The organism is Sphingobium sp. CECT 9361, assembly GCF_918741285.1.
In the GTDB taxonomy this organism is placed as follows: Bacteria; Pseudomonadota; Alphaproteobacteria; order Sphingomonadales; family Sphingomonadaceae; genus Sphingobium.
In genome coordinates this window covers 576,716-634,386 of sequence record NZ_CAKKNC010000001.1, presented here as the reverse complement: position 1 = coordinate 634,386, position 57,671 = coordinate 576,716, and the positions used below count along the sequence as shown (strand labels likewise).

The window sequence follows — 57,671 nt, the reverse complement described above, 5'->3', positions numbered from 1 at the left end:
GACAATGTGGGCGATAGCGTCGTGGAAACGAGCTATCTGCATGGCACCGACACTGTCTATTCCTCGGTCCATTTCACGCTGAGCGATTTCGTCGAGAACGCCACGGCGCAGGGCACCGCCAACATCAACCTGACCGGCAACAGCAAAGCCAATGTGCTGACAGGCAATGCCGGCAACAATATACTGGACGGCGGCGCATCGACCGACACGATGATCGGCGGTGCGGGCGATGACACTTATTATGTTTCGACCAGCAAGGATGTCGTCGTCGAAGCGGCAAAGGGCGGCAACGATCTCGTCATCAGCAGTTCGGGATATACGCTTGCCGACAATGTCGAGCGGCTCCTGCTGGCAGGGACCACGAGCAGCGGCACGGGCAATAGTCTGGACAATGAGATCACCGGCAATGCTTCGGCGAACAAGCTGTCGGGCATGGCCGGGAACGACAAGATCCATGGACTGAACGGCGACGATAAAATCGACGGCGGCGATGGCAACGACTGGCTGTTCGGCGGCGCAGGCGTCGATCAACTGACGGGCGGCAGCGGCAAGGATTATTTCGTGTTCAACACCCTGACCACGTCAGCCGACAAGGACCGCGTCGTCGATTTCAAGGCCGTCGACGATACGTTCGCATTCGACAATGCCGTGTTTACCGGCCTCGGTGCGGACGGGCAGATCAACAGCGACCTGTTTGTCGTCGGCAAGGCGGCGTTGGATGCCAACGACCGGCTGATCTATGGCAGCAAGTCGGGTGTGCTGAGCTATGACGCCGACGGATCGGGCAGCGGTGCGGCGGTGCAGATCGCGACGCTCTCGTCCGGCCTGCATCTGACGAGCAGCGATTTCCTGATCATCTGATACAAGGAAGGGGCCGGTGCGGTGTCGCATCGGCCCCCTTCTCTATCGTTAGCGTATGCGCAGCCTTACTGGCAGGCGAGGCACTCGTCATAATCGGTGGTTTCGCCGGTCATCAGCTCGATCTTCTTGAGATCGGGCGTGTTGTCGGCTTCGACGCCACCGGCAAAGCCAGCGCGCTGGATCGATTTCGAGCGCAGATAATAGAGCGACTTGATGCCCAGTTCCCATGCGCGGAAGTGGAGCATCAGCAGATCCCACTTGTCGACATCCGCCGGAATGAACAGATTGAGCGACTGCGCCTGGTCGATATAGGGCGTGCGATCCGCCGCGAGTTCGAGCAGCCAGCGCTGGTCGATTTCGAAGCTGGTCTTGAACACGTCCTTTTCTTCCTGACTCAGGAAGTCGAGATGTTGGACAGAACCGCCATTTTCGAGGATCGAGTTCCAGACATTGGTGCTGTCCTTGCTCTTTTCCTGCAGAAGCTTTTCCAGATACGGATTCTTGATCGAGAAGCTGCCCGAGAGCGTCTTGTGCGTGTAGATGTTCGCCGGGATCGGCTCGATGCAGGCAGAGGTGCCGCCCGCGATGATGCTGATCGACGCGGTCGGTGCGATCGCCATCTTGCAGGAGAAACGCTCCATCACACCCATGTCGGCGGCGTCGGGGCATGGGCCGCGCTCGATGGCGAGTTGCATCGAGGCTTCGTCGACCTGGGCCTTGATCTGCTTGAAGATGCGCAGGTTCCACGACTTAGCCATCGCGCCTTCGAAGGGAATGTTGCGTGCCTGCAGGAAGCTGTGGAAGCCCATGACGCCCAGACCGACCGAGCGTTCGCGGCTGGCGCTGTATTTCGCGCGGGCCATTTCCGGCGGGGCGCGGTCGATATAATCCTGAAGCACATTGTCGAGGAACCGCATGATATCCTCGGCAAAGCTCTTCTCGTCCTTCCACTCGTCCCATGTTTCCAGGTTCATCGACGAGAGGCAGCAGACCGCCGTGCGGTCATTGCCCAGATGGTCGCGACCCGTGGGCAGCGTGATTTCCGAGCAAAGGTTCGACGTCGATACCTTGAGACCCAGATCGCGGTGATGCTTGGGCATCGAGCGGTTCACCTGATCGGCGAAGATGATGTAGGGTTCGCCCGTGGCAAGACGGGTTTCGACCAGCTTCTGGAAGAGCGAACGCGCGTCAACCGTGGCGCGGATCGACTGATCCTTCGGGCTGCGCAGGTGGAATTCGGTGCCATCGCGGACCGCTTCCATGAAGGCGTCGGTCAGCAGCACGCCGTGGTGCAGATTGAGCGCCTTGCGGTTGAAATCGCCCGATGCCTTGCGGATTTCGAGGAACTCCTCGATCTCCGGATGCGACACATCGAGATAGCAGGCCGCCGAACCGCGACGCAGCGAACCCTGGCTGATTGCCAGCGTCAGGCTGTCCATCACGCGGACGAAGGGGATGATGCCGCTGGTCTTGCCATTGAGACCGACCGGCTCACCGATGCCGCGCACGCTGCCCCAATAGGTGCCGATGCCGCCGCCGCGCGAGGCAAGCCAGACATTCTCGTTCCAGGTGTTGACGATGCCTTCCAGACTGTCGTCCACCGAATTGAGATAGCAGGAGATCGGCAGGCCGCGCCCGGTGCCGCCATTGGACAGGACGGGCGTCGCAGGCATGAACCAGAGGCGCGAGATATAGTCATAGACGCGCTGGGCATGATCCTGATCGTCGGAATAGGCCGACGCAACGCGCGCAAACAGATCCTGATAGGATTCGCCGGGCAGCAAATAGCGGTCGCGCAGCGTGTCCTTGCCGAACTCAGTCAGCAGAGCGTCGCGCGACGCATCGGTCTTGATGTCGAACCGCCGCGCCTGAATCGAGTGCGAAGACACCGGGTCCGCTTTCGGCGCGACTTCGGGTGCCGCCGTCGGGGTGGATTGGGCCGCTACAGCCTCCAAAACTTCATCCATTATCGTTGCCACGTCGCCTGCACCTGTTTCCTGGCTTTCACGAAAGTCCATTAGTTGATCGCCCTTGCATGTTCATGTTCCGTTCGATTCGGTCAAGTGCTTTGGGACGAGCGCCCGGTATAGCATGACCAGCTTCGAAATAGGGCAGCGGAAGTCCGATCTCTCCGATCGCGGGGGGCTAAACCGCCCTGCGCACCGAATCGCCCCGGCGCGTCCAACCACAATCTGTAGATAACCCCCGTTGCCCCTTACACAAGGGATAGTGCCACAGCCGTGCCGCGACGCAAGAGGGTAAATGACACTTTAGGGACTCGGTTCGTCGCTCGTGCGATTCGTTTCATCGCGACCCTGGGGCGTTCTGCCGGTGCGACGCGCGGTGTTTCCTATGCTTTTGAAAAGGCAAGAGGACGGGAGGGGAACGAAAATAAATAGATGGGGATGGAAATACGCGCCCCCTTTCAAGGGGGGGATCGATAAGAGGCGCGTGACTTTATTGAGGGTGGGTGCGATTGTACTTCTGCAATCGCTGGCGAAGCCAATTGGCGCGATGTCTGAAGGCTCGCTTCGCTCGCCACCCACCCCAACCCCTCCCTTAAAAGGGAGGGGCATATAAGTTGGTCAGCCCCGATCCCCTGCCGCTTCGAGCACGGCGGCGACGGCGCCTTCCCAGGCGCGGCAGCGGGCGGCAGCCAAGGGGTAAGGTTGCGGGTGGAAGGCAGTGGCGCCTTTGCGCATCGACGCGGCGGCAGCGAGCGTGGGGAACAGTCCTGCGCCGACGCCCGCAAGCATGGCAGCGCCCAGCGCTGTCGTCTCGATAAAGAGCGGGCGCTCGACGCACAGGTCGAGCATGTCGGCCAGATCCTGCGCCAGCCAATCGTTGCTGACCATGCCGCCGTCGATGCGCAGATCCGCCCACACTGCGCCATCGGCAGCGAAGGTGGCTTTCAGATCGAGCGACTGATGCGTGACAGCCTCCAGCGCGGCGCGGACGATATGCGCGCGGCCGGTGGAAAAGCTGAGGCCGGTGATCGCGCCGCGTGCATCGGGCCGCCAGTAGGGCGCGCCGAGGCCGGAGAGCGCAGGCACGAAGCTGACCCCGCCATTGTCGGGAACGGAGGCGGCGAGCGCGGCAGTTTCCTCTGCGCTGTCGATCAGGCCCACTTCGTCGCGCAGCCATTTGACGACGCTGCCCGCGACGAACACCGATCCTTCGAGCGCGAAGCATCGCTCTCCGCCGATCTGCGAGGCGATGGTGCCGAGCAGGCGGTTCTTGGAGCGCGGCATCTGCGCGCCGGTGTTGGTAAGGATGAACGCGCCGGTGCCGTAGGTCGCCTTGGTCTGACCGGGGGCGAGGCAGGCCTGCCCGATGGAGGCCGCCTGCTGATCGCCCGCAAGGCCGGTGACGGGGATCGGTGCGCCGAAAAGGTCGGGCTGCGTGCTGCCGAACGATCCGGCGCAATCGACGATTTCGGGGAGCAAGGCGGCAGGCACGCCGAACAGGTCGAGCAATTCGCTGTCCCAGCCGCCCTGCTCGATTGCCATCAGCGCGGTGCGCGAGGCGTTGGTGGCGTCAGTGATGTGGAGCCCGCCGGTCAGGCGATAGACCAGATAGCTTTCCACGGTGCCGACCGCGAGGTTATCGCCCAGTTCGTTCAGTTGCGGCCAGTTGGCGAGCGCCCAGCCCATCTTGCTACCGGAGAAATAGGGATCGAGGAGCAGGCCGGTGCGGTCCTGCACCATCGGTTCGTGGCCTGCGACGATGAGGTCGTGGCAGGTTTCCGCGGTCCGCCGGTCCTGCCAGACGATGGCAGGCGCGACGGATTCCCCGGTCCGGCGGTCCCAGAAGACGACGGTTTCGCGCTGGTTGGTGATGCCGATGCAGGCGATCCGGTCCGGCCCGCCTGCTTGCGTCACCATCTCCCGCGCGCATTCCAGCGTAAGCGCCCAGATTTCGTTGGCGTCATGCTCGACGCGGCCCGGCGCGGGATAATATTGCGTCAGCGGGCGCTGCGCAGTGCCCAGGCACGCGCCGTCCGGTGCGAACAGCATCGCGCGGGTGGAGGTAGTGCCTTCGTCGATGACGAGAATGGGTTTTGTCATGTGTTTATCCTCTCGTCTTCGGTCGATATTCCATCTTCCCACTCTCCCGCCTTATTCCCCGTTCGGTTCGAGTAGCTGTCGAGCTTGTCGAGACGGCGTATCGAGACCAGTTCTCGACAAGCTCGAACCGAACGGTGTTGGGGAGGAACGGTGTGGGGAGGATCGGGGTGATTAAAGAACCAGCGGCCCATGCTCCAGCTTTGGCAACACATGCCGCGCGAAGAGGTCGCATTCGGCGGCGTGAGGATAGCCGGAGAGGATGAAGGCTTCGATCCCTTCATCCTGATAGGCGCGCAGCTTGGCCAGCACCTGATCGGGATCGCCGACGATGGCGGCACCGCAGCCCGAACGGGCACGGCCCACGCCGGTCCAGAGATTATCCTCGACATAGCCTTCCTCGCCCGCCGCCGCGCGCAGCTCCTGCTGGCGGGTGACGCCGACCGACTGGCTGTCGAGCGACTTGGCGCGGATGGCAGCGCCTGCATTGTCGTCCAGCTTGGAGAGCAAGCGAGTCGCGGCGGTGCGTGCTTCACTTTCGGTCTCGCGAACGATGACGTGGGCGCGATAGCCGAATTTGAGCGTGCGGCCATAGCTGGCGGCGCGCGCCGTCATGTCAGCGATGATTTCGCGGACCTTGTCCATCGTGTCGGGCCACATCAGGTACACGTCGCAGCCTTGTGCAGCAGCATCGCGCGCAGCGGGGCTGAGGCCGCCGAAATAGAGCGGCGGGCATTTGCCTGAGACGGTGGTGACCTTGGGCGGATCGAGGTCGAGCTTGTAGAATTCGCCCTGATGGTTGAGATGCTCGCCGTTCAGCATCGTCTTCAAAATCTGCATGACTTCGAGCGTACGGGCGTAGCGTGCATTGCTCTCCAGCGTGTCGCCAGGCAGATCGGACGAGATGATGTTGACGGTCAGCCGACCGCCCAGAATACGGTCGAGCGTCGCGATGCGGCGAGCAAGCTGGGGCGGCCAGTCCTCACCGATGCGCACGGCCATCAGCAAGCGGATGGTCTTTACCAGCGGCGCGATGGCCCCGGCGAAGATCGTCGTGTCGATGCCCAACTGATAACCCGACGGCAGCAGGATATTGTCGAACCCGCCGCTTTCCGCCTGCATCACGATATCGCGGCAATGCTCCCAGCTTGACGCGAGCATCGCGTCGGGTTGACCCAGAAATTCATAGTCATCGTCGCACAGCGCGGAAAACCAGCTTACTTCGCAAGGCTTATAATGGGCAGCATTCATGGCAGAGGTTCCTCTCTCGATGCGGTCAATACGGCGTACCAGTCGGCACGGGTCCATGTGACCTTGTAGGCGTCGGCGGCTTCGCGGATGCGTGCAGGCGTCTGCGAACCGACGATGGGGATGGGATGCGCGGGATGCGCCATGATCCAGCTAAACGCTGCGGCGGTGACCGAGACGCCGTATTGATCGGCGACCTTCTTGAGTGCGTTGGCGACGGCGCGGTCACGCTCGGCAAGCGGATTGGCGATCTTGCCACCGCCCAGCGGCGACCAGGCCATGATCGCCATGTCCATCCGCATCGCCTGATCGAATTCGCCCGACACCAGCGGGTTGAGCGTCAGCGGCGAAAATTCCGGCTGCGTCGTGGCGAGCGGCACGGTGAGGAAATGGGCCAGCGCGTCGATCTGCGCGACGGTGAAGTTCGATACGCCGATGGCGCCGATCTTTCCGGCTTTATGCGCGTCCTCCAGCGTGCGGGCCATTTCCTGCGGGTGGGTCAGGATGTCCGGGCGGTGAATCTGCCAGAGGTCGACGCGATCCACGCCCAGCCGCGTGAGCGATGCGTCGATGGCGAAGTTCAAATAATCGGCGCTGCTGTCATAGGGCGTGCCGATGACGATCCCGCCCTTGGTCGCCAGCACGACCTTGCTGCGCAGGCTTTTGTCCGCAGCGAATACGCGGCCAAGCAAGGCTTCGGACGCACCGAAGGCTTCGCCATTGTCCGGGCCGTAAATGTCGGCGGTGTCGAACAGGGTGATCCCGGCGTCGAGCGCCGCATCGACCAGCGCGCGGGCAGCGGCAAGGTCATCGCCCTTGAAGCGCCACATGCCCCAGGAGAGACCGCTGACGGTGATGCCCGACTGGCCGAGGGGGCGGGAAACGGGAGGCGTGGGGAGAGAAGCGGTGATGGTCATGAAAAGCTGTCGATCCTTCAGGGACGGGAAAGGGGAATGGCGCGAGTCGATTGCCGCTCGATCAGTTCATGCGGCAGGCGGCGATGTTCCGCCCCCGGCCCCATGCTGAACAACAGGTTGGTACCGGTCTTGCCCAACGTGCGAGTCGGCTGGCGAATGGTGGTGAGCGGCGGATAGACGACTTGCGCCAGCACCGTGTCGTCGAACCCTGCCACCGAAAGCTGATCGGGAATGACCACGCCGCGTTTATGCGCCACCGCCAGAACGCCGGCGGCCATATCGTCATTGCTGGCGAAAATCGCGCTGGGCGGATCGGGCATGGTGAGCAAGGCTTCGGCTGCCTTCACCCCGCTGGCGAAATCGAATTCGCCGGGGAAGACGATGGTGGGTTCATATTCGATACCCGCCCGGTCGAGCGCGCGGCGATAGCCGAAGAGCCGCTCGTTGCTCGCCATATGGTTGGGATGGCCCATGATGAAGCCGATGCGGCGATGGCCGTGGTTGATGAGGTAGGACGTCATGTCGTCCGCTGCCTGCACATCGTCGATGAAGACCGACGAAGTGATCGCGTGGTTGGTACCGGGCGAAATGCGGACGAAGGGGATCGAGCGACGCTCCAGTTCCTCCAGCACCGCCGCGCAATCGGTGACGGGGGAGGAGAGGATGATGCCGTCGACATGGGTTTCGTCGATCAGGCCGCCGACTTCGCGCGCGACATCGGGCGAGCCTACGTCGACGGGCTGCGCGAGCAAACGGATGCCCGCTTCCCGGCAGGCTTCCCAGACGCCTTCCTGGATCTGGTGGATATAATAGGGGCTGTGATTGTCGTAGAGTAACGCGATCTGGCCCGACTTGCGCCCCGCGAGCGCGCGGGCGGCGATGCTGGGGCTGAAGCGCAGGGAGCGGACGGCAGCCTCCACCTTAATGCGCGTATCTTCGCGCACATAGCGTTCCTTGTTGAGAACGCGGGATACCGTCTTGACCGATACGCCCGCCGCCTGCGCGACATCGCTGATCGTGGCGCGTTCGCTCACAGAGTCAGCCTCGCGCAGCGGGCAACATGGCGGGCGGCGATATCGGCGAAGAAGGCCGCTTGGGCGCTGTCGGCGCGGTAGAAAGCGGGCGTCTGGCCGATCGGGGCATCGACCTCCACCGAACCGGGCGCATAAGATGTGCCGGACCACAGATGCACCCAGTCGGTGCCGCCGGGCAGATGGCAGGTCCAGCGCGTTGCGCCTTGCGTGATGACGGGGGCGACGAGCAAGTCGCGACCGTAGAGATAGTGGGTTTGCAGGGTGTCGCTGTCCATATCCTCTTCATGATGCAGGAACAGCGGGCGTTGCAAGGGCAGTCCGCTCTCGCGCGCTTCTTCGCACAGGATACGGGTGTAGGGCGCGAGGTCGGCGTGAAGCTGCGTCATGGCCGCGAAATGGCCGAGCAGCTCGGGGGTCGAATCGACTTGCAGGTTTTCGTCGGGCCGATTGCCTTCGTGGGTGCGCATGACGGGGGTGAAGGCAGCAAGGTCGCTCCAGCGCATCAGCAGTTCTGCGGTACGGACATTACCGAGCAGACTGGTGTAACCGCCAATGTCGCTATGGCTGTAGGCGTTGCCGACCAAGCCTGCCGACAGCGCCGCTGTGATGACGGTGCCGATGCCATCATGGCGAGTGAAGTCGACCGACTGGTCCCCGGCCCAGAGCAGCGGACAATATTTGCCCACATCGGTCCCGCCTGCGCGCATGAAGAACACCGCTTCGCCCGTCTTGCCGCGCAGTTCGAGAGCGCGGGCGTTGACCTTTGCCCAGAGCGTCGGCCAGGCATTGTGCGCGAGCATCGGGTCCATGCCATCGAACAGGCGAACGTCGGTCGGGAGATATTCGCCGAAATCGGCCATCCAGCCCGACAGTCCGAAATCGAGCATTTCGCGACCGATGATCCGGTCGGCAAACCATTCGGCAGCGTCAGGATTGGTGAAATCGACGATCGCGGCGTCAAATTCGCCGAAGTCGACATGATAAGGGGCATCGCTGTCCTGCCGCAGCGCGAGATAGCCCGCCGACAAGGCTTCCTGATACAGTATGCCGTCAATGGCGAGATAAGGGTTTACGTAGCCAAGGAAGCGCACGCCCTTTTCCGCCAGCCGCGCGATGCGTTGGTCGAGATCGGGATAGCGTTCGCGGTTCCATTTCCAGTCCCAAAACAGCCGCTTGCCGAAGCTGGTGATGCGCAGACCGACCCAGTCCTCACACCAGAGGCCAGAGACGGGGACGCCCGCATCGATCATGCGTTCGAGGCGCGCGAAACTGTCCTGCCCCTGCTTCAGCCCGACGATGGTGCCGGTGGTGGCCCAATCGGGGAGCAACGGTTGCCGACCGAAGCGGAGGGAGAGCGTGGAGACGAGATCGACAATGGTCGGTGCGGTGAACAGTTCGATCGTCGCAGGGATTTCCCAGCATTCGATGGCAAAACTGTCGCTCGCGGTGAAGTCGAACGCGCAATAAGCGTGGGTATCGACATGCAGGGCGTAACCGCGCGGTGAGAGGATCGTGGGCTGCGGATAATTGGTGGTCCAGTAATCGCCACCGGCATTGCCCGCCGCATCCATTGCCTGTGTGAAGGCCGTGCTCTTATCGCGACCGACGCCCGGCTCGGAGGTCCACACGGGAAAAATGCGACCGCGCAGATCGAGATAGGACATCTGCTCGCCGAGCCCGAAGATTTTCTCTAGCGGATCGATAGAAAAACTTAACCAGCAGCGATTGACGGCGTTGTCATGGGATTTTAGGGACAGGCCGTCGGACTGGACCACCAGCGACACGGCGACCGGCGCGCCCTCCTCCATCGAAAATTCGACGCATAGCGATCCGTCAGGATCGGACTGCGGCGCGATTCGAGCATGGGACAGCGGCGTCCGCTCCACCACCTCATCCGAAAGGCGAAAATTGCCGCGAAACATCTCTACATCTGCAATGCCACGCCCCACGGCAATCATGGGTCGGGCAGCGCTATGCGTGGCGAGCAGGCAGTCGCCCAGCCACAGCGCGAAGCCGCCGTCGGTAGCTTTGAGTGTCGGCGTGGATATCGCCATGGAACCTCTCTCGAATCGCACCCTGACCGGCTGGGATCGGGTGTCACATATTTATGACAGCGATGGACAATGCCACAAGCTGTCTTTGCGATCAAGATTGACAATCCTGCCTTATCGCCCTTATTACCCCTCCAAACCTTCAGTTAAATGCAGGGTTTGTACCAAAATCATCATAACGGGAGGATCCCATGAAGCGCTCTAACTCCATTCCGCATATTCGCGCTGTTTTTCTGACAGCGCTGGCAGGCGTCAGTGCTGCAGCGCTTTGCCAGCCCGCATTCGCGCAAGAAACCGCGCCGGTTCAGGCTGCCGAGGAAGATACCGGCGGCATCGATATCGTCGTGACTGCGCAGAAGCGTGAGGAAAATCTTCAGAACGTACCGCTGTCCGTTTCGGTGATCGGCGGCGACGCGATTGCGGCTCAGGGCGGCGTGAACCTTGAAAACGCACAATATCTCGTCCCCAGCCTCAACTTCCGCAAGTCGGGCACCAGCCTCAACCAGGCGCTGTTCCTGCGCGGTGTCGGCACGATCAACTTCTCCATCGCTGCCGAGCCATCCGTCGCTGCCGTGATCGACGGCGTTGTCCTGAGCCGTGCGGGTGAAGGCTTCGGCGATCTGGTCGATATCGACCGGGTCGAAGTGCTGCGCGGACCGCAGGGCACGCTGTTCGGCAAGAACGCATCGGCTGGCGTGGTCAGCATGGTATCGAAGCGGCCGGAAGACACGCTGGGCGGCACTGCCGAAGCCAGCTATTTCGATGCAAGCGAATATCGCGCGCGTGCCACCATCAACATTCCGCTGGGCGACAATGTGCGTTCGCGCTTCACGGGCTTCTACAGCGAATATGACGGCAATCTGCGCAACATCGCGCTGGATCGCAAGGTCAACGGGTACAAGCATTACGGCGTGCGCGGCGCGATCGAAGCCGATCTGTCGGATGCGGTCACGGTCATCCTGCGCGGTGACTGGCGCAAGGCGAACGACGATTGCTGCGCCGAAGTCATCGGCACGGTGCCAACCAATGCAGCAGCAGCCGCACTGTCGGGCACCAACATCTCGGGCGATGAAACGCGCCGGGTGAACCAGAACCTGCTGACGCAGACGAAGGAAGAAAGCTGGGGCGTGTCGATGCAGATCGATGCCGAACTGGGCAACCAGATCATCACTTCGATCACTGCCTATCGCAATTGGGACAACACCGAAATCCGCGATGGTGACTGGCTGGATCGTCCCTATGTCGGTCTCAACCAGTTGCACGACATCGGGCCGCAGACGTCCAAGACATTTAGCCAGGAATTGCGCCTGTCGTCGCCGACCGGCAATTTCTTCGAATATGTCGCCGGTCTGTATTACTCGCGTGCGGAATCGCAGCGCCAGTTCACGCGTGACGTCATCACGTGCAGCGCCACGACCCCTGTGTCCGGTTTGGTGCCGTGCACGACCGGCGGCGGTTTTACCTTCACCAATCCTTTCGGCACCACCGATTACGGTTCGGTCTTCACCAACATGGCCGCCTTCGGTCAGGTCACGCTCAATGTCTCCGATCGCTTCCGCGCCATCGGCGGCATCCGCTACACGGCGGATCAGCTTGACGGCAATATCCTGCGCACCACGCGCTTGGCCGGTGCAGGCGTGAACGGCAATTTTGACGCGGGCGTCTACAATAACGGCGCAGGTGGCGGCGTTTCCAATGGTCAGCCGGTGAACCTGAAAGTCGTCAACGACAACTGGTCGGGCAAAGCGGCCCTGCAATATGACATCACCGACGATACGATGGGCTACGCCAGCTACACGCGCGGCTACAAGGGTCCGGCGTATAACCTGTTCTTCAACCTCAACACATCCGGCGCGGGTGTCATCGCACCGGAAACGGTCGACGCCTATGAAGTCGGCCTGAAGAACAGCCTGTTCGGCAATCGCCTAATCCTGAACCTCACCGGGTTCTACGCCAAATATAACAACTATCAGGCGAACAACCCGGATCTGGTTGCGGGCGTAGTCGTTACCCGCCTGACCAACGCAGGCACGGTATCGACCCGCGGCGTCGAACTCGACATGGTGTATCAGCCTTCGCGGGCTTTCACCCTGAGCGGTGGTTTGGCCTATACCGATGCGAAGGTCGATGAATTCCGCCTGCCCCCCGGCGCAACCGAATCGCAGCGCGTGCCCAATGGCACTCGCCTGTCCAATGCGCCCAAGTGGAAGGGCTCGCTGGGCGCGACGTACAAGATCGAAACGGGCGGTTTCGCCAATATCGAACTGGGTGCGCAGGGCAGCTATCAGTCGAGCCAGTTGTATGAATTGAGCCCCAATGCCGCCGTGCGCGCGGCAACGACAGTCAAGGGCTATGGCATCGTCGATGTAAGCGCGGGCCTGGTGGCGCAGGACAATGGCTGGAGCGTTCGCGCTCAGGTCAAGAACCTGCTCGACCAGAGCTTTGCCTCATCCATCGTGTCGGGCGGACCGGGCGGTTCGTACCGCTTCATCATTCCGCGCGAAGCCGACCGCTATTTCGGCGTCACCGCAAAGGTGAATTTCGGCAGCGAGAAATAAGGAACACTCTTCTCCGGGGCGCGACGCTTGTTTGTTATCACGATTTCCTGAGGAAATTATTCAGGCATGCGCCCCGGCGATACGGGCTGGCGACCACTGCACGGGTCGCCAGCCTTTTTTTTGGCCACGCCATTCGCAAAAGGTTCCACGATCAGGCATATTTTTCATTCGGTTCGCCGCAAATGGGCCAAGCGGTGAGATTGCATTAGCTTTTGCAACGTACTTAACCCTCAACCGATAGCGTTGCGGAGACTGTATGATCGAGTTTGCTGCCCTGACCTATGGCGTCCTTGCCAGCTTTGTCCTGACCTCCGCGGGCCGGAACCGGGCGAAGCAGCAGCCTCATCCACCGATGGTGCAGTATGTCGGCTATATGCTCTGCGGCGTATCCGCAGGCGCGTCGGCAATTCTGAGCGGCATCGCCATCCATCAATTGATGGCATGAAAAAGGGCGGCACAATGGCCGCCCTTTCCAAATGTAGTGCTGGAGCGTTAGATTAACGCACCGAACCGCGACGAACGAGGTTCACGACCGCCAGCAGGATGACGGCGCCGACGAACGAAACCAGCAGTGCCGCAATGTCATAATTGCCGCTGGTGATCGGCGCGATGCCGAGCAGGGGCGAGACCACGAAACCGGCGATGACCGCGCCGACGATGCCGACGACGATGTTCAGGAAAATGCCCTGCTGCCCATCGGTGCGCATGACCATGCTGGCCAGCCAACCGATGATGCCACCGACGATAATAAGAATAATAATACCCATGATCCAACTCCCTAAAACGATGCGGCCACAGGTGGCTGCTGAAAGGTAGGACGCATGGAAGGCCAGTATTGTTCCGTAGCGGTCAGGCGGTCACCGGTTCCAGTTTTGGGACAAGCAGGTGTATCCAGACCAGCGCGACCAGATAGGCCGCAGCGCAAATGGCGAACATTGGCCAATATCCAACCCCTGTCGTCAATGACCATCCGGCAAATTCGATCATCGCTGTACCGCTGAGATTGCCTGCGACCGCGCCCATGGCGATCACGCTGGCAACCCGCGCCGTGGGCACGATATCGGCGGTCATGCCGAAGATGTTGGTCGAGAAACCCTGATGCGCGAACAAGGCCATGCCGATCAGCAGCGCGGCGGTCCACGGGCTGCCCGCATAGAGCGCCAGAGGCGCGGGCAGGATCATCAGCGCAAACAGGAACATCGACAGCTTACGCGCGCCGTTGACGGAAAAGCCGCGCGACAGGAGGATCGGGAACAACGCGCCGCTGCTGATCGCGCCGATGGCCGCCAGGACGTAGATCAGCGCGATGGGATAGCCGAGCGTCCCCTGCGCCATGCCAAATTGCCGCGCGAAGAAATCGGGCATCCAGAAGAGCATGAACCACCAGACCAGGTCGGTGAACGCCTTTGCGCCAATGACGGCCCAACTGCGCCGGTCGGACAGGAGATCGCCCCAGCGGACACCCTTTACTGCGCTGGCGCTTTTTACGTTGCTCGTGACCGGTTTGAGTTTGCGTGTGCCGACGATCCAGAAGGCAAGCCAGATGAAACCCAGGCCGCCGGTCACCAGAAAAGCTGCCTGCCAACCGAAGGCGAGCGCGAAGGGCGGGATCAGCAGCGGGGTGACGATGGCGCCGATATTGGGCGCGGTGTTGATGAGGCCGATACCTAAAGAGCGCTCCTTGAGCGGCAGATAGGTCGCTGCGGCCTTGATCGCGGCGGGCGTGTTGACCGATTCCGCGACAGCCAGCGTGATGCGTGCGGCGACGAACTGCTGGACAGTCATCGCGATCGCATGGCCCATGCCCGCGAGGCTCCATAGCGCGACCGCCGCGCCATAAGCGAAGCGTACGCCGAAGCGGTCTACGAACCAGCCAACCCCCAGCAAGGCGAGGGCGGCGGAAATCTGGAACGAGGAACCAAGATGCGCGAATTGCTGATCGGACCAGCCAAATTCGGCTTCCAGCATGGGTTTCAGCAGCGCGAGCACTTGCCGATCGACATAATTGAGGGCGGTTGCAAAGAAGATCAGCGCGACGAGGCCATAGCGCAGCGTCTTGCCAGTGGCGACCTGCCCATCGTCGGTTGCGGTGCCTGCGGCTGCCGGCTCGGCCTTTTCGTGTAACATCGCCTCTCCTTCGCCAACGCCGATATGATGCTTGCCTGCATCGCTTTTTCGGTTGCAGATGGCCAGCGGCAACTATAGGCACAGGCAATATGACAGCGCAAGACAGAAACACCGTCATGGCCGCAGACCTTTATGGCGACTTGCTGGTCGACACCCGACAGCCGCCCCAGCGGTGGCAGACGCGCGTCCCCGGTCTTGCCATGGCGATCGTTGCCTCGCTCGCCGCAGCTTGGCTGAGCGACCATTATGGCGCGCCGATTGTATTGATGGGTTTGCTCATCGGCTTATCATTGAGTTTCGTCAGCGCCGAACCGAAACTGATTCCTGGCCTAACCTTCGCATCGCATACGCTGTTGCGGATCGGGATCGTGCTGGTCGGTGCGCAGATTACCTTCGCGCAGATCGGGTCGCTTGGCATCGGAGCCTTTGCAGCGCTCATCGGGATAATGGCGCTGGTGATGCTGACCGGCATCGTCGTTGCCAAGCTGTTCAAGCAGGACGTGATGTTCGGCCTGCTGGCGGGCGGTGCGACCGCGATATGCGGCGCCTCGGCGGCGCTGGCGCTGTGGAGCCTGATCGGTGAGAAGCGCATCGATCAGGCGCGTTTCACCATCGTCCTCGTCGGCATTTCGGTCGCGAGCGCACTGGCCATGTCCTTCTATCCGCCCATTGCCGAATTTCTGGGCCTGACCGACCGACAGGCAGGGTTCCTGATCGGCGCATCCATTCATGACGTGGCGCAGGCCATTGGCGGCGGCTTCTCCTTCTCCCGCACCGCCGGCGAAGTCGCGACCATCGTGAAGCTGACGCGCGTGACGCTGCTGGCGCCCGTGCTAGCCATCGTGGCCATCGCGCTGCGCAATCAGGGCATGGGCGCGGACGGCACAGCGAAGCGCATCCAGATTCCCTGGTTCGTGCTGGGCTTCCTCGTGCTCGTCGGGGTGAATACGGCGATTCCCCTGCCGCCGCAGGCAGTGGATGTATCGCATACGGTTTCCAAAGCGCTATTACTCGTTTCGGTCACGGCGACGGCGATGAAGTCGCAGATGGCAGTGTTGTTGACGCAAGGCTGGCGCAGCTTTGCGCCGGTGATCGCGGCGACGTTGGTGGCGTTTGCGCTGTCGCTCGGCGCGGCGCTGATCCTGTGAAGGTGGCAATATGATCTACGACCTGTGCGTCATCGGTGGGGGTATCAACGGGACAGGCATTGCGCGCGATGCCGCTGGGCGCGGGGCATCGGTGCTGTTGCTGGAACGCGACGATCTGGCGTCTGGCACCTCCTCCGCCTCTACCAAGCTCATCCACGGCGGGCTGCGCTATCTGGAGCATTATGAGTTCAAGCTGGTGCGCGAATCGCTGATGGAGCGGGAGCGGCTGCTGGGGATTGCGCCGCATATTGCGTGGCCGATGCGGTTCGTGCTGCCGCATCATCCCGGGTTGCGCCCGCGCTGGCTGCTGCGGCTGGGGTTGTTCCTGTACGACCATATCGGTGGGCGTAAGTTGTTGCCCGCCACACGCACGATTGATCTGCGCGCTGATCCGGCGGGCAAGCCGCTGAAGCCGGGTTATTCGACGGCGTTCGAATATTCCGATTGCTGGGTCGACGATGCGCGGCTGGTGGTGCTGAACGCGCGCGATGCGGCGGCACGCGGCGCGGAGATACGGACGCGGTGCGAAGTGACCGAGGCCCGACGCGAAGGCGATTGGTGGCACATCGAGACGCGCAATGCCGATGGCACGACGCAGGATTTCAAGGCGCGCGCGCTGGTGAATGCAGGTGGCCCGTGGGTCGTGCGGATGATCGACCGATCTCATACCGAACGGCCCGCCAATGTGCGGCTTGTGCGCGGCAGTCATATCGTGACGAAGCGGCTGTTCGACCATGACCGCAGCTATATCTTCCAGAATGCCGATGGCCGCATCATCTTTGCCATCCCCTATGAGCGCGATCTGACGCTGATCGGCACCACTGACCGCGACCATGAAAGCCCGGACATTCCGGCCAAGGCAAGCGACGAGGAAATCGCCTATCTCTGCAACGCGGCAAGCGAGTATTTTGCGAAGGCGATTACGCCCGCCGACGTAGTGTGGACCTATAGCGGCGTCCGCCCCCTGCTGGACGACGGGGCCAGCGCTGCGCAGGAAGCGACGCGCGATTATGTGCTGAAGCTGGATGCTGCGGAGGGTGCTGCGCCCTTGCTGTCGATCTTTGGTGGGAAGATTACGACTTATCGCCGGTTGGCGGAGGAAGCGATGGAGGCGCTGTCGCCGCTCATGCCTGTGTTGAAGGGCAAAAGCTGGACGGCGACCGCGGCGCTGCCCGGTGGCGATTTCCCGCTGGCGGAGCGAGGGGCGTTGACGGCGCGGATTGCGGGGCGGTATCCGTTCCTGTCATCCGATAGCGTTGCGCGAATATTGGCGACATATGGCACCTGTGCGTTCGAATGGCTGGGCGACGCGCAGACTATGGCGGCGCTGGGCGAGGATTTCGGCGGCGGGCTGACGGAAGCCGAAGTGCGCTATCTGGTGCGCGCGGAATGGGCGCGGACGGCGGACGATGTGCTGTGGCGGCGGACCAAGATGGGGCTACGCGTCGATGCGGCGGGTGCTGCGCTGTTGGATGGGTTGCTGGCGCGGCTCGTGAATGAGGGTGCAACACTCTCGTGAAGTTATAACATTGTTATAACTTTCCTCCTGTGCTATCCGTGCTCAAGGAGACAAGCCATGCAGACAGCACTTCGTAAAATGGGAAATTCGACAGGGATGATCCTGCCGCAATCGGTGCTTCGGGAAATCGGTGCGACCAGCGGTGCAAAAATGGATGTGCTTGTACAGGACGGCAAGCTGATCATTACGCCTGTTGCTCCGACCGACATTGCGCGCACGGGCTGGGCAGAATCGGCTGCAGATGTGGCAGCGCATGCGGACAGCGAAAGTGAAAGCTGGCACGCCTTTGCCAATATCGATGATGCCGATTTGACGTGGTAAAGCGGGGCGAGGTTTGGCTGGCTGCGCTGGATCCAACCGTCGGCAGCGAAATTCAGAAGACTCGCCCGTGCGTTATCGTTTCACCAGACGAGATGAACGATCATATGCGCACGGCCATCGTTTCACCCATGACGACCGGCAGTCGTCCTGCCGCTTTTCGAATCGATGTGCGATTTAAAGGCAAGACGGGATTAATCCTGCCCGACCAGATGCGGACCGTCGACAAGACACGACTGATCAAGCGTATGGGGAAAGTGGATGCAGCGACACTTGATGCGCTTCTGGGCATATTGGCGCAGATGTTCGCCAAATAGACAAACCACCGCAGCGTTATTCCGATAGCGGTTTGGAGGGATAGCGTGGCAACGGCCATGCTATCCCTTAGGCATCAATATACCCGCGCTTTCGGTTGGATGTACTCGATCTCGTCCGTCAGCGTGTAGTCGTGCACGGGGCGCGTATCGAGGGTTACCTTGCCGCCCTTGCCGCCCCAGCCGTCGAACCACGAAATGGTGTGCTTCATCCAGTTGGCGTCGTCGCGGTTGGGGAAATCCTCGTGCATGTGCGCGCCGCGGCTTTCCTTGCGGTTGAGCGCGCCTTCGATGGTGCAGCTTGCCTGGCTGATGAGGTTGTCCAGCTCCATCGTTTCGATGAGGTCGGTGTTCCAGATCAGCGAGCGGTCGGACACCTGAACGTCCTCCATGCTCTTGTAGACATTCTGCAGCTTCGTGACGCCTTCGCTCATTAGCGCATCGTCGCGGAACACGGCGGCATGCTTCTGCATGGTGCGCTGCATTTCGAGGCGGATCTTGGCGGTAGGCGTGCTGCCCTTTGCATTGCGGAAGTGATCGAGGCGCGAGAGGGCCAGATCGGCGCTGTCACTGGGCAGAGCCTTGTGGGCGCTGCCGGGCTTCACGATGTCCGAAATGCGATGACCGGTCGCGCGGCCGAAGACGACGAGATCGATCAGCGAGTTGGAACCCAGACGATTGGCGCCATGCACCGACACGCAGGCTGCTTCGCCGACCGCGAACAGGCCGGGGACGACCGCATCGGGATTGCCATCCTTCAGCGTCACGACTTCGCCATGATAGTTACAGGGGATGCCCCCCATATTATAATGGACGGTCGGCACCACCGGCAGCGGCTGACGGGTAAGATCGACGTTCGCGAATACCTTGCCGGTTTCGGTGATGCCGGGCAGGCGTTCGGCCAGAATCTTCGGGTCGATATGGTCGAGGTGAAGGAAGATGTGATCCCCTTCCTTGCCGACGCCGCGACCTTCGCGGATTTCCAGCGCCATCGAGCGTGACACGACATCGCGTGACGCCAGATCCTTGGCGGAAGGGGCATAGCGTTCCATGAAACGCTCGCCTTGCGAGTTGGTCAGATAGCCGCCTTCGCCGCGCGCGCCTTCGGTGATGAGGACGCCTGCGCCGTAGATGCCGGTGGGATGGAACTGCACGAATTCCATGTCCTGCAAAGGCAGGCCCGCGCGCAGCACCATACCGCCGCCGTCGCCGGTGCAGGTATGCGCCGACGTCGCGGAGAAGTAGCAGCGACCGTAGCCGCCGGTCGCCAGCACGACGCTATGTGCGCGGAAGCGATGGATCGAGCCGTCTTCCATGCAGATCGCGATCACGCCGCGGCATTCGCCATTTTCCATGATGAGGTCGATGGCGAAATATTCAACGTAGAAGTCCGCGTCATATTTCAGGCTCTGCTGATAGAGCGCGTGCAGCATGGCATGGCCGGTGCGGTCGGCAGCAGCCGCGGTGCGCTGAACCGGCGGGCCAGCGCCCATATTCTGCATGTGGCCGCCAAAGGGCCGCTGATAGATGGTGCCGTCCTTGTTGCGGCTGAACGGTACGCCTGCATGTTCCAGCTCATACACCGCAGCCGGTGCTTCGCGGACCATATATTCGATCGCGTCCTGATCGCCGAGCCAGTCGGACCCCTTGACGGTGTCGTACATGTGCCAGGTCCAGTGATCCGGCGTGTTGTTGCCGAGCGAGGCAGCAATGCCGCCCTGCGCCGCAACGGTGTGGCTGCGCGTCGGGAACACTTTGGTGATGCACGCGGTTTTGAGGCCGCTTTCGGCAATGCCCATGGTGGCGCGGAGGCCAGAACCCCCGGCACCCACGACGACGGCGTCGTAAGTGTGGTCGATGATCTTGTAAGCGTCGGTCGACATCAGGAAGCAGCTCCCGTGAAGGCTATTTTGGCAATGGCGAAAATGCCCAGAGCCGCGCCACCAATGGCGTAGAAGTTGAGTAGCAGGAAGGTCGCGAATTTCGTGCCGTCTTCATGCACATAATCCTCGACCACGACCTGCAGCCCGAGGCGCAGATGGTAGAAGACGCTGACGATCATCAGCATCATCGGTACGGCGACCCAGCTCTTGGCAAGCCATGTCGTTACCGCGACATAATCGAGTGCCGGGAGCTGGAGAATGCTGATGATCAGCCACAGCACCAGCAGCAGATTGCCGACGGCGGTGACCCGCTGATTGATCCAGTGATGCGTGCCCGACTTGGCACTGCCCAAGCCACGAACGCGACCGATGCCCGTTCCGCTACCCATTACAGTTTCCCCGAGAAGATGCTGAGCCAGATCGCAGCGGTGGTGAATATCGAAAGAACCGGCACGACCAGAGACCAGCTCTTGTTCGTCTTAAGCTCATAGCCCGCGCCGATATCGAGAACGAAATGGCGAAGGCCCGAAAACATGTGCTGAAAGAAAGCCCAGGTAATGCCGATCATCACGACATAGCCGTACCAGGACGTCGCCTGTTTCAGAAAGAACGCATAATATTCCGCGCCCGATGCCGCCGCGGTCAGCCACCATACGAGGCCAAGCGCACCGACGACCGCCAACCCGACGCCCGTGGCGCGGTGAAGGATCGACAAGGCCATATGCGGGCCCCATTTCCAGATAGTCAGATGCGGCGAAAGAGGCCTAGTTTGCGGTCGCGCCATGCGGTCTGCACTCCCCTGGGTCAGCATGATTCCCAGCCCCTTTAGCGCGCGCCTCTCCACTGTGCAAATGCAGCAGGCCGCAGCGCACCAAATCTTTCAAATGAAGCCGATTCAAGTGATTTATGGCAGATTTCCTATCGGATTTTTGCCCGAAGATAAGAGTTGATTAACCAACTAACCCTATGAAGAGACCTGAAGGCATCAGACTGGCTTGGGACTGCAAAGGGCACACATTTCAATGACGCTGCAAATAAAGGCCGATGTGACGATGCCGGAACGGTTGGAAGAGTTCGATCCTGCAGGGACATTGGTATCCGATGCCGCTGCCATTTTCGCGCTTCTTCCCGATCATGGCGAAGCAGCCGCTCAGGCATTTTTCGATGCTTATATGGCCAATACGTCGCTGCGGTCCGTATTGAAGCCGGAGTCGATCAGCGCGATACGTCGCGAAGTCTCTCATTATATTCGTGAAAAGCTATCGAATTTCGGAGGTGAACGTTGGGCGGATTCGGCGCGGTCCTGCGTTCGGCACGCTCGCAAGCATGGCATTTCCATCCGCACCATTCTGGTGTCGATCGTGGCCGCCAATGATGTGGTGCATGATGGAATTTGGGATGCCACGTCGCAAGGCAATGGCCCGGAAGGCCCGGCACGCGCATTGTATCGCGCCCTGACACGTATTTCCATGATCGAAGCAGAATTGATCTGTTCGGTCCTGGCGATCGACATTGCGCTGGAAGAAGAAACCGAGCGTCTGCGCAACGCAACTTTGTTCGAACAGCGCATCGTTGCCGAAATCGACGGCGCGTCGCATCTGGGCGACGGTCTGCGCGAACAGGCAAAGGATGCATCGGCAGCAACGCGCGGAATGCTGGGCAAGGCATCGGAAGTTGCCGCCGCCGCCGAGCAATCCGCGCTTGCCATGCGCGAAGCGGCCCAAACCTCCGCCGGGCTGATCCGGGCGATCGAGGATGCGCGCGCCGAAGTCGAAGGCGCTGCCGAAGTGGCGCAGCGCGCTTATGCGCAGGCCGGCGACGCGGTCACCATGTCGACCACCTTGTCCGAACATGCGCAATCCATCGAATCCATCCTTGGCCTGATCCGCGATATCGCAGGGCAGACCAACCTCCTTGCGCTGAATGCCACTATTGAAGCGGCACGCGCGGGCGATGCGGGTCGCGGCTTTGCCGTGGTGGCGCAGGAAGTGAAGAGCCTGGCCAATCAGACTGCGCGCGCCACGGACGACATCGCCAACAAGATCGGGTCCATCCAGGCATCGACGCGCCAGTCGGTCGAAACCAACCAGCGAATCCGCGAAACCGTGGACGAAGTGCAGATGTCCGCGAACCGCATCCGCAGTGCCATGGATGCGCAGGCGCAAACCGTCACGATGATCACCGCCGCCGTCGATGAAACGGCGCTGGCAGCGGATTCCATGTCGGCGACCATTTCGGCCATTCGTCAGGATACCGAAGTCGTCGCGTCGGAGATCGATCAGCTTGAGCGCGGTTTCATGAGTGTCGAAGGCAAGCTGTCTTCGCTGCGTCAGGCATCCGCAGAGTTCAGCCGCCGGGTGGCATAAGCCGACACGTCAAAAGGGCTTTTACACCTCCCGCCTTTCCTTGGCCAAGCGGCTGGGCTACCGGCAGGCATGGCCATCAATATTCTTCTGACCGGCGCGAGCCGGGGCATCGGCGCGGCCTGCGCGTCGCTTCTTGCATCGGGCGATACCCGTGTGTTTGCCGCCAGCAGCAAAGACGCCGATCTTGGCGCGGCCGGTGGCGCCGAGGCTTTGTGGGACAAGGCACTGGATGCGCTGGGCGGGCGGATCGATATCCTGATCAACAATGCAGGCATATTCGAAGCGACGCCGCTGGATAGCGACGACGCCGACTGGCTGGCGGCGTGGCAACGCACTATGACCGTCAATCTGGAAGCGTCGGCGATTTTGTGCCGCAAGGCTGTGCTGCATTGGCAAGCACGGAAATCGGGCGGGCGGATCGTCAACGTCGCAAGCCGCGCCGCGCATCGCGGCGACAGCCCGATGCACTGGCATTATGCCGCATCGAAAGGCGGGATGGTCGCGATGACCAAGACAATCGCGCGGGCCTATGCGGCGGAAGGGATTTACGCTTTTGCCGTCTGCCCGGGCTTTACCATGACGGGCATGGCGGAGGATTATCTGGCGAGCCGGGGCGGTGACAAGCTGCTCGCCGACATTCCGCTTGGCAAGGTCGCCACGCCCGACGAGATCGCGGCCATCGTGAAATTTCTGGTCACGGATGCACCGCCCTCCATGACTGGTGCTGTCCTCGACGCGAATGGAGCAAGCTATGTCCGATAAGGAAAGCTGGAAACTGACTCTTCCTTGCACCCGCGCGGAGGCCGAATCGCTGGACGGCGATATCGTGGCGTTTGCGCAGCTCGACAGTCCGCCGGTGCTGATGACCAGCGAAGCGGCCCCGGACGATGACGATGTCTGGCAGCTTGATGCCTATTTTGAAGGCAAACCCAATACGGCGCTCGTCAAGCTGGTGCAGACGCTGGTGCCGAGCGCGCGGGGGAAAAAGCCGACACTCGAAAAGCTGCCTGCGGAGGATTGGGTGACGATCAGCCAGCAAGGACTGGAGCCGGTGATCGCCGGGCGCTTTTATGTGCGGAACATGGCCGACGATGTCGTGCCGCCGGGGTACAAGGATTTCCTGATCGGTGCTGGGCGTGCGTTCGGCACGGGGCAGCATGAAACGACGTCCGGTTGTCTGGTAATGCTGGATCGCTCGCGGCGGCTGGGGCATCGGTTTGGCAATATCGCCGATGTCGGGACAGGCACAGGCTTGCTGGCATTCGCCGCGATGCATCTGTGGCCGATGGCTTATGCGACGGCGTCGGACATAGATCCGGTGTCGGTGGAAGTCACCGCCGAGAATGCCGTGGCCAATGGGGTGGCATTGGGCCGCAGTGCCGGACAGTTGACTGTGTTCGCGGCGGCGGGGGTGGATCATCCCGGCATATTGGGCCGTGCGCCCTATGATCTGCTGATCGCCAATATTCTGGCCGGGCCGCTGATCGAACTGGCGCCTTCGCTCACGGCCACGCTGGAGGATGGCGGTACGCTGATCCTCGCGGGGCTGCTGGACAGTCAGGCCGATAGTGTGATCGCGGCCTATCGCGCGCAGGGGATGCGGCTGGCCGACCGGATCGATACCGGGCAATGGCCCACGCTGCGGCTGCGCAAACGCCCCGCCGTCGGCTGGCGTCGCCCGCGTCGCTGGGCGAGCGACCGCAATGGTGAGGCGCCCGGTTACGGAAGCTGGTGAGGGAGGAGCGAAAGCCCCTCCCCCATTATTCCAATCAGAAGCCCCGACGGAGCGTGACGAAGAACTGCTGCGGCGCGCCGATCAGCAGTGTCTGGTTGTCGCCGCTGTTGCCGAAACCGTTCGAACCGATGGTGCTGACATAATCCTTGTCGAACAGATTGGTGGCCGATGCTTCGATGGCAAAGCCGGTCAGGAAGCCCATGCCTTGGGGCACCTTCACGCCGATGCTGGCATCCACCAGAACCCGACCACCGACCGACTTGTCGTTGGTGTAGGTGTAGTAGCGCTTCGACATGTAATTCGCGCCGATCCGGCCGAAGAATATGTCGCCATCATAAGCGAGTTCGCCTGAAGCGATATGCTTGGGGCTGTCGACCGTGGTCTTGCCCTTGATAAGCACGGTTGTGGTCGGGGTGACCACATTGTTGCGATAGGTCGAGTCATTATAGGAATACGACGCAGTGGTGCTGAACCCATTACCCATCGAGTAGGTGCCGGAGATTTCGCCACCGATGGAGCGAACCTTCCCAACATTCTGCAGAATGACAGGGTTTCCTGCGATCCCTGGCCCTGTAGGCAAACCTAGGATGCGGTCATTAAAATTGACGTAGTAGCCTGCAATGGACCCTTGGAAGGCACCAGCCCGCACGCGACCACCGACTTCGTAAGTCTGCGATGTTTCAGGTTTCAGATCGTCTGCCGCGACGAGGGCGTTGAAGCCCACTTGGGTCGTTGCAAATGGCCCTGTGGTTGCAGCGGAGGCGTAAGCGCGCATGTTCTCGGTGTAATTGGCGAAGACTTCTACATCATCGCTCACTTTATAAAGCGCGCCTGCCTGAGGCAGGAACCAATCCTTGGTCTGAATGCGGCCCGATGCTAGGTTGCCTGCGACGATCGGGCTTGCGCGGTTGATGACGCGCGTACCTTTCCAGCCGCCGGATAGAGTCAACTGGCCGAGTTCCAGCGTGTCCATCACATAATATTGGGCCGTTTCGGTGCTGAAATCGACGTCCCACTGCGTGAAGAAGGAGTTTGTTTGGAACTTCAGGCTGTCACGCGAGGAGCCTGCAAGTGTGTTTGCGAGCGAGTAGAAGCGGCGTGCGTTGCGGAAATCATTGCCTTCATACCAGCCGCCGACTTCAAGACGGTTACCGCCCATTTCCCAAACGATGTTACCGACCGCACCCATACGGTCCATATCATACTCGGTAGTACGGACCGAGATCGGCGCTCCGGTCGGGCTTACCAGCTGTGCGCCGGTGGCGGGATTACCAGGGAGATAAACTGACGGAATCCACCACAGACCCTGCCCCTTGTTGCTGTGATAATAACCCTGCAGCTTTGCGTGGACGTTATTGGTGATCGGCGTTTCGAAGGTGACGCCGCCCAACCAATCGCGACGAATGCCCGCTGCGTCATAATAAGCATCGTCAATCGTCTTAACCGACGTCGGCAAAGTAAGGCCGAAGGTCGGATAAGGCAGCGTGGCAGTAACTGAACCGCCCCGCACGACCTGATTGGCGGAGACGGCTGCCACGGTATAGGCGGTCCGCCAATCGGGCGCGAAATTGTCCCAGCGATTGCCGAGGCGACCGATCATTTCGGCGGACATGTCCTGATAATCGTTTTCGCGGCGATCCGAGTAGTTGAGGAAGCCGGTGATCTTGCCGTCGCCGACATCGGCCACGACCTTTGCATTGACCTGATGCTGACGCTGTTCGCCATCGCCGCGCCATTTGCCTGCGTTCAGATAGCCATAGCTGAGGTACCCGCGCACGCCGCCCAGATCGCCGCTGTCGATGCGGACGAAGCCGCGATAGGTGTCGTCGCTGCCGTAAGTGCCCGACGCCGCGATATCGAATTTCTGCGCAGGATCGCGCGACGCGAACACCAGCGTGCCGCCCAGATTGCTGGTCGATGCCGTGGCAAGATTGCCTGCGCCCTGGCTGACGGTGACGGTGCCGAGGTTTTCGGAGATGATCGCGCGGCTGATGTGCAGGCCGTTATAGTTGCCGTAGCTCATGTCGCCCAAGGGCACGCCGTCCAGCGTAAAGCCTAACTGGTTCTGGTTGAAGCCGCGCAGCGAAATGCGCGTCGACCATTCATAGGCACCGAAGGCGTCGCCCGACTGGAAGTTGACGCCGGGCAGCTTGCTGATTGCCTTGAGCGGCGAGGTGCCGGGGGTGAGTAGCTTGATATCGTCTGCGGCGACCGTCTGCACCTGGCGCGTTTCGCCAAAGCCGTAGACGACGATTTCGTCGCCGGCATTTGCGTCGGCAGCGGCAGCGGTTTCAGCAGCAGGAACGACATCCTGCGCCTCGGCAAGGGATGGCAACAGGGCAATGCTGGCAACGGAAGCCAGCAAGAGAAGATTTTGGCGGCGCATTAGGTAACTCCCCACGAGAAACGTCAGTAAACTTGCGGGCCTCTGCGCCCCGGACATGACTGTTCGGCGGCGCAGCAATTACGTTTCGATGACGAATCGAAGTCGTTGTGTGACGATGCAGGATGGCCACAGTCTTGGCAGGATTGTAGGGAAGCGGAGCTGCGCCTAGGCTGCCGTCATGCAGTGGACAGTCAGCAAGGCAAGGCGGTGGATCGGAGGCATGCTCCTATTGCCGCTCATCCTCATGCTGATGGTCGTCGGTGGATCGGCGATCCCGGCCAACCCAGCGGCACACCCGCCGCCACAGGGCGTGACCATCCATGTCTATACCAATGGCGTGCATACGGGCTTGGTGCTGCCCACGGTCAATGCTCTGCATGACTGGCGCAGTCGGGTGCCTGCGAGCGATCTGGCAGATCCGCGCCGTGCGGGGCAATGGCTGCTGTTCGGTTGGGGGCAGCGGGACTTTTATCTCAATACGCCCACATGGGATCGGGTCGACCCGACGACGGTCATCCGCGCCATATTGGGCAGCGACCGGACGCTGATGCATGTCGATCATCTGCGCCAGTTATGGCGCGGGCCGGATTTGCGGTCGGTCGTGCTCACGCCTGAGCAATATCGGGCATTGGTTGCAGCCATCGACGCCGACTTTGCGCCGGGCGAGGCGATTGCCGGATATGGCGCGGACGACGTCTTCTATCCGGGGCGAGGGCGCTATAGCGGAACCCGCACATGCAATGAATGGACGGGCGGTAAACTGCGCGGGGTTGGCGTGCGCGTGGGGATGTGGACGCCGTTGAGCTGGAGCGTGATGCGATGGTTCTGAGGTTTGGCTAGGCGCCTCGCACGATCTCCGCCCATTCCGCTTCGTCGATCACGCGGATGCCCAGTTCGGCGGCTTTTTTCAGCTTCGATCCGGCGCCGGGGCCGGCGACGATCAGGTCGGTCTTTGCACTGACCGATCCGGCGGCCTTGGCGCCCAGGGCTTCGGCCTGCGCCTTGGCTTCGTCGCGGCTCATGGTTTCGAGCTTGCCGGTGAAGACGATCGTCTGGCCCGATACGCTGCTTTCGCGGACATCCACGATATAGGGTGGGGGGGAAACTTCGCTGAGAAGGTCGTCCCAGACGTCGCGATTGTGCGCTTCGTGGAAGAAGTCGCCCAGCGCCTCGATTACCGCAGGGCCGACGCCGTCGATACCGGTGAGGTCGGCCAAGGCATCGGCGTCCCCTGCCCGCGCTTTGTCCGATGCAGCGCGCAAAGCGGATAAGGTGCCGAACGCTTTCATGAGATCGCGTGCCGTCACCGCGCCGATATGACGGATGCCGAGCGCGAAGAGCAGGCGGGCGGCATCGGGTTCGCGGCGGTCCTCGATAGCGGCGAAGAGATTGTCGACCGACTTTTCCTTCCACCCTTCGCGGGTGAGGAGGTCCGCGCGGTGGCTTTTCAGGCGGAAGATATCGGCGGGGCTTTCCAGCCAGCCGAGTTCGAAAAATTCGCGGATCGTCTTCTCGCCGAGACCATCGATGTCGAGCGCCACGCGGGAGACGAAATGCCGTAGCCGCTCGATCCGTTGCGCGGGGCAGATGAGGCCGCCGGTGCAGCGTACGTCTACTTCGCCCTCCGCCGCGACGGCTTCGGATCCGCAGGCGGGGCAGTGATCGGGGAAGACGTAGGGCGCGCGTTCGGCGTCGCGGGTCAGGTTTTCGACGACTTGCGGGATGACGTCGCCTGCGCGCTGGACGACCACGCGGTCGCCGGGGCGCACGCCGAGCCGGGCGATCTCGTCGCGATTGTGGAGCGTGACGTTGGAGACGACCACGCCGCCGACCGTTACAGGAGTGAGCCGCCCGACCGGCGTCAGCTTGCCTGTGCGGCCGACCTGAATGTCGATGGCGACAAGGTCCGTCTGTGCGCGTTCGGCGGGGAATTTGTGGGCGATGGCCCAGCGCGGTGCCTTGGCGACGAAACCTAAGCGCTCCTGCCAGTCGAGGCGATCGACTTTGTAGACGACGCCGTCGATGTCGTAGGGGAGGTCGGCGCGCAGGGCTTCGATGGCGCGATAATGGGCAAGAGCCTGCTCCAGAGTTTCTACTCGCCGCAACAGATCGCTCACCCGAAACCCAAGTGATTCAATAGCAGCCATAGCATCTGACTGTGTCTCGAACGGAAATGACGAAGTTTCACCCCAACCATGCGCAAGAAAGCAAAGCGGTCGCTTAGCGGTCACAGTGGGATCTTTTTGCCTTAAAGACCCAGCCGCCGCATTTCGCGGATTGGCGAATTGGCGAACTGTTTCCAATTGGAAAACCTCGCTCCGCGCTAACGCCAGTTGTTCTGCCTCGCGAACAAGACCAGCATTGATTTCAGCAAATGCGTGCTTCTCCATGTATACCTCACCGCGTACTTCAAATACGTCAGGTGCAACTGAAAAAGCATTACTGCCAACTCTGAGGTCGGTAACAATATCGGCGATGGTACGGGCATTTTGGGTAACATCTTCACCCATCGTACCATCGCCACGGGTCAATGCTCGGACTAATATGCCTTTTTCAAAGCGCAACGAACAAGACAAGCCGTCGATTTTTGGTTCCGCAGTCAGGGTAACGGGAACATCTTTTGACAAATTAAGAAAACGACGAACCCGTTCTACAAATTCAATTACATCAGCATCGCTGAACCCGTTCTCAAGGCTCATCATTTTGCGCGCGTGTTTCACCTTGGTCAGCGGCGAAGCTTCTACGGACGCCCCGACCTGCACATTCGGACTGTCGGCGCGGACCAGATGCGGGAACTGCGCCTCCAGAGCGTTATTCTCCCGCACCAGCGCGTCATAGTCCGCGTCGCTGATCTCCGGCGCGTCCTCGGCATGATAGCGGGCGTTGTGATGGGCGATGATTTTCGCGAGCCGCATGAGGCGGTTTGCGGCTTCGGCTTCGGTGATCATACCCCCTCCAGCAACCGCCCAGCCTGCGCGCGGGCTTCTACCGTGATTTCCGCGCCGGACAACATGCGCGCGATTTCTTCGCGGCGTTCGGTGGGGTCGAGGGGGCGGACGCCGGTGCGGGTTACGGTGCCTTCGCTCGACTTGGCGATGAGCATGTGGGCGGCACCGCGCGCGGCGACTTGCGGGGAGTGGGTGACGACGAGGAGCTGGCTGCCCTGCGCCAGCCGCGCGAGGCGGTCGCCGATGGCGCTGGCGACGGCGCCGCCGACGCCCCGGTCGATTTCGTCGAAGATCATCGTGTCGGCTCCGCCTTCCTGCGCCAGCGCAACCTTGAGCGCGAGGATGAAGCGGGAGAGTTCGCCGCCCGATGCGATCTTCACCAGCGGGGCGAAAGGCGCGCCGGGGTTGGTGGAGATTTCAAACTCGACGCGATCCGCGCCTTGCGGCCCCCATTGCGCTTCGTCGAGCGGCGCGACGGCAGTGCGGAAGCGGGCGGCGTCCAGTTTTAGCGGCGCGAGTTCGGACGCTACGGCGGTGTCCAGTCGCTTTGCCGCTGCCACGCGCTGCGCGGTGAGCGTTTGGGCGACTTGGGCGTAAGCCTGTGCTTTCGTTTTCAGGTCCGCTTCCAGAGAGGCGAGGCCTTCCTCGCCCGCGTCGATGCGTTGCAGCTTGCTTTCCATCTCCGCTTGAAACGCGGCGAGATCGTCGGGTTGCACCTGATGCTTGCGGGCCAGTGCGCGCATTTCGAACAGGCGGGTTTCGATGCTGTCGAGTCGGGCGGGATCGAAGCTGAGGGCTTCGTTGGCAGCGGTGAGGTGATCTTCCGCTTCGCTGGCTTCGATGACGGCGCGGTCGAGCGCGGCAAGGGCTTCGGCCAGCATCGGGTGTTCGACGGCGATTCGGTCGAGGCGGCGCGCTGCCTGGCGCAAGCGGGCGAGGCCGCCTTCGGACCCGTCGAGAAATTCCGCCACAGCGACCAGATCTTCGGTCAGGCGTGCGCCCTTTTGCATCGTAGCGCGGTCTTCGGCGAGCGTGGCTTCCTCGCCGGGTTCAGGCGCGAAGGTGGTGAGTTCAGCAACGGCATGTTCGAGATAGTCGCGATCGCGCGCGGCGCTTTCCACGTCGGCGCGGGCTTGTGCCAAAGCGGCTTCGGCTGCCCGCCATGCGCCGTGCGCCGTGGACACTGCCCCGGTGTCGCAGCGACCGAAGGCATCGAGCAGCGCCCTGTGGCCGCGCGGATTGAGCAGGCCGCGATCATCATGCTGGCCGTGGATTTCCACCAGCGATGCGCCGACTTCGCGCAGCAGCGCTGCCGAGCACGGCTGGTCGTTGATGAAAGCGCGGCTGCCGCCATCGGCCTTCAGCGTGCGACGAATGATGATCGGTTCGCCCGGTTCGATATCAAGGTCGTTTTGCGCCAGTGCGGCGCGGATCGGGTGATCGGCATCGGGTTCGTCGAAGGTGGCGGTGACACTGGCCTGTGCTTCGCCCTGCCGCACCAGTCCGCTGTCGGCGCGCGCACCCAGCGCAAGCCCCAGCGAGTCGAGCAGGATCGATTTGCCTGCCCCGGTCTCACCCGTCAGCACGCCCAGACCCGGCCCGAAAGCCAGATCGAGCGCTTCGATCAGTACGACATTGCGGATGGACAGGTTGGTCAGCACGGTACGGCTTTAGCCCCTTAGATACGAAAGGGGAACAGGATGCGCATCACGCCTTGGGCGGATGCTCCTGCATGAGCTTGTACGAGCGCTCATACCATTTGGACCCCGGATAGTTCGCGCCAAGGACGGCGGCTGCCTTCTTCGCTTCTTCGGGAAGGCCGAGCGAGAGATAGCTTTCGACGAGGCGTTCGAGCGCTTCGGGGGTGTGCGTCGTCGTCTGATATTCGTCGACCACCTGACGGAAGCGCAGAGTCGCGGCGAGCCACTGGCCACGGCGCTGATGGAAGCGGCCGATTTCCATTTCCTTGCCGGCCAGATGGTCGTTGACCAGATCGACCTTCAACCGCGCATCGGCGGCGTAGCGCGTGCCGGGATAGCGGCGGATGAGTTCGCCAAGCGAATCGAGCGCCTGCTTGGTGATTTTCTGATCGCGGGTCACGTCGGCGATCTGTTCGTAGTAGCACAGCGCAATCAGATAATAAGCGTAGGGCGCATCCTTGTTACCCGGATGGATCGACAGGAAGCGTTGCGCACCCTGAATCGCTTCGTTGTAATCGGTGTTCATGTAATAGCTGAACGCCGCCATGAGCTGCGCGCGGCGCGCCCAGGGGGAATAAGGATGCTGCCGCTCGACTTCGTCGAACAGCGCCGCCGCGATCTTGAACTGGCCGCGATCCAGCCGGTACTTGCCCGCATTATACAGCGTCGACACGTCGCGCGCGACGTAGAGCGTATCGGCCTTGTTCTTGGACGTGGAACAGGCGCCGAGCGTGGCAACAGCGGCAATCGCCAGCGCGAACTTTATCGAATGTTTGTGCATAGGCGTCGGGTCATAGCGGAGGAGCGCCGCGCCGCCAAGCGGCAGATTGCGAGGATGCGACAAGACAGCCGAATGTCCGTGTGCCTATGCCGATGCCGGAATAGCCAGCAGGGCGCGCGTCCCGCCATTTTCACCCGGTGCGATGCGGAAGGTGCCCCCAAGTTGCTGCGCCAATGTGACGGCGATACGCAGGCCGAGGCTGCCGCTATTCTCCAGCTTGAAATTTTCCGGCAGACCGCATCCGTCGTCCACGATCTCCATATCCAGCCCGTGGCCGCCACGAATGCCGATGCGGATACTGCCGCCCGAACCATCGGCAAAGCCGTGTTCCAGCGCATTGGCAATCGTTTCCGTCAGGATGAGCGCGAAGGGAATCGCGGCATCGGGATCGATAGTGGCATTTTCGTCGATCACCATCTCGACACGCACGTCGGTACGACCGTTTGCGTCGAGGATATCTTCGGCAAGCGTTTCAACAAACGACCGGATGGACAGCAACTGGCCGTTGGGATCGTACAGAGAGCGGCTGATCTTGCCGATCAACGCCAGACGCCGCGATGCCTCGTCCAGTGCCTTACGAGCATCGGGGTCACTGATGTCACGGCGTTGCAGCGCCATAAGCGCAGCGGCAACCTGAAGATTGTTCGATATCCGATGCTGCAGTTCGCGAAACAGCATTTCGCGGTTTTCGGCCATCGATGCGCTTCGTTCACGTTCGATAGCCAGCTTGCGATTGGACGATTGCATCCAGAGAATGAGGACAATGTCCACCACCACTACGACCAGATAGAAGAGCAGTGCGACCAAAGCCCCCGAGTTAAAAGCAAAAGAATTGCGGGGAGTGATGAAAAAATACCAGGCCAGAAGCCAGCATATCAGGCAAGCAACAATCGCAGGGCCACGACCGAACAGAAACGCGGCAATGACGACGGCTGGAAAGAAACTGACATAGGGGTACCCATTGCCCAGGGCAGGGTCCGCAAACATGCGCACGGCCCACGCCAAAGCGCACAAACCGAGCGTTGCCGCATAGGCCAGCAATGGATGCAGGTTGGCGATCGGTAATCGCTCAATAAGCCGCTCATTGTATCGTTGCATGATGCCTTTTGCGTTTTACGCTGATGAGCCCTTTAGCAGATCGTTACACCGTCGCACTAACATCGATCAAGATATGCGCAATTCAGGCAGGGCGTTCGCTCACCAGCGCGCGGACCAATGGCTGCATCTTATCGTCGAACTTGGCGAGCATGACATGTTCGTCCGCCGTATCGAAATGACTGGCGAGTCCGTAGGGAGTCCAGCGATGCAGCGCGAAGGCTGGCGGATCGGCGATGATCATCGGGCGGTTGTCCGGCTTTTCCGGGTCGATCGGCCTTAAATCCAGCGACACTTGCGGCGCAGTGGACGGGCAGATGGCAATGGTGGTGCCTTTCCACGGGGCAACGATGGCGCGGTGGAGATGGCCGCAGATCAACGCCTGTATTTGGTCATGTCCGGCAATGGTGGCGGCAAAGCGCGCGACCCACGGTTCCTCAGGGTCGGTGTTCATCCATTCGATGCCCACCTCGACCGGAGGATGGTGCATCACGATGATCGTGGGCGTATCGCGATCTTCGGCCAGTCGTGCGCCGAGCCACGCGGCCCGCGCTTCACAGAACGCGCCGCCGTGGCGATCCGGTTCCAGCGTGTCGATGACGATCAGCCGTAACCCCTCCAGCGGGACGACATATTGCACGAAGCCATCGACGACGGGAATGTGCGGGAACAAGGTAGCGAAATTGGCGCGGTCGTCATGATTGCCCATGCAGGGGTAGACGGGAAATGGGCAGATGCTGAGTGCATTGGCCAGGCGGCGATAGCTGTCGATGTCACCCCGATCCACAAGATCGCCGGTGGCCAGCAGCATGTCCGGGCGATTGGGACCGTCCATCAAGTGATTGAGCACCTGGTCCAGCCGCTTGCGGTTGAACTCGGCCGGATTGTCCGGCTCAAAGCCCAGATGAATGTCCGTGATCTGTGCGATCAGCATCGGACGAGCGCCCCTCTCTGGTTTTACCGGTTTCGTTTCGTATTGCTCGATAACCCACCCGTTGATGCTTTCGATGCCGTGGCACCGGAAAGCGCGATGACCTTTGCAACCGTTTTGTCCTGAATGCTGTTGGCCGGCACCCAAGGTGCACCATCCCCGATGTGATAACTGTGACATAAAGCACAGCCTGACGGGACATCGACTTTTGCCTTCTCTCCGCCATGGCATTGGCGGCAGTTGGCGATGCCGGGGAGCAGCAGGTCGCTCGCTTGCTTCGATTTGGGTGCCGCGTGGCAGCTTTCGCAGGTTTCGGTCTTGTGCGCGGCGTGGTCGAACCAGCCGTTCATCATGTAGCGCATCGGCTGATTCACAGGTGTGACGTGCCAACTGGCGTTGCCGCCCGCACCGGGAGGCGTGATGACGTGACAGTCGTAGCAGGCACCACCCTTTGAGAAGACGGCGCGGATCGCCGCTTCCGCATTGCCGGGGCGGGCCGAGGCGGCCTGAACATAGGCGGCGTTCACTTTCGTCGCGGCATAATCGCCCGGAAGGCGGCGGGCCATGCCACCCAGTGCGATCGGACGCGCAGGGCCGGTCGAGCGGTAATAAGCGCGCAGGTCGGCGATGACCTGTTCGGGCTGGCCGTGGCGCAAGGTGCGGACCGTGCCGCCCACGCTTTCAAAGCCAAGGCTGTGGCAGGACTGACAATCGGTTTCCATGTCGACCGGCAGGAAGCGGACGCCGTCCGCCGTCGGGCGATGGCAGTCGGCGCAGGCAAGCGCATCGCCATAGCCCTCTTGCGCTTTCAACGTCCGCGCCATGCGCGCGACGCCGCCGCTCTTGCTCAAGTGCATATCGTGCGGGAATTTAAGGCCGCTATTGTCGGTCGGTTTCTTATCCAGCGAGATGCGGTCGAAGCGCGGATATTTCATGCCGATGCCCGCAGGGGCGACCATGACCGCGGGTTCGAACTGCGGATGGCTGGTGCTGAAGTCACCGGCATTGCCGAGCTTCGTGTCCTTCAGCCGCTGGTCCATGGTCCCGTGGCAGTCGGTGCAGAATTGCTGTGCAGTCTGCTGCATCGGCGCCGCGCCTTCATGTTCGCTGTGGCAATCGACGCAGGAGCCGGCGGGCGGCTTGCCGAAAGCCGATGCAACGCTGGCGAGGAAGCGACCGCCCAGCCCCGGTGTTTCGCGCGCCATGGCGATGCGCGCAGCGGGGGCGTGTTCGTGCACGTCCTTGGGATTGTGGCAGGTCTGGCAAGCGGTGTCCTGCACCGCGACGAAGGCCTTGACGTGGCAGCTTTCGCATTTGCCTTCGAGGGCGTGGTGCGCTTTGCTGAGCGGACCGGGTGACCATGCGGCGTCACCGGTGACGGTGTCGCCTTGCGTAAGGCTCGCCTTCTGCATTTGCGCCTGCCGCTCGTCCTTCACCGCGTAGATATTGCGCGTGTCGGGTGCGGGGCGCGTAGCGTAGCTGATGATCGGGATCGCCAGAAAACCGATGAGTATCGACAGCGCAAAGGCCCATGCCATCGCCCGCCGACCGGGCAATAAGCCGATGAGCGAAAACACCCGCGCTTCGTCTTTTTCCTCCGACGCATCGGACAAGGCATCGACGCGCTGAACGGCGAGGATGATCTGATCGTCCTCGCCATGCGATACGGTGATGCGGTGCGCGCCGAAGCGCAGTTCCGCGCCTTTGACGGCGTCGATGTCGACGCGCGTGACCGTGCGACCGTCAACGTCGAAGCCCAAGGTCCCGGTGGCGCGGACGATAACCCGACGCGCGTCGACCTGTTCGATGCGGGCATGGTCGGGCGTAACCGCCAGATCCTGAAGGTGAATGTCGCTGCCGGCGGCGCGGCCGATGGATATCTGCGGCTTGGGCAGCACGGCATCGCGGACGATTTCGCGTCCGGTGGCAGTGTAGCTGATCTGGCGGATGAGAAATGTCATGCAATCACCAGTAGAAAAAGACGCTGACGATGTGGGCCGTCAAAGCTGCCAGGAGGGCGAAGGTGGCGGGCACATGGACGTACAGCCAGATTTCGAGAAGCGCACGCAGCCGCAGATGCTTGCGCAGGCGCGCGAGCATTGCCTGCTTGCGTTCCAGCAGCGCATCGACCCGTTCGAGTGGATCGTCGCCGGTATCGGGGCGCGCGCCCGTCCATTGGCGCAGCGCCGCCTGCGCGCGGGCAGTGGCGCAATTGGGGTAATTGCCGGTAAGCCGACGCCAGAGTCCGCCGCTGAAGGGGTCTTGATCCAGCGACCATTGCACCGCTTCGGCTTGTTCGTGCGGCAGGGGTTGCGCGGCGTCGTGCAGTTGCCGGTCGATGGCGCGGAGCGCGTCGAGCATCTGGCCCTGCGTCATTTCATCGCGATTGTCGCTGAGCGCGGCGGGGATACCCGCATACATGGCGACACCGAACATGCCCGAGACGATCACCAGCATCATCAGCGCCCAGGCAAGCGTGTGGACGTTCCAGCCAAGCTGAAAGCCGGTGTGCATCGTGCCGATGACGATCAGGCTGAGACCTAGATAGACATGCGCCGAGGTCCATGCCTTGAGCGACCAGCGCCCGGTAGTCATCGCCCGCTTGCGCATGCCGAGCGCGGTCAGCCAGAGGATAAGGAGGACGCCGATGGTGCCGAGCGTATAGCCATACCAGCTTCCGCCATTATGCCGCGGCGTGATGTCGATCATCAGATAGCTGGCGATGACGACAAGGCACAAAGCCGTCGCGATCTTGAGCCAGCGGAATCCCGCATGGGTAAGGAACCCGTCATGACGGGTTTCGCCCTTTACGCGGCGGGACGTCGTCGCACGTGTGGCCATATCAGCGATTGTCCCCGGTGATCCGTTCAAGGCGCGCGACGCTCAGGAAATCTTCCGGTGAGACGCGGATTGCAGCGCCCGTGGGGCAGGCGCGGACGCAGGCTGGGCCACCGTCAATCCCCGAACACATGTCGCATTTGATTGCCTTCTTCGGCTTTTCGACGCCGGCTTCGGTATTTTTGTAGCGCCACTTTTTCGATGGTTCGCCCGGCCCCGGTCCTGCGCCGAACAGCATCCAGCTTAGCAGACCCGGTTTTTTCGGCGGCACGCTCTCCATGCGGATGACGCCATAGGGGCAGTTGCGCTGACAATTACCGCAGCCGATGCAGGTATCGTCGATGAACACTTCGCCGTCAGGGCCGCGATGGATGGCGTTGGGCGGGCAATCGGCCATGCAGTGCGGATGTTCGCAATGGCGACAACTGGTCGGCACATGCAGATGCGCGTAGGTCTTGCCCGCTTCGCGATCCAGCCGCGAGAGGCCTTCATGGCTGTCGGCGCACGCCTTTTCGCAATTGTCGCAGCCGACGCACAGATGCTCATCGATCAGCAGCACGTCGGTCGCTTCGCCGATGCCGTTATCGACCAGGAATTTGGCGGTCTGCGAATACATGTCGACGACGGTCGAAAAGCTGTCCTTGCGGCTTTCGACGAAGGCGTTGATGTCCTGCCGCGCGGCCATGTCGCGGCGGGCGCGCTCCAGCAGTGCGGGCTTGGCCTCCATCAGTGCGCGGAAGGCTTCGCCTTTCAGGCGGATGACTTCGGACTTCACCGTCGCCTTGACGCTGGCGGTGCGCCGTCCGCCCGATATCAGCGCCATTTCGCCCACATAGCTGCCTGCCGGCAAGTAAGACAGGAACACCGGCTTGCCGCCGACGACTTTCTCGACAATCATCGATCCGACACGGATGACGAAGATGTCGTCGCCTTCCTCACCTTCGCGGATGATGAAGTCGCCTGCCTTCACCGTCATGATTTCGGCGGTGTCGAGCACTTCGGTCAGGTCCGCCGGGGTCAGTCCCGCGCCGAACATCTGGAGCAGTTGCCGCTCGGTCGAAATGCGGGTGACGGCGCGCTTGGCCGCCGGGACCGAGGACATGAGTTTGAGCGCGGCGGTGCGCGAGACCTCGACCATGATCGAATCTTCGCCTGCGCGGACGGTCGCGCCACGGCGGCGACCGGAAATGAGGCCGACTTCGCCGAAGATCGATCCCTGTTCGATCGGTACGCTGATGGATGGCGCTTCCGACCGGATCTCGACCAAAGCCGATCCCTGCGCGACGGCGAACAGCGAGGAACCCGGATCGTTCTTTTCGAAGATCACTTCACCCTTGCGATAGGCGCGCGCTTCGCTGTCGAGCATGAATTCGCGCATCTGGAGCGGCGACATACCTTCGAGGATCGAGACGTTGGTACGCAGCAGCTCCAGCCATTCGTCGACGCTCTTCTTACCCGGCAGATCCTTGAACTTGGCGGCGAGGATGGGTTCGTCTGCGGGCTTGAGCGAGGTGTTGCCATTGATGAATTCGACCACGTCGTGGCCCTGATTCATGCAATGCTTGATCAGCGGATAGCCCGCGAGCGCGCCGATGACGAAGATGCCGGGAGCCGTCGTTTCGAACACCGGCGAGAGCTTGGGGAAAGCCAGACGGTCGCCGCTGGTAAATTCGATGCCGCATTCTTCGACGAAACCGCGCGGCGGGGCGGAGCCCATGCGAGCGATGATCCGGTCGCAGGGCAAGCGGACTTCGCCATCGCGGGTATCGACGGTGATGAAGCCGGTTTCGACCTTCGACGTCGTGCTTTCGACGAGCAGGCTGACGCGGCCGGCGGCGCTTGCGGCCATCAGAGCCTGAACATTCGCGCCCTTGGCCGTTGAAAATTCCGCACCGCGATTGATGAGGCTGACGATGTTCCCCTGCGCTTCGTCGGCGGCGAGGCCGAGCGCGTTTTCAATGCCGGCGTCGCCGCCGCCGATGACGAAGATATGCTCGTCATTATATTCGGCAGGATCGTCGAGCTGATATTGCACATGGGGCAGATCGCCGCCGGGGCAGCGCATAAGATTTGGGTTGCCCTGCGTCCCTATGGCCAGGATCACGGCGTCGGCGATGATCTCGGTGCCGTTCGTCAGCGTGATCTTGTACGGCGGGGCATGACGCTGCTTCTCGCGCGTTTCGCTGGTGCCGTCGCGATTGCGGATGACCGTTTTCTGGACGCTGCCGGGGATCGGATCGCCGGTGCCCTCGATAGCTTTCACTTCGCTTTTATAGGCGACGTTAATGCCCTGCCCTGCGGCCTGTTCGTTCCACGTGCCGAGGATCTTTTCGCGCTTGCCAGCGTCAAAATCGAAGTCGGAACGCAGCACGAGCTGGCTGGGCGTCGCCATGACATGCTTGCCCTTCTGATACTTGTAGATCGTATCGGAAAGGTGATCGGTCTTTTCGAGAAGAACGTGAGACAGGCCAAGCCCAGCGGCGCGCGCAGCCGCACTCAGGCCCGCTGGGCCAGAACCTACAATAGCGATGCGCACGCGGTCACCCACAGCTTTCCCCCATGAATCTGTCAGACGCTCCGACCTATCCCCCGGCCGGTTGCGCGTCGTACGGGTGCGAACCGTGGCGGCACTCTACCATTTCCACCGCTTCGCGCTAGACTGCAGTTACAAGTTAGAAAGGATTTCGATGACGGAGGGGACAAAAGCACCGGGCAGGACAGGCCGGATGCTACTGATCGGGGCAGCGGGCATCGCTATATTGTCCGTGGCTTATGCTGTTACGCGCGAATCGGACGCGCCATCGGCTCCTGCCCCGGCCACCGGTCCGGCTGCCATGAAGGGTGCCGCGCCCGATCCTGCAGCGGTCATTCAGGAGCTGCAGAACCGCGTCGGCGCGAATCCCAACGATGCCGAAGGGTGGCAGATGCTGGGCTGGGCCTATTTCGAAGCGAACCGCTATGCCGATTCGGCGCGGGCGTACAAGCGCGCGACGGCGCTGGTGCCGGGCAATGCGACGTTCTGGTCCTCGCTCGGCGAAGCGCTGGTGATGGGCAGCGCGGATAACCCGATGCCTGACGATGCTGCAAAAGCATTCGAAAAGGCAATCGGCATCGATGCGAAGGAGCCGCGCGCGCGCTATTTCCTTGCCGTGCGCCGGGATTTGAAGGGCGATCATGAGGGCGCGATTGTCGACTGGCTGGCGCTGCTGAAGGATACGCCGAGCGGCGCACCGTGGGAGCAGGACTTGCGCCGGACCATCGAGCAGGTGGCGCGCATTCATAAGGTCGACGTGGCAGAGCGGCTGGCGGCTATCAAGCCCGCGGCACCGCATCCGGCGCTAGGCTCGGTGGCGACGGCAGCGATCCCCGGCCCGACGCGCGATCAGATGCAGGCAGCATCCGCCCTGCCCAAGGGTCAGCAGGACCAGATGATCGAAGGCATGATCAGCAGCCTGGAAGGCAAGCTGAAAGCCAATCCCGCCTATGTCGACGGCTGGATCATGCTGATCCGCAGCCGCATGACGTTGGGACAGACGGCGCAGGCCAACGCCGCGATGAAGAATGCCGTGGCGGCGAACCCGACACAGGCCAAGCGGATCAGGGACGAAGCGAACCTGTTGAGCGTGCCGGGGGTCTAGGCGTCCAGCGACGCCGTCATCTTGAAGATGCCCTGCGCATTGCTGCTGTCGAATTTGAGATCGAGGCGACCGCTTACGGGGTCCACGGCGCGGTCGATAAATTCGTAGAAGGAGCCGGGGACAGTGAGTGTGACTTGCGCTCCGTTGTCATCGACGAAGGGGCGCTCGACCCAGTCGGCGCGATAGGCGGTCTGGCGGACGCGGCCGCTGCCGGAGACTTCGACGCGGTCCTTCATAGCGCGTCCGGCGGCGCGCTGGGCATCGGCTACCGCTTCGACATCGGTGACGCGGTCGGTGCCGTGGTTGAAGGCATTGCCTTCGGTGGCGATCCATGCGGCTTCGGCGCTTGAGGCTTTCAAAGTTTCATAGTCGCGCAGCGCGGGCACATCGTGATGCCGGTCGAATGCGCCAACGATGGCGGGCATGGCCGCGAGCGCCTGTGCGAGCGTGACCTGTCCGTGCGCAGCGAACGTGGCAAGGGCCGCGTTGGCGCTGTCGTCCAAGGCGTCGCGGGTCGTGGCGAAGATGCGCATTGCGGCAGAGGCGAAGTCTGCGTCGAAGCGGTCGACATGCAATTCGCTGACAAAGAATTGCGCGATGCTGTCGGGGAAATCGTCATGGCACCAGGCAAAGCCGGTCATCCGGAGCCGGTCGAGCGGGTAGATGTCGGCGCGGCTATATCCCAGAGGTTGCAGGATGCGGGCGAACGCCGCTGCGCCAGCCGGGATCGCGCCGGTGGCTGCGCCATCGGGCAGGACCACGGTGCGCAGCGCGCCGTGATCGAGCATGATCGGGCGACCCGCGGCCCGGCAATCGACTGCATAAGCGGCGGCCGTCGGCACGCGGGCCAGCAGTCCCCAGTGCAGCGCGACCGTCATGGCGAGTGCGAACTCGGCGCGAGTGACGGTATCGGGGCCGCTGTCGGGGATGTCGGTCGGCACGACCAGATCGGCGATGGCGCGGGATGCGTCCTGCCCCAAAGCGGCAGCGACGAGAGCGGTGAGTTTGTCCGGTGCGATAGTCATGTGACATAGATAGCGTCTGGAACGGCTGTACACCAGTATAACTAGGCGAAGGGCGGACGAGGCGCTACGCTGGGCAGATGCAAGCTCCTTCCGATGCCATTCCTGTTCCCGATGCTCTTGCTTATGCGCGACGCCTGATCGGGAGCGATCCCACGCGGGCGCTAGCGCAAGTTCGTGAGGTGATTTCGGTAACGCCGCATGTGGGGGAAGCGCATCGGCTGGCGGCGCTGGTGCTGCGGCGGTTGGGGCGAGTTGCCGAAGCGGAGGACGCGGACCTTGAGGCAGTGCGGATGGCGGTGCACGATCCGGACATGCTGACGGCGGCGCAGGCGATGCTGGCCAACGAGCTGCACATTGCCGAGCCGATTTTGAAAGGACGATTGAAAGCCGAGCCGACCGATTGTGCGGCGATCCGGATGCTGGCGGAACTGGCCGCGCGCATCGGGCGGTTGCCGGATGCGGAACATCTGTTGCGGCGGGTGCTGGAACTGACGCCCGGTTTCGGGGCGGCGCGGGCCAATCTGGCGACGGTGCTGTACAAGCAGAACCGCTTTGCCGATGCGGTTGCCGAACTCGACAATGTGCTGACCGACGACCCTGACAATGCCGCGCACAGCAACTTGAAAGCCGCTGCATTGGGGCGGATCGGCGGCTATGACGAAGCTATCGCGCTGTATGAGGAACTGACGCAGCGCTTTCCCGATCATGCCAAGCTGCACATGAGCCATGGCCATATGCTGAAAACCGTGGGGCGACAGGAGGACAGCATCGCCGCCTATCGCGCGGCGCTGGCGGTGCAGCCGGGACTGGGCGAAGTGTGGTGGAGCCTTGCGAACCTGAAGACTGTGCGGTTCGATGAAACGGATGTGGCGGCGATGGAAGCGGCGCTGGGCGATCCGGCAATTTCGGTCGAGGATCGCTTCCACCTACATTTCGCGCTGGGCAAGGCGGCGGAGGATGCGAAGGACTGGGCCGCGTCTTTCGGGCATTATGCGCAAGGCAATGCGCAACGGAAGGCGAAGATCGATTACGATGCCGATGACATAAGTCGACACGTAAAACATGTTATCGATAGCTTCACGCCCGAATTTCTGGCGGCGCGGGCGAGCGCGGGACATGACGCACCGGACGCCATCTTCATTCTGGGGATGCCGCGCGCAGGCTCCACGCTGATCGAGCAGATATTGGCGTCGCATTCGATGATCGAAGGGACGATGGAACTGCCCGATATTCCTTCCATCGCGATGCGTGAGGGGCGGGACCATGGCGATGTACCGGGAAGCTGGGTCGCCGCGGTGCGCGATATGCCTGCAGAAAGGCTGGCGGAGCTGGGCGCAGAATATCTGGCGCGCACAAAGGTCCAGCGGAAGAGCGACAAGCCGTTCTTCATCGACAAGCTGCCGAACAACTGGCTCTATAGCGGGCTGATCCACCTGATCCTGCCGAATGCGAAAATCATCGATGCGCGGCGGCATCCGATGGATTGCTGTTTCTCCAACTTCAAACAGCATTTCGCGCAGGGGCAGGCGTTCAGCTATGCGCTGGACGATGTGGGGCGCTATTATGCCGATTATGTGCGGTTGATGCAGCATATCGACACGGTGCTGCCCGGGCGTGTGCATCGGGTTATTCATGAAGCGCTGGTGGCCGACCCCGAAGCGGAAGTACGCCGCCTGCTGGATTATCTGGGTCTGCCGTTCGAAGAAGGATGCCTTCGCTTCCACGAAAATGCACGGGCGGTGCGAACGGCGAGCAGCGAACAGGTCCGTCGCCCCATCAACCGCGACGGTATGGACCGGTGGCGGCATTATGCGCCATGGCTGGGGCCGCTGGAAACTGCGCTGGGCGATGTGCTGACGGCCTATCCACAGGTGCCGCCGCTGCGCTGATCGTGTCGATCCTGCAACAGTAGGATAAATTCGTCTGCCGCTGTTATACGTTTGTCATAATCATCTTGCGACGCGTGAAATTTCGTGAGGAAATGCCCCTGTAGATCAAATAGATCGCAAAGGGGGCCACTTCATGCAATTTTCGACAACCACCAAGCGTATTGGAACAGCGGGTTCCATTGCGCTGCTCGCATCGACGATGCTGTGCACATCGGGCATCGCCTATGCGCAGGAGCCAGCCGACACCGCCGGTAGCGATGCCATCGTGGTGACGGCGCAGCGCCGCACCGAAAATCTGCAGGACGTGCCTATCGCGATTACGGCGTTCGGCACCGAAAAGCTCGACCAGTTGCAGGTACAGAAGTTCGAGGACTATGCACGCTATCTGCCCAGCGTCTCCTATCAGACCAGCGGCCCGGGGTCGGCCAAAGTCTATTTCCGTGGCGTAGCCAGCGGCGAGAACGCGAACCATTCCGCGTCGCAGCCTTCGGTCGGCATCTATCTGGATGAGCAGCCGATCACGACGATTCAGGGTGCGCTGGACATCAATGTCTATGACATCGCGCGCGTCGAAGCGCTCGCGGGGCCGCAGGGGACGCTTTATGGCTCCTCCAGTCAGGCAGGCACGATCCGCATCATCACCAACAAGCCTGATGCGACCAAGTTCGAGGCTGGTGGCGACTTCGAACTGAACAGCGTGGCCAAGGGCGGCGAAGGCTATGTCGCGCAGGGGTTCATCAACACTCCCTTCAACGACAATATCGCGCTGCGCGTGGTCGGCTGGTACAAGAAGGACGCGGGCTATATCGATAATATCGCAGGCAGCCTGACCTTCCCGTCATCCGGCATCACGATGAACAATGCGCCCTATGTCGAGAAGGATTATAACGACGTCACGACCTATGGCGGTCGTGCCGCGCTGAAGATCGACCTCGACGATAACTGGACCGTCACGCCGCAGATCATGGGGCAGAAGCAAAAGTCCAACGGCAGCTTCGCCGTGGAAAGCGGCTTGGGCGACCTGCAGACGATGCAGTTCAACCCGGAAGGCGCGAAGGACAACTGGTATCAGGCGGCGCTGACGATCGAAGGAAAGATCGGCACGTGGGACGTGACCTATGCCGGATCGTATCTGAAGCGGAAGGTCACGACCAACAGCGACTATGCCGACTATTCGTATTTTTATGACAAGCTGGCCGGATACGGTAACTATTTTTACGACAACAACGGCGATCTGGTGAACCCGAACCAGTATATTCAGGGTATCGACCGGTTCACCAAGCAGAGCCATGAATTGCGCTTCGCTTCGCCAGCCGATGCCGTGGTGCGGTTCGTGGGTGGTGCCTTCTACCAGCGGCAGACGCATAATATCCGCCAGAACTATATCATCGACAATATTGCCGACTCGCTCACCGTGCCGGGGACCGCCAGCAATATCTGGCTGACGGAGCAATATCGCGTGGATCGCGACTATGCCGTTTTCGGCGAATTGACGGCGGACGTCACGGACAAGCTGGCGGTGACCTTCGGCACCCGCATCTACAAATATGACAACAGTCTGGTCGGCTTCTTCGGCTATTCGGCGGGATATTCCAGCAGGACCGGCGTAGCCGCCTGCTTTGCACCGACGATCGTAGCCGGTTCACCCTGTACCAACCTCGACAAGAGCACCAAGGACACAGGGTTCCTGCACAAGATCAACGCGACGTACAAGTTCACGCCCGATGCGCTGGTCTATTTCACGACATCGCGCGGCTATCGTCCCGGTGGCATCAATCGGCGCGGCGACCTGCCGCCTTACAGCGCCGATTTCATCGACAATTACGAGGCGGGCTGGAAAACAAGCTGGGCCGGAGACCGCATTCGCTTCAATGGCGCGATCTATCAGCTTAACTGGCAGGATCTGCAGATTTCGATACTCGGCGCAAACGGCCTGACGCAAATCCAGAACGCCGGCAAGGCACGCATTCGCGGGTTCGAAGCCGAATTGTGGACCCGACCTGCGGACGGTCTGACGCTGTCGTCCAGCATTTCGTATAATGATGCGAAGCTCACCAAGCCCTATTGCGGTGTCGACGATGCCACCGGCTGTCCTGATGGCGCGGTCCTGGCGCCAAAGGGCACGCGTTTGCCGGTAACCGCAAAGGTGAAGGCCAATGCCGTCGCGCGGTACGAGTTTCCCGTCGGATCGATGAACGTCCATATACAGGCAGCAGGAATTTACGAAGGGCGTCGCACGACCGACCTTCGGCCACTGCAGGGCGGTATCAAAGGTGATCTCCCCGCTTACGCCACCTTGGATACCAGCATCGGGGTTTCAAGCGGCATGTGGACTGCTGAAATCTTCGCCACCAATTTGCTCGATAAGCGAGCATTTAGCACGGTTGGCATACAGTGTCTGGAAACTGTGTGCGGCGATCCCGAGGGTCAGACGGCCATCGGTCCCAAAATCTACCGCACGCCGATCCAGCCGCGCCTGATCGGTGTGAAGGCCGGGTTCAAGTTCTGATACGCATCTGTTGCGTCCCTTTCTCCCGATGAGGAGGGGACGCAACATGGCTTGCATATTGGCGGGACTTGCTTCCTAATTCGCAGGTGACGACGCCCAACGCCCCTGCCCCTATCCCGCGCGTCGCCCGGCCGCTGGGCCTTGCCGCCTGCATCGCGCTGGTGATGGGGAATATGATCGGCAGCGGTGTGTTCCTGCTGCCCGCAGCGCTCGCGCCTTATGGCTGGAACGCAGTGGCGGGCTGGGCGATTACCATATCGGGAGCGCTGGCGCTGGCATGGGTCATCGCGCGGCTGACGGTCCGTTTGCCCGATGCCAAGGGGCCGCCCGCGATGATCGCCGCAGCCTTTGGCCCCGTCGCCGGATTTGCGCTTGGCTGGTCCTATTGGGTGTCTATCATCACCGCCAATACGACGATTGCCGTGGCAGTGGTCGCGAACCTGACCCCGATCGTCCCCCTGCTGGGGCAAGTGCCTGCCCTTGGCGTGGGCGCAACGCTGGCGATATTGTGGGCGACGACGGCGCTGAACCTGCGCGGTGCGCAGGCGGCAGGATCGCTGCAACTGGTAACGGTGATTTTGAAGCTGGTGCCGATGGTCGTGGTGGTCGTGCTGATCGTAGTGGCGTTGAGCAGTGGCAGCGCGGTGGTCGCGCCATTTCCGCGCGAAGGCCTGACCCTCCCCGCCGTCACGGCGTCCGCCGCGCTGACCCTTTGGGCGTTGCTAGGGTTCGAATCCGCGAGCGCGGCAGCGGACAAGGTGGCGGACCCCACGCGCACCATTCCGCGTGCGACGATCATCGGCACGGCAGCGACGGGCGCGATCTATCTCTTCGTGTGTTCGGGCATCGCGCTGATGCTGCCCATGGCGGAGGCCGCATCAGCATCGCCCTTTGCCGCGTTCGTGACGCGATACTGGGCACCCGGCCCCGCCAATCTGATCGCGTTGTTCGCTTCGATCAGTTGCCTGGGCGCGCTTAATGGCTGGACATTGTTGCAAGGCGAAGTGCCTCTGGCGATGGCGCGCAATGGCGAATTGCCCGTATGGCTGGGTAAGACCGACGCAAGAGGCACGCCGGTGCGCGCGCTGATCGTGTCGACTGTCTTTGCCAGCCTGCTGCTGATTGCGAACAGCCTCAATGGGCTGGTGGCGATCTTCACGGCGATGGCGCTGCTGTCCACCTCCGCGACATTGTGGCTCTATCTGGGTTGCGCCGCTGCGGCCCTGCGCTTCCGTGTCGCCATTCCCGCAGGGGTGCTGGGCGTCGCCTATGCGCTTTGGACCTTATGGGGCGCGGGACTGTCCGTCAGCGGATTGAGCCTCGTCCTTATGCTGGCGGGGTTGCCGCTATACTGGTGGGCGCGGCGGGGGGCGAAGCGTCTACCGCCCGCGCAGTTTGCCGAAGATGCTGCCGTCTGAGAGGATAGCGCGGGCGGCGTTGTGGCCGGGGGCGCCGGTGACGCCGCCGCCGGGGTGGGTGCCTGCGCCGCACATGTAGAGACCGCTCACCGGGCCGCGATAGCTGCCGTGGCCCAGAACCGGGCGGGCGGCCCAGAGTTGGTCGAGGCTCATATTGCCGTGCATGATGTCGCCGCCCGAAAGGCCGAATTTGCGTTCCAGACCCTTGGGGCTGAGGCGCGTTTGCGCGATGATCGAGGCGCGGAAGCCGGGGGCGTGTTTTTCGACGGTGTCGATGATGCAGTCGGCTGCAGCTTCTTCCTCATCGTCCCAATCGCGGCCATCGGGCAGGACAGGCGCGAATTGCTGGCAGAAGAGGCTGGCGACGTGGCATCCCGGCGGAGCGAGGCTGTCGTCCACGGTCGAGGGGATGAGCATTTCGACGATGGGTTCCTTTGACCAGCCGTGCATCTTTGCGTCCATGAAGGCGCGGTCCATGTAATCGAGCGTCGGGGCGATGATGATGCCCGACTGATGATGCTCCCCCGGTTCGGGGTGGCTGGTGAAGCGCGGCAATTCGGACAGGGCGACATTCATGCGGAAGGTGCCTGAGCCTGCCTTGAACGCTTTGGCCCGTTTCAGGAAATCGGCGGGCAGATCGGAAGGCGCCATCATCCTTTCGTAGAGCAGCTTCGGCCCGACATTGGCGATGACGCGGCTGGCCGCAATTTCCTCGCCGGAGACGAGGCGGACGCCCACGACCTTGTCGCCATCGACCAGCACTTGGTCGACGGGGCTTTCAAGGCTGATCTCGACGCCCATGTCGCGGCAGATCTTTGCCATGATCTGGGTGATGGTGCCCATGCCGCCGATGCTGTGGCCCCATGCGCCTTTCTTGCCATTCACTTCGCCGAAGACGTGGTGGAGCAGGACATAGGCGCTGCCCGGCGTATCGGGCGATGCGTAGTTACCGACGACCGCGTCGAAGCCGAAAGCCGCCTTCACCGCTTCGCTTTCGAACCAGCTATCGAGGAAAGTGCGCGCGGATTTGGTGAAGAGGTCGAGGACGTCGCGCTGCTGTTCGAGCGTGAGCTTGGAGAGCGCGCGGCCCTGCATCGCGCCGTCGTAGAGCGTGCGAAGGCCGTCGCCGACGTTTGGCGGGGCTTTGAGCGCGAGGCCGCGCAAGACTTCAGCGACATTTTCCAGCGCATCGTAATATGCGGGGAGCGCGGCGGCGTCCTTTTTGGAGAAGCGCGCGAACTCGGCCTGCGTCCGCTGGAGACCGCCGCCGAGTTTCAGGAAATCTCCATTTTCCTGTGGCAGGAAATTGGAGATAGGCCGCTCGATCACGCGATAGCCGTGATCGGCGAGCTTCATGTCCTTGATGACTTTGGGCTGCAGCAGGCTGACGGTGTAGCTGGCCACCGAATTACGGAAGCCGGGATGAAATTCCTCGGTCACGGCCGCGCCGCCCACGATATCGCGCCGCTCGACGATGCGGACTTTCATGCCTGCACGCGCGAGGTAGAAGGCGCAGACAAGGCCATTATGCCCCGCGCCGATGATCAGTGCGTCATAGGTCATGCTCGGCTCCATCCGGGGGTCGGTCGCTGTTCTTCGCGGGCCTGCGGGATCAGCGCGCGCATCTGGCGGCAGAAGGCGCGCAGGCACACTTCGCTTTGCCCCAGCGGCCCGATTGAGAAGCTGCGCGAGGCCATGCCGTCCTGCACGCGGGCGATAAGCTGGGTATCCTCTGCATTGACCTGCCGGTTGATGCGCCAGTTGAGGTAGCGCGCGGCCTTCATCTCGCGACGGTCATCGGGCAGCACATAGCTGATTTCGCGGATCAGCGTTTCAGTGGGGCTGACGGGGAGAAACTGCATGAAATCGACCTGATCGGGATAGATGTCGAACGCGACATTGGGCCATAGCTTGAAATAGAGCCAGCGTTTCTGCGCGGCCTCCGGCAAGTGCGGCACCGGCGGCAGCAGCGTCTGATACAGACGCTCGGACCAGTTGGCCGAGGGCCGCTCGATCAGGTCGCCCCACATGCGGTCGACATGCGTTTCCGCCTCCACGCCATAGCTGCGCCCGAACAGGCGGGTGAGGCCGGGATGCGCGACGGGAATGTGCAGGCCGTCGGAATAATTGTCCGCGACATTCTTCCAGTTCACCGTCCGGGGGCGAAGCGTGACGCGGCCGAGCGCAGTCAGTTCCTCGAACCGATAGGGCGCGACCTGATCCTCATAGGGGGCCATCATGTCCGCGACCGACGGGCCTTCACTGACGAGGCGCACGAAGATGAAGCCGCGCCAGATTTCCATGTCCACCGGCGTCAGGCCATGCTTGCCCGTGTCGAGACCGGGATAGTCGCTTTTCTGCGGCACGCCCGAAAGGCGCCCGTCGAGATCGTAGGTCCAGGCGTGATAGGGGCAGACCAGCTTTTTCGCGCAGCCGCTTGCGCCATCGACGATCCGCGATCCGCGATGGCGGCAGACATTGGTGAAGGCGCGGACGGCATCGTCGTCGCCGCGCACCACGATGATGCTTTCGCCCAGATATTCCAGCGTGTGCCAGTCGCCCCGCGCGGGGATATCGCTGATGTGGCAGACGACCTGCCAGCTTGGCGCGAAGACGCTTTCCTGTTCCGCCCGGAAAAAATCGGGATCGTCATAGGTCCAGGCGGGGAGGCTCCAGCCTTCGAGCGGATCAGATATAATGGTCATTGTTGTGCGAACGTAAAACAATGACCATTGGCGCGCAACCCTTGGTTATTTGGCCCTGCTTATTTGGCGATGGCTTTCAGCACGCTATCCCATTGCCCCAGTGCACCGGCGATGCCATCGACAGGCACGCGTTCGTTCAGGCCATGCGCAAAACCGTCGCTGGATTTCATGAAGAGGCTGCTGACCCCATAGCTCGGTACGCCCAGCGCGCGGAAATAGAGGCTGTCGGTGGCACCGGCGGACATGTTCGGCGTGATTTCCAGCCCGGGATAGCGCGCCTGCACCGCTTTGGTGACGGCGGCGGTCACATCCTTGCGCAGGGGTGAGGCGTCGCTGCCGGTCGGCTTGTCGATTGTCGTGATGGTGGCGCTGTCGTCGGCGATGACCTTGGTCAGTTCTGACTTTACCGAGTCGATGGCAACGCCGGGGAAGATGCGGCAGTTGACGCTGACCGTCGCGCGCTGCGGCAAGGCGTTCAGGGCGTGACCGCCGCTCAGCATTGTGGCGACGCAGGTGGTGCGGACCTGACCGATAAATTCCGGCTTGGAGGACAGGTAGGCAGCCGCCTCAGCGTCCTTCGGATTGGCAGCGTAGCGGGCCATCGCTGCGCCCGCCTCTCCGCCGATGCGACGCGATCCGGCAAGCATCGACGCCTTGGTCAGTTCGTTCGCCATCGGCGGGAATTGATAGGCACCGAGGCGGTCCAGCACCTTGGCCAGACGGTAAATGGGATTGGTCGCGGTCGGTGCGCTGCTGTGGCCGCCCGGATCGGTGATCGCGATTTCGAAATCGGCATAGGTTTTCTCACCGGCCTGCAGCAGATACATGGCGGGCTTGCCGTCCTCACCGATGACACCGCCGCCGCCGTCGCCGTTCAGGACGAGTTCGGCGCCCTTATATTTTTCGGCCAGCGCGCGCGTGGTCGCCATCTGGGTTTCTTCGTCGCCCGACAGCAGCAGAATGATAGTGCGGCGCGGCGCGAAGCCTTCGCGCTTTAACTGGGCGAGCGATGTCACCATCATGGCGACGTCATATTTGTTATCTTCCGATCCGCGTCCGAAGATGTAGCCATTTTCCTCGACCGGGACGAAGGGATCGCGTGTCCAGTCCTTCCGTTCGGCAGCGACGACATCCATGTGGCCGATCATGACAATGGGTTTGAGCTGCGGGTCGCTGCCTTTGAGAGTCGCGGCCAAGGTGGCGGTTTCGCCCATCGGCGTGATGACGATATCGGCGTCCTTGAACCCGGCGTCCTTCAGTACCGAAGCATAATAGGCTGCGAGTTTGGGAACCTGCCCCTCCCCTTCGACTGTCTTGAACGCGACGGACTTCAGCAGAACCTGCTTCGCGAGCGTCGGGTCCGCCGCTGCACGTGCAGTTGTCGTCACCGCCAGCGGTGCCAACAGAACTGCGGTTGTCATCATCGCGCGTGTAAAATTCATGAAGCCTGCCCTTGCTGGTGCGCCGAAGCGCGAATGCATGGCAAGGGTGTGGCACAGGCTTTAACCGTAGCCAACGAGGAATGCTGCCAAAGTCGCCTTAGACGACGTGCATCGTCGCCCGGCGATAGACGGCAAGGTCGATAACGGAGGAAAAACGTATCCCTGCCCGCCCGTTTCGCAGGCGAGCAACGGTGCAGATGATTTCCCCGACGCCCGGCAATCGTGCGACGAGCACATCGTCGATCCGCAGCGCCGCCGGGCAATCGATCAACATGCCCGACGTCGAAATATTGCGTACCCGGCTTCTGAACGGAGCCACCGTCGGGCCGTAAAAGTCGGCATGGCACTGCCCCTCTTCGCGGGGCGCACGCTCCACAAAGTCCGTTTTGGTTGCTATCACTGCCAGTGGGATCGTCATGTCATATCCAATGTGCCTTAACGCACCTTATTGGAAAAGACTTACCCTACTGTTAATTCAAGGAATTAATCGCATCACACCAGCACGCGTTCTGGCTTGCCCACTTCCTCCAGATTGGTTTGCGCGTCGATTTCCATCAGCGGCTTGATCAGCCCGTCGCGCATGTCATAAACCCAGCCATGCAGAGCGAGCGGCTGGCCGCTCGAAAACGCACCTTGCACCGTCTTGGTGCGTGCCAGCCTGATCAATTGGTCGCGCACGTTCACTTCGACGAAGCGATTGACCTGCGCATCCCGTTCGCCCGCACCGGCGATTTCATCGGCATGGTCTGCACGAACCTGCCGGGCATTGTCGAGCCACTCATCGACCGCACCGTCTACCTGGCCGTCCAGCGCGGCCATGATCCCGCCGCAGCCATGATGGCCGCAGATGATGATGTGCTTCACCTGAAGCACGGTGACGGCATATTGCAGCACCGACATCAGATTCAGGTCTTCGTCATTGACCAGATTGGCAATGTTGCGGTGAATGAACATGCCGCCCGGGGGCGTCATGGTCATCTGTTCGGGGTTAACGCGGCTGTCGGAACAGCCGATCCAGAGAAATTCAGGCATCTGTCCGGTAAGCTGACGCTTGAAGAAATCGGGATTTTCTTCCTTCAGTTCCATCGACCACGCCTGATTGGCGAGCAGCAGTTGCTTGTAGCTTTTCATGCGAAGCGTACCCCGGATTCTTGCGCGTTGATGAGCGGCGAGATTTTTTCAGCGATGTCAGCCCGCAGGCGTACCGAGATATTGCGATAATCAGCGCTTTTGATGAAGGCATTGATGATGCCGACATTGTCCAGATCGACATAGTTGGTCGACGACAGGTCGATCAGCACCGCGCAATCGTCAGGCACCTGCGCCAGCACCTTCTGCAATTCATATTTGTGGATGAAATACAGGTTGCGGCGGGCGCGGATGATGCACTCGGTCCCCTCTGCGTCGCACGCATAAGTGATGGCAGGGCGGAAGTTGCGCGCAATCACGAATATGAAGCCGACGACCAGACCGATCAGGATGCCGATGAGCAGATCGGTAAACAGGATCGCGACGACAGTGACGACGAAGGGAATGAACTGCGTCCAGCCCTGTTTGTAGCGTTCGATGAACAGCTTGGGCTTGGTCAGCTTGTACCCCGTAGCGATCAGCACGGCGGCAAGCGCGGACAAGGGAATGAGATTGAGCACCGTGGGGATCAGCAGCACGCTAAGCAGCAGCCAGAAGCCGTGCAGAATCGTCGACATCTTGCTTTCCGCGCCTGCATCGACGTTCGCGGAGGAGCGGACGATGACCGACGTTACCGGAATACCGCCGATCATGCCGGACAGGATGTTACCGCCGCCCTGCGCCAGCAATTCCCAGTTCTTGTCAGTCGAGCGACGGCGCGGATCGATTTCGTCGACTGCCTTGAGGCTGAGCAGCGATTCGAGGCTGGCGACAATCGCCAGCGTCAGGGCCACGGTCCAGACAGTGGGGTTGGAAATGGCAGTGAAATCGGGGGTCTGGAAGAACGAGATGAAGGCCGACAAGTCTTCAGCCACGGGCACCTGAACCAAGTGGCTCGTCCCGATATTCAAGGTCGGCGCAACTTGTCCGAACAGCAGATTGCCGAAGATACCGATCAGCACGACCACCAAGGGGCCGGGCAGGAAACGCAGCGGGCCCGTCTTCGGCCGTGCGCCATCCCACCAGAAAAGGAAGGCAAGGCTGAGGACGGCGATCAACATCGCGCCCCACAGGAAGCTGTCGCCGAGCGAATAGAGGATGGCCGAAAAAGTGTTCATGCCATCGGTCTGGGTGAAGTTGAACGTGCCTTCGTAGCTGCCGTCGTAGCCGAGCGCGTGAGGCAATTGTTTGAGGATGAGGATGAGGCCGATGGCGGCCAGCATGCCTGTAATAACCGAAGAGGGTACAAACTCGCTCAAAATGCCCGATTTGGTAAAAGCGAACGCCAATTGCATCACGCCCGCAATGACCACGGCAAGCAGAAACGCTTCGTAGGTCGGCAGGCTTTCGATGGCGGAAAATACGATGACCGTCAGGCCGGCGGCGGGGCCGCTTACCGACAAAGGCGATTTGGACAGACAGCCGACGACGATGCCACCGACGATCCCAGCAATGATACCGGAAAACAGCGGCGCACCGGAAGCAAGCGCAACACCCAGACACAATGGCAGCGCGACAAGTGCAACGACAATCGACGCGGGGACATCAGCACGCAGGTTCGCGAAAAGAGACTTGGGTTGAGACACGGCAGCTCCCTGAAGCATTGGTAGCGCGTGCGGACGTTACCCGATCGGGTACGCTGCAGTGCGCAATAGAATGCCAGATAAAGGATAATTCCATCTGCCGGACGAACGCGCTGTAACAAAATGTTTCTGGTGCACTGCAGCATAACGGTCTCGCGACGTTTTCGCTTTTCCTCGTTGGACAATCATATTTCGCGGAAAATGCAATAGCGCTGTCATTGTGCCTTTCCCCTGCGCGCTGTGGAGCCTAACACAAGGGCATGTGGCAACTTTATCAATTCCCCCTCTGCCCCTTTTCGCGCAAGGTTCGCTTGCTGCTGGGTGAAAAAGGAGTCGGCTACGATCTGGTTCGCGAATCGCCGTGGACGATGCGCGACGAGTTCCTCGACCTAAACCCTGCAGGCACCACGCCGGTCATGGTGGATCTGGACAAGGGCGTGACGCTGATCGACAGTCAGGCAATCTGCGAATATTTCGAGGAAACGGTGGACAAGTTTCCGCTGATTTCCGGAACGGCGGCGGGCCGGGCGGAAGTGCGGCGGCTGGTGACGTGGTTCGACCAGAATTTCTATGGCGATGTCGTTGCGCCGTTACTGCACGAACGGATGAAGAAGCGGATCGTCCATCGCGCCTCCCCCGATGGGGGCGTGCTGCGCGAAGCGATGAAGCGCGCGAACACCCATATGGATTACATGGACTATCTGCTCGACCATCGTAGCTGGCTGGGTGGCGGGACGATGAGCCTGGCCGATGTCGCAGCCGCCGCGCACTTGTCCGTCGCGGATTATCTGGGCGGGATCGACTGGACGGGGCATGAGCCGGTCAAGCGCTGGTACGCCGGGTTCAAATCGCGGCCCTCGTTCCGGCCGTTGCTGTCGGAACGCATGGAAATCGTGGTGCCGCCTGCGCATTATGAGAAGCCGGATTTTTAATGCTGATCAAGTCTGACGGTTACCGGAGGGACATAGCTGTCCATTGCGCGAAGCAGTAGTTTTGAGCACAAATGCCCAGTCAAAGCCTCCCTTAATGCGATTATTTGAAACTTGCGAGGGTGGTAGGCAGTGCAGCCTTTCCCTGCTAGGCGGCGGATGCCACTGGCAATATGGTAAAGGACTTTGATGAGCAGTTATTCCGAGGTGAGCGGGGGACTTGCCGCACCTTCCCCCTATGCCGAACCGCGTTCAATACAGTCCATAGATGAATGTTATTTCTATCATACAATGGACGTCCCGGGCCACGGCACCATCCAAGGCGAGTGGGATCTTCGTGGCTCCATCGACGCATATCTGGGCAATTTCGATTTCCAGGGGAAAAGAGTGCTCGATGTCGGAGCTGCCTCCGGCATCCTGAGTTTTCATATTGAAAAACAAGGCGCGGAGGTTGTGTCGTTCGATCTTTCGGAGAATTTCGATTGGGACATCGTTCCCTTTGCAGAAAACAATAACGATGCTGCTCGAAGTGCAAGACGTAGCCATCTTCGCAAGATCAACAACGGCTACTGGCTATGTCATGAAGCTTTCCAGTCGAAGGCGCGCATGGTCAATGGTGTGGTATACGACATCCCGCGTTCCATAGGACCAGTCGATGTAGCCGTATTCGGCAGCATTTTGCTTCATTTGCGCGATCCGTTTCTCGCGCTGGAAAATGCAGCGCGGCTGACACAGGAAGCTGTCATTGTTTCGGACCTGTCACCGTTCGGAAAATTCGCAAGCAAATTTAAGAAAAACCCCCACTTCATGCCACGCAGTTCCAAGCCGGACGGCATAAATGACGGATGGTTCAGACTCCCCCCGCTGCTGGTGCAGGAGTATCTCGCGATCCTGGGCTTCAAAAATTGTAGCATTTCGTGGCACGACTTTAAATATGGCGACCGCATTCGACCCATCTACACAATCGTAGCGCGCAGGTGATTTGATCAGCGTCGCTGAATTGTTGGCGGATTGGGTTAGTTAGAAAAATGACGGCGTTTTGGGGATATTCAATCACGCCACCCATCCGACAAAGCGATTGCGTCAGGCGCGCAGGATCATTACTGCGCTGGCCCATCCGACCAGTTTAGCGCGGCCTTTGCGCTTTCGATCCATGGAGAGAATTTTATGGCCACTGCGCCGAACAACGGATTGCCCATTTTCTACAACGACCTGATCCCGCTCAACAGCCAGGAGCATGGCGATTACCATATTCGCCCGTCCGATTCGGCACCGTATCTGACCAACCAGCATGCCGTGCCGCTGACCGTCGACGAGTTCATTTCGGCGCAGCGTTTTGTGCCGATCATCTTTTCCGCAGGCGAAGATCCGGTGCCACTGGCGCTGATGGGCCTGAACGAAGGCATCAACACCTTCGTCGACGATGAAGGCAAGCTGCGCGGCCCGACTTACCTGCCTGCCTATGTGCGTCGCTATCCCTGGATGCTCGCAAAACTGCGGCCCGACAGCGAAGAGCTGTCGCTGTGCTTCGATCCGACCAGCGGGCATGTCGGCGTGTTCGAAGAAGGCGAAGCCTTGCTCGCCGACGGTCAGCCGACCGAAACGACCACCAATATCCTGAAATATTGCGAAGAATTCGAGCAGGCAGCCGCCCGCACCGGCCAGTTCGTTGCCGAGTTGAAGACGATGGGCCTGCTGATGGATGGCGAAGTGTCGATCCAGACGCCGGGCAACGATCAGCCCTTCATCTATCGCGGATTCCAGATGGTGAACGAGGAAAAGCTGCGCGACATGCGCGGCGATCAACTGCGCAAGATTACCCAGAACGGCATGCTGCCGCTGATTCACGCGCACCTGTTTTCACTGCAGTTGATGCGCGAAATTTTCCAGCAGCAGATCGATCAGGGCAAGATGCCCAACGTTCCGGCACCGGAATAACCGCGTAAGAGCCTCGGTTCGGCGGGGAAATGAGAAAAAAGGTTGCCAAACCGCACCGATTTTTCGCTTCCCCGCTTGAAACTTCCGGCACTTGATCTTAATTCACTGAGATACGGCGCACCTGTCCCCCTTTCGGGTGTGCTGTATGGATGTCTCTTCGGAGACGTCTCCTCCCTGAACCTAGGCCACCCCGTGGAAACACGGGGTGGTTTTTTTGTGGGCCGCACGAAATGGGGCGGTGAACGCTACTCCGCTGCCTGGGCAAAGTCGGTTGCGGGCCATTCATCGGCCAGCGCTTGCGCGAGGTAGATCAGCAACGCCTGCATGGCTGCTACGCCCGCCGTCGGGCGGTCCAGAGCCGAATCGAGATACAGGCTGCGGTCGATCTCTATCTGAACGGCGTGTAGCCCCCGATCCGGCCTGCCGTGCCGATCGATCAGGTAATTGCCGGGATAGGGGTGGTTCTGCGCCACGCGGATGCCGCGCGCCTGCATGACATCGGCGGCGCGCGCGGTCAGGCGACTCGACGCGCTGCGCCCGAAGCGATCGCCCAGCACGATATGCGGCGTATCCTGCCCCGGCGTAGCATGCAGCGGTGGCATCGAATGCAAGTCGATGAGAATCGCATAACCATGCACGTCGCGC

General features: G+C 61.4%; 46 protein-coding genes (2 of these 46 running past the window's edge). 18 read left to right on the top strand and 28 right to left on the bottom strand.

Annotated elements, in window-relative coordinates; translation table 11 throughout:
* Positions 1-861: the 3' portion of a polysaccharide lyase family 7 protein gene (locus tag LQ220_RS02760; RefSeq protein WP_230186737.1), read on the top strand. It extends 1,140 nt beyond the left edge of the window; only the last 861 of its 2,001 coding nucleotides appear in the window; its start codon lies beyond the left edge, outside the window; it ends in the stop codon at positions 859-861.
* A 65-nt stretch (positions 862-926) separates the two neighbouring features.
* On the opposite strand, the gene LQ220_RS02755 is transcribed toward LQ220_RS02760, so the two are convergent.
* The 6 genes from LQ220_RS02755 to LQ220_RS02730 all read right to left on the bottom strand — a co-directional run bounded on the left by LQ220_RS02755 (position 927) and on the right by LQ220_RS02730 (position 10,178).
* Positions 927-2,828, bottom strand: a complete 1,902-nt coding sequence (locus tag LQ220_RS02755; protein ID WP_230186736.1) for a ribonucleoside-diphosphate reductase subunit alpha — start codon at positions 2,826-2,828, stop codon at positions 927-929.
* A gap of 618 nt (positions 2,829-3,446) precedes the next feature.
* The gene (locus tag LQ220_RS02750) at positions 3,447-4,928 is read right to left on the bottom strand and encodes a glycerol kinase (protein ID WP_230186735.1); all 1,482 of its coding nucleotides are present in this window, start codon (positions 4,926-4,928) and stop codon (positions 3,447-3,449) included.
* Positions 4,929-5,099: 171 nt separating this feature from the next.
* Positions 5,100-6,176 carry an LLM class flavin-dependent oxidoreductase gene (locus LQ220_RS02745; protein ID WP_230186734.1) on the bottom strand — a complete coding sequence of 359 codons (1,077 nt, stop codon included), beginning with the start codon at positions 6,174-6,176 and terminating at the stop codon, positions 5,100-5,102.
* Positions 6,173-7,090, bottom strand: a complete 918-nt coding sequence (locus tag LQ220_RS02740) for an aldo/keto reductase (RefSeq protein WP_230186733.1) — start codon at positions 7,088-7,090, stop codon at positions 6,173-6,175. The genes LQ220_RS02745 and LQ220_RS02740 overlap by 4 nt, the downstream gene beginning before the upstream one ends.
* A gap of 17 nt (positions 7,091-7,107) precedes the next feature.
* Positions 7,108-8,124, bottom strand: a complete 1,017-nt coding sequence (locus tag LQ220_RS02735) for a LacI family DNA-binding transcriptional regulator (protein WP_230186732.1) — start codon at positions 8,122-8,124, stop codon at positions 7,108-7,110.
* Positions 8,121-10,178: an alpha-glucosidase gene (locus LQ220_RS02730; RefSeq protein WP_230186731.1), complete on the bottom strand. Its 2,058-nt coding sequence runs from the start codon at positions 10,176-10,178 to the stop codon at positions 8,121-8,123. The genes LQ220_RS02735 and LQ220_RS02730 overlap by 4 nt, the downstream gene beginning before the upstream one ends.
* A gap of 188 nt (positions 10,179-10,366) precedes the next feature.
* Here LQ220_RS02730 and LQ220_RS02725 point away from each other — a divergent pair, with 188 nt between their 5' ends.
* Together LQ220_RS02725 and LQ220_RS02720 are read left to right on the top strand one after the other, a co-directional pair.
* Positions 10,367-12,733, top strand: coding sequence for a TonB-dependent receptor (locus LQ220_RS02725; protein WP_230186730.1), 2,367 nt, complete (start codon positions 10,367-10,369; stop codon positions 12,731-12,733).
* A 256-nt stretch (positions 12,734-12,989) separates the two neighbouring features.
* Entirely contained in the window at positions 12,990-13,178 is a 189-nt protein-coding gene (locus tag LQ220_RS02720) for a hypothetical protein (RefSeq protein ID WP_230186729.1), read from the top strand.
* Positions 13,179-13,230: 52 nt separating this feature from the next.
* Here the strand turns inward: LQ220_RS02720 and LQ220_RS02715 are convergent, their stop codons facing one another.
* The gene (locus tag LQ220_RS02715; protein WP_230186728.1) at positions 13,231-13,500 is read right to left on the bottom strand and encodes a GlsB/YeaQ/YmgE family stress response membrane protein; all 270 of its coding nucleotides are present in this window, start codon (positions 13,498-13,500) and stop codon (positions 13,231-13,233) included.
* A gap of 82 nt (positions 13,501-13,582) precedes the next feature.
* Positions 13,583-14,860, bottom strand: coding sequence for an MFS transporter (locus LQ220_RS02710; RefSeq protein ID WP_230186727.1), 1,278 nt, complete (start codon positions 14,858-14,860; stop codon positions 13,583-13,585).
* A gap of 89 nt (positions 14,861-14,949) precedes the next feature.
* Here LQ220_RS02710 and LQ220_RS02705 point away from each other — a divergent pair, with 89 nt between their 5' ends.
* From LQ220_RS02705 to LQ220_RS02690, 4 genes are read left to right on the top strand one after another with little or no spacing between them, the layout of a single operon-like run.
* Positions 14,950-16,008 (top strand): putative sulfate exporter family transporter, encoded by a 1,059-nt coding sequence (locus tag LQ220_RS02705; protein WP_230186726.1) that lies wholly within the window; start codon positions 14,950-14,952, stop codon positions 16,006-16,008.
* A gap of 10 nt (positions 16,009-16,018) precedes the next feature.
* Positions 16,019-17,527, top strand: coding sequence for a glycerol-3-phosphate dehydrogenase (locus LQ220_RS02700; protein ID WP_230186725.1), 1,509 nt, complete (start codon positions 16,019-16,021; stop codon positions 17,525-17,527).
* 57 nt (positions 17,528-17,584) lie between these two features.
* Positions 17,585-17,848 (top strand): hypothetical protein, encoded by a 264-nt coding sequence (locus tag LQ220_RS02695; protein WP_230186724.1) that lies wholly within the window; start codon positions 17,585-17,587, stop codon positions 17,846-17,848.
* Positions 17,842-18,162 (top strand): type II toxin-antitoxin system PemK/MazF family toxin, encoded by a 321-nt coding sequence (locus LQ220_RS02690; RefSeq protein ID WP_230186723.1) that lies wholly within the window; start codon positions 17,842-17,844, stop codon positions 18,160-18,162. The genes LQ220_RS02695 and LQ220_RS02690 overlap by 7 nt, the downstream gene beginning before the upstream one ends.
* 74 nt (positions 18,163-18,236) lie before the next feature.
* Here LQ220_RS02690 and sdhA read toward each other — a convergent pair whose 3' ends face one another.
* Genes sdhA through sdhC form a run of 3 tightly spaced genes read right to left on the bottom strand, consistent with a single transcriptional unit; the run spans position 18,237 to position 20,826 of the window.
* A complete protein-coding gene (sdhA, locus tag LQ220_RS02685) occupies positions 18,237-20,042 on the bottom strand; it encodes a succinate dehydrogenase flavoprotein subunit (RefSeq protein WP_230186722.1) in 1,806 nt (601 codons plus the stop codon).
* Complete coding sequence (sdhD, locus tag LQ220_RS02680) at positions 20,042-20,431, bottom strand: succinate dehydrogenase, hydrophobic membrane anchor protein (protein ID WP_230186721.1); 390 nt, start codon at positions 20,429-20,431, stop codon at positions 20,042-20,044. Before sdhD ends, sdhA begins: the two co-directional genes overlap by 1 nt.
* The gene (gene sdhC / locus LQ220_RS02675) at positions 20,431-20,826 is read right to left on the bottom strand and encodes a succinate dehydrogenase, cytochrome b556 subunit (protein WP_230186720.1); all 396 of its coding nucleotides are present in this window, start codon (positions 20,824-20,826) and stop codon (positions 20,431-20,433) included. Before sdhC ends, sdhD begins: the two co-directional genes overlap by 1 nt.
* 238 nt (positions 20,827-21,064) lie before the next feature.
* Here sdhC and LQ220_RS24860 point away from each other — a divergent pair, with 238 nt between their 5' ends.
* The 3 genes from LQ220_RS24860 (at position 21,065) to LQ220_RS02660 (ending at position 24,143) form a co-directional block, all read left to right on the top strand.
* Positions 21,065-22,408: a methyl-accepting chemotaxis protein gene (locus tag LQ220_RS24860; RefSeq protein ID WP_290369006.1), complete on the top strand. Its 1,344-nt coding sequence runs from the start codon at positions 21,065-21,067 to the stop codon at positions 22,406-22,408.
* Between the two features lie 69 nt (positions 22,409-22,477).
* A complete protein-coding gene (locus LQ220_RS02665; RefSeq protein WP_230186719.1) occupies positions 22,478-23,170 on the top strand; it encodes an SDR family oxidoreductase in 693 nt (230 codons plus the stop codon).
* Positions 23,160-24,143 (top strand): 50S ribosomal protein L11 methyltransferase, encoded by a 984-nt coding sequence (locus LQ220_RS02660; RefSeq protein WP_230186718.1) that lies wholly within the window; start codon positions 23,160-23,162, stop codon positions 24,141-24,143. The genes LQ220_RS02665 and LQ220_RS02660 overlap by 11 nt, the downstream gene beginning before the upstream one ends.
* Before the next feature lie 34 nt (positions 24,144-24,177).
* Here the strand turns inward: LQ220_RS02660 and LQ220_RS02655 are convergent, their stop codons facing one another.
* Entirely contained in the window at positions 24,178-26,529 is a 2,352-nt protein-coding gene (locus tag LQ220_RS02655) for a TonB-dependent receptor (protein ID WP_230186717.1), read from the bottom strand.
* 220 nt (positions 26,530-26,749) lie between these two features.
* Here LQ220_RS02655 and LQ220_RS02650 point away from each other — a divergent pair, with 220 nt between their 5' ends.
* Positions 26,750-27,358 carry a TIGR02117 family protein gene (locus LQ220_RS02650; RefSeq protein ID WP_230186716.1) on the top strand — a complete coding sequence of 203 codons (609 nt, stop codon included), beginning with the start codon at positions 26,750-26,752 and terminating at the stop codon, positions 27,356-27,358.
* A gap of 7 nt (positions 27,359-27,365) precedes the next feature.
* Here the strand turns inward: LQ220_RS02650 and ligA are convergent, their stop codons facing one another.
* The 8 genes from ligA to LQ220_RS02610 form a co-directional block, all read right to left on the bottom strand.
* On the bottom strand, positions 27,366-29,477 hold the full coding sequence (ligA, locus tag LQ220_RS02645; RefSeq protein ID WP_230186715.1) for an NAD-dependent DNA ligase LigA: 2,112 nt from the start codon (positions 29,475-29,477) through the stop codon (positions 27,366-27,368).
* A complete protein-coding gene (gene recN, locus LQ220_RS02640; RefSeq protein WP_230186714.1) occupies positions 29,474-31,138 on the bottom strand; it encodes a DNA repair protein RecN in 1,665 nt (554 codons plus the stop codon). The genes ligA and recN overlap by 4 nt, the downstream gene beginning before the upstream one ends.
* A 46-nt stretch (positions 31,139-31,184) precedes the next feature.
* Positions 31,185-31,958 carry an outer membrane protein assembly factor BamD gene (locus tag LQ220_RS02635; protein WP_230187242.1) on the bottom strand — a complete coding sequence of 258 codons (774 nt, stop codon included), beginning with the start codon at positions 31,956-31,958 and terminating at the stop codon, positions 31,185-31,187.
* 84 nt (positions 31,959-32,042) lie between these two features.
* Positions 32,043-33,056 (bottom strand): DUF4118 domain-containing protein, encoded by a 1,014-nt coding sequence (locus LQ220_RS02630; protein WP_230186713.1) that lies wholly within the window; start codon positions 33,054-33,056, stop codon positions 32,043-32,045.
* A gap of 82 nt (positions 33,057-33,138) precedes the next feature.
* The gene (locus LQ220_RS02625) at positions 33,139-33,987 is read right to left on the bottom strand and encodes a phosphodiesterase (protein ID WP_230186712.1); all 849 of its coding nucleotides are present in this window, start codon (positions 33,985-33,987) and stop codon (positions 33,139-33,141) included.
* 23 nt (positions 33,988-34,010) lie between these two features.
* Complete coding sequence (locus tag LQ220_RS02620) at positions 34,011-35,945, bottom strand: cytochrome c3 family protein (protein ID WP_230186711.1); 1,935 nt, start codon at positions 35,943-35,945, stop codon at positions 34,011-34,013.
* Positions 35,946-35,949: 4 nt separating this feature from the next.
* A complete protein-coding gene (locus LQ220_RS02615; RefSeq protein WP_230186710.1) occupies positions 35,950-36,825 on the bottom strand; it encodes a hypothetical protein in 876 nt (291 codons plus the stop codon).
* A gap of 1 nt (position 36,826) precedes the next feature.
* Positions 36,827-39,370 carry a cyclic nucleotide-binding domain-containing protein gene (locus tag LQ220_RS02610; protein WP_230186709.1) on the bottom strand — a complete coding sequence of 848 codons (2,544 nt, stop codon included), beginning with the start codon at positions 39,368-39,370 and terminating at the stop codon, positions 36,827-36,829.
* A gap of 139 nt (positions 39,371-39,509) precedes the next feature.
* On the opposite strand from LQ220_RS02610, the gene LQ220_RS02605 reads away from it, so the two are divergent.
* Entirely contained in the window at positions 39,510-40,460 is a 951-nt protein-coding gene (locus LQ220_RS02605; RefSeq protein ID WP_230186708.1) for a tetratricopeptide repeat protein, read from the top strand.
* Here LQ220_RS02605 and LQ220_RS02600 read toward each other — a convergent pair.
* Entirely contained in the window at positions 40,457-41,485 is a 1,029-nt protein-coding gene (locus LQ220_RS02600) for a DUF1338 family protein (RefSeq protein ID WP_230186707.1), read from the bottom strand. The genes LQ220_RS02605 and LQ220_RS02600 overlap by 4 nt on opposite strands.
* A 77-nt stretch (positions 41,486-41,562) precedes the next feature.
* On the opposite strand from LQ220_RS02600, the gene LQ220_RS02595 reads away from it, so the two are divergent.
* The 3 genes from LQ220_RS02595 to LQ220_RS02585 all read left to right on the top strand — a co-directional run bounded on the left by LQ220_RS02595 (position 41,563) and on the right by LQ220_RS02585 (position 47,301).
* Complete coding sequence (locus LQ220_RS02595; RefSeq protein WP_230186706.1) at positions 41,563-43,374, top strand: tetratricopeptide repeat-containing sulfotransferase family protein; 1,812 nt, start codon at positions 41,563-41,565, stop codon at positions 43,372-43,374.
* Between the two features lie 133 nt (positions 43,375-43,507).
* Positions 43,508-45,883 (top strand): TonB-dependent receptor, encoded by a 2,376-nt coding sequence (locus tag LQ220_RS02590; protein ID WP_230186705.1) that lies wholly within the window; start codon positions 43,508-43,510, stop codon positions 45,881-45,883.
* A gap of 86 nt (positions 45,884-45,969) precedes the next feature.
* Entirely contained in the window at positions 45,970-47,301 is a 1,332-nt protein-coding gene (locus LQ220_RS02585) for an amino acid permease (RefSeq protein WP_230187241.1), read from the top strand.
* Here LQ220_RS02585 and LQ220_RS02580 read toward each other — a convergent pair.
* The 6 genes from LQ220_RS02580 to LQ220_RS02555 all read right to left on the bottom strand — a co-directional run bounded on the left by LQ220_RS02580 (position 47,263) and on the right by LQ220_RS02555 (position 54,162).
* Positions 47,263-48,864 (bottom strand): NAD(P)/FAD-dependent oxidoreductase, encoded by a 1,602-nt coding sequence (locus LQ220_RS02580; RefSeq protein WP_230186704.1) that lies wholly within the window; start codon positions 48,862-48,864, stop codon positions 47,263-47,265. The two genes, LQ220_RS02585 and LQ220_RS02580, sit on opposite strands and share 39 nt — an antisense overlap.
* Complete coding sequence (locus tag LQ220_RS02575) at positions 48,861-50,006, bottom strand: aromatic ring-hydroxylating dioxygenase subunit alpha (protein WP_230186703.1); 1,146 nt, start codon at positions 50,004-50,006, stop codon at positions 48,861-48,863. Before LQ220_RS02575 ends, LQ220_RS02580 begins: the two co-directional genes overlap by 4 nt.
* Before the next feature lie 59 nt (positions 50,007-50,065).
* On the bottom strand, positions 50,066-51,427 hold the full coding sequence (locus LQ220_RS02570; RefSeq protein WP_230187240.1) for a M20/M25/M40 family metallo-hydrolase: 1,362 nt from the start codon (positions 51,425-51,427) through the stop codon (positions 50,066-50,068).
* A 118-nt stretch (positions 51,428-51,545) separates the two neighbouring features.
* A complete protein-coding gene (locus LQ220_RS02565) occupies positions 51,546-51,866 on the bottom strand; it encodes a PilZ domain-containing protein (RefSeq protein ID WP_230186702.1) in 321 nt (106 codons plus the stop codon).
* 74 nt (positions 51,867-51,940) lie between these two features.
* A complete protein-coding gene (locus LQ220_RS02560) occupies positions 51,941-52,579 on the bottom strand; it encodes a carbonic anhydrase (protein WP_230186701.1) in 639 nt (212 codons plus the stop codon).
* The gene (locus tag LQ220_RS02555) at positions 52,576-54,162 is read right to left on the bottom strand and encodes a SulP family inorganic anion transporter (RefSeq protein ID WP_230186700.1); all 1,587 of its coding nucleotides are present in this window, start codon (positions 54,160-54,162) and stop codon (positions 52,576-52,578) included. The genes LQ220_RS02560 and LQ220_RS02555 overlap by 4 nt, the downstream gene beginning before the upstream one ends.
* Before the next feature lie 257 nt (positions 54,163-54,419).
* Here LQ220_RS02555 and LQ220_RS02550 point away from each other — a divergent pair, with 257 nt between their 5' ends.
* From LQ220_RS02550 to LQ220_RS02540, 3 genes are all read left to right on the top strand, one after another.
* Positions 54,420-55,091, top strand: a complete 672-nt coding sequence (locus tag LQ220_RS02550) for a glutathione S-transferase family protein (RefSeq protein ID WP_230186699.1) — start codon at positions 54,420-54,422, stop codon at positions 55,089-55,091.
* Positions 55,092-55,277: 186 nt separating this feature from the next.
* Complete coding sequence (locus LQ220_RS02545; RefSeq protein WP_230186698.1) at positions 55,278-56,069, top strand: methyltransferase domain-containing protein; 792 nt, start codon at positions 55,278-55,280, stop codon at positions 56,067-56,069.
* Between the two features lie 186 nt (positions 56,070-56,255).
* The gene (locus tag LQ220_RS02540) at positions 56,256-57,026 is read left to right on the top strand and encodes a SapC family protein (protein WP_230186697.1); all 771 of its coding nucleotides are present in this window, start codon (positions 56,256-56,258) and stop codon (positions 57,024-57,026) included.
* 245 nt (positions 57,027-57,271) lie between these two features.
* On the opposite strand, the gene LQ220_RS02535 is transcribed toward LQ220_RS02540, so the two are convergent.
* On the bottom strand, positions 57,272-57,671 hold the 3' portion of the coding sequence (locus tag LQ220_RS02535) for an N-formylglutamate amidohydrolase (RefSeq protein ID WP_230186696.1). It continues 530 nt past the right edge of the window; only the last 400 of its 930 coding nucleotides appear in the window; its start codon lies off the right edge, out of view; it ends in the stop codon at positions 57,272-57,274.

Excerpts from the sequence above, each read along its gene's own strand:
- sdhD (WP_230186721.1), bottom strand. The coding sequence starts at position 20,431 with ATGGGTAGCGGAACGGGCATCGGTCGCGTTCGTGGCTTGGGCAGTGCC.
- LQ220_RS02620 (WP_230186711.1), bottom strand. The coding sequence starts at position 35,945 with ATGACATTTCTCATCCGCCAGATCAGCTACACTGCCACCGGACGCGAA.
- LQ220_RS02725 (WP_230186730.1), top strand. The coding sequence starts at position 10,367 with ATGAAGCGCTCTAACTCCATTCCGCATATTCGCGCTGTTTTTCTGACA.
- LQ220_RS02750 (WP_230186735.1), bottom strand. The coding sequence starts at position 4,928 with ATGACAAAACCCATTCTCGTCATCGACGAAGGCACTACCTCCACCCGC.
- LQ220_RS02740 (WP_230186733.1), bottom strand. The coding sequence starts at position 7,090 with ATGACCATCACCGCTTCTCTCCCCACGCCTCCCGTTTCCCGCCCCCTC.
- LQ220_RS24860 (WP_290369006.1), top strand. The coding sequence starts at position 21,065 with ATGACGCTGCAAATAAAGGCCGATGTGACGATGCCGGAACGGTTGGAA.
- LQ220_RS02575 (WP_230186703.1), bottom strand. The coding sequence starts at position 50,006 with ATGACCATTATATCTGATCCGCTCGAAGGCTGGAGCCTCCCCGCCTGG.
- LQ220_RS02700 (WP_230186725.1), top strand. The coding sequence starts at position 16,019 with ATGATCTACGACCTGTGCGTCATCGGTGGGGGTATCAACGGGACAGGC.
- LQ220_RS02730 (WP_230186731.1), bottom strand. The coding sequence starts at position 10,178 with ATGGCGATATCCACGCCGACACTCAAAGCTACCGACGGCGGCTTCGCG.
- LQ220_RS02635 (WP_230187242.1), bottom strand. The coding sequence starts at position 31,958 with ATGCACAAACATTCGATAAAGTTCGCGCTGGCGATTGCCGCTGTTGCC.
- LQ220_RS02605 (WP_230186708.1), top strand. The coding sequence starts at position 39,510 with ATGACGGAGGGGACAAAAGCACCGGGCAGGACAGGCCGGATGCTACTG.
- LQ220_RS02630 (WP_230186713.1), bottom strand. The coding sequence starts at position 33,056 with ATGCAACGATACAATGAGCGGCTTATTGAGCGATTACCGATCGCCAAC.
- LQ220_RS02695 (WP_230186724.1), top strand. The coding sequence starts at position 17,585 with ATGCAGACAGCACTTCGTAAAATGGGAAATTCGACAGGGATGATCCTG.
- LQ220_RS02545 (WP_230186698.1), top strand. The coding sequence starts at position 55,278 with ATGAGCAGTTATTCCGAGGTGAGCGGGGGACTTGCCGCACCTTCCCCC.
- LQ220_RS02660 (WP_230186718.1), top strand. The coding sequence starts at position 23,160 with ATGTCCGATAAGGAAAGCTGGAAACTGACTCTTCCTTGCACCCGCGCG.
- LQ220_RS02720 (WP_230186729.1), top strand. The coding sequence starts at position 12,990 with ATGATCGAGTTTGCTGCCCTGACCTATGGCGTCCTTGCCAGCTTTGTC.
- LQ220_RS02665 (WP_230186719.1), top strand. The coding sequence starts at position 22,478 with ATGGCCATCAATATTCTTCTGACCGGCGCGAGCCGGGGCATCGGCGCG.
- LQ220_RS02550 (WP_230186699.1), top strand. The coding sequence starts at position 54,420 with ATGTGGCAACTTTATCAATTCCCCCTCTGCCCCTTTTCGCGCAAGGTT.
- LQ220_RS02715 (WP_230186728.1), bottom strand. The coding sequence starts at position 13,500 with ATGGGTATTATTATTCTTATTATCGTCGGTGGCATCATCGGTTGGCTG.
- LQ220_RS02755 (WP_230186736.1), bottom strand. The coding sequence starts at position 2,828 with ATGGATGAAGTTTTGGAGGCTGTAGCGGCCCAATCCACCCCGACGGCG.
- LQ220_RS02595 (WP_230186706.1), top strand. The coding sequence starts at position 41,563 with ATGCAAGCTCCTTCCGATGCCATTCCTGTTCCCGATGCTCTTGCTTAT.
- ligA (WP_230186715.1), bottom strand. The coding sequence starts at position 29,477 with ATGATCACCGAAGCCGAAGCCGCAAACCGCCTCATGCGGCTCGCGAAA.
- LQ220_RS02565 (WP_230186702.1), bottom strand. The coding sequence starts at position 51,866 with ATGACGATCCCACTGGCAGTGATAGCAACCAAAACGGACTTTGTGGAG.
- LQ220_RS02600 (WP_230186707.1), bottom strand. The coding sequence starts at position 41,485 with ATGACTATCGCACCGGACAAACTCACCGCTCTCGTCGCTGCCGCTTTG.
- LQ220_RS02540 (WP_230186697.1), top strand. The coding sequence starts at position 56,256 with ATGGCCACTGCGCCGAACAACGGATTGCCCATTTTCTACAACGACCTG.
- LQ220_RS02655 (WP_230186717.1), bottom strand. The coding sequence starts at position 26,529 with ATGCGCCGCCAAAATCTTCTCTTGCTGGCTTCCGTTGCCAGCATTGCC.
- LQ220_RS02625 (WP_230186712.1), bottom strand. The coding sequence starts at position 33,987 with ATGCTGATCGCACAGATCACGGACATTCATCTGGGCTTTGAGCCGGAC.
- LQ220_RS02570 (WP_230187240.1), bottom strand. The coding sequence starts at position 51,427 with ATGACAACCGCAGTTCTGTTGGCACCGCTGGCGGTGACGACAACTGCA.
- LQ220_RS02560 (WP_230186701.1), bottom strand. The coding sequence starts at position 52,579 with ATGAAAAGCTACAAGCAACTGCTGCTCGCCAATCAGGCGTGGTCGATG.
- LQ220_RS02580 (WP_230186704.1), bottom strand. The coding sequence starts at position 48,864 with ATGACCTATGACGCACTGATCATCGGCGCGGGGCATAATGGCCTTGTC.
- LQ220_RS02710 (WP_230186727.1), bottom strand. The coding sequence starts at position 14,860 with ATGTTACACGAAAAGGCCGAGCCGGCAGCCGCAGGCACCGCAACCGAC.
- LQ220_RS02745 (WP_230186734.1), bottom strand. The coding sequence starts at position 6,176 with ATGAATGCTGCCCATTATAAGCCTTGCGAAGTAAGCTGGTTTTCCGCG.
- LQ220_RS02705 (WP_230186726.1), top strand. The coding sequence starts at position 14,950 with ATGACAGCGCAAGACAGAAACACCGTCATGGCCGCAGACCTTTATGGC.
- LQ220_RS02650 (WP_230186716.1), top strand. The coding sequence starts at position 26,750 with ATGCTCCTATTGCCGCTCATCCTCATGCTGATGGTCGTCGGTGGATCG.
- sdhC (WP_230186720.1), bottom strand. The coding sequence starts at position 20,826 with ATGGCGCGACCGCAAACTAGGCCTCTTTCGCCGCATCTGACTATCTGG.
- LQ220_RS02615 (WP_230186710.1), bottom strand. The coding sequence starts at position 36,825 with ATGGCCACACGTGCGACGACGTCCCGCCGCGTAAAGGGCGAAACCCGT.
- sdhA (WP_230186722.1), bottom strand. The coding sequence starts at position 20,042 with ATGTCGACCGACGCTTACAAGATCATCGACCACACTTACGACGCCGTC.
- LQ220_RS02590 (WP_230186705.1), top strand. The coding sequence starts at position 43,508 with ATGCAATTTTCGACAACCACCAAGCGTATTGGAACAGCGGGTTCCATT.